General features: G+C 61.5%; 53 protein-coding genes (1 of these 53 only partly in view). 20 read left to right on the forward strand and 33 right to left on the reverse strand.

The features are described 5' to 3' along the window. Window positions 1-118 precede the first annotated feature (118 nt). The gene (locus M1E05_RS10520; protein ID WP_461162880.1) at window positions 119-277 is read right to left on the reverse strand and encodes a hypothetical protein; all 159 of its coding nucleotides are present in this window, start codon (window positions 275-277) and stop codon (window positions 119-121) included. Between M1E05_RS10520 and M1E05_RS10525 the strand changes: the two genes are divergently transcribed. Then, window positions 276-986, forward strand: coding sequence for a response regulator transcription factor (locus M1E05_RS10525; RefSeq protein ID WP_461162881.1), 711 nt, complete (start codon window positions 276-278; stop codon window positions 984-986). The genes M1E05_RS10520 and M1E05_RS10525 overlap by 2 nt on opposite strands. Here M1E05_RS10525 and M1E05_RS10530 read toward each other — a convergent pair. Then, window positions 934-2,412 carry a sensor histidine kinase gene (locus tag M1E05_RS10530; RefSeq protein ID WP_461162882.1) on the reverse strand — a complete coding sequence of 493 codons (1,479 nt, stop codon included), beginning with the start codon at window positions 2,410-2,412 and terminating at the stop codon, window positions 934-936. The genes M1E05_RS10525 and M1E05_RS10530 overlap by 53 nt on opposite strands. 246 nt (window positions 2,413-2,658) lie before the next feature. On the opposite strand from M1E05_RS10530, the gene M1E05_RS10535 reads away from it, so the two are divergent. Next, a complete protein-coding gene (locus tag M1E05_RS10535) occupies window positions 2,659-3,021 on the forward strand; it encodes a PepSY domain-containing protein (RefSeq protein WP_458113929.1) in 363 nt (120 codons plus the stop codon). A 92-nt stretch (window positions 3,022-3,113) separates the two neighbouring features. Here M1E05_RS10535 and M1E05_RS10540 read toward each other — a convergent pair whose 3' ends face one another. From M1E05_RS10540 to M1E05_RS10575, 8 genes are read right to left on the reverse strand one after another with little or no spacing between them, the layout of a single operon-like run. Beyond that, window positions 3,114-4,073, reverse strand: a complete 960-nt coding sequence (locus M1E05_RS10540) for an SMP-30/gluconolactonase/LRE family protein (RefSeq protein WP_461162883.1) — start codon at window positions 4,071-4,073, stop codon at window positions 3,114-3,116. Window positions 4,074-4,086: 13 nt separating this feature from the next. Beyond that, window positions 4,087-5,031, reverse strand: coding sequence for a sugar kinase (locus M1E05_RS10545; RefSeq protein ID WP_461162884.1), 945 nt, complete (start codon window positions 5,029-5,031; stop codon window positions 4,087-4,089). Then, the gene (locus tag M1E05_RS10550) at window positions 5,019-5,702 is read right to left on the reverse strand and encodes a bifunctional 4-hydroxy-2-oxoglutarate aldolase/2-dehydro-3-deoxy-phosphogluconate aldolase (RefSeq protein WP_461162885.1); all 684 of its coding nucleotides are present in this window, start codon (window positions 5,700-5,702) and stop codon (window positions 5,019-5,021) included. Before M1E05_RS10550 ends, M1E05_RS10545 begins: the two co-directional genes overlap by 13 nt. Window positions 5,703-5,705: 3 nt before the next feature. Then, window positions 5,706-6,542, reverse strand: coding sequence for an NAD-dependent epimerase/dehydratase family protein (locus M1E05_RS10555; RefSeq protein WP_461162886.1), 837 nt, complete (start codon window positions 6,540-6,542; stop codon window positions 5,706-5,708). An 11-nt stretch (window positions 6,543-6,553) separates the two neighbouring features. Then, entirely contained in the window at window positions 6,554-7,684 is a 1,131-nt protein-coding gene (locus M1E05_RS10560; protein ID WP_461162887.1) for a mandelate racemase/muconate lactonizing enzyme family protein, read from the reverse strand. 31 nt (window positions 7,685-7,715) lie between these two features. Then, window positions 7,716-8,606, reverse strand: coding sequence for a carbohydrate ABC transporter permease (locus M1E05_RS10565; protein WP_458113935.1), 891 nt, complete (start codon window positions 8,604-8,606; stop codon window positions 7,716-7,718). Beyond that, complete coding sequence (locus M1E05_RS10570; protein ID WP_461162888.1) at window positions 8,603-9,574, reverse strand: carbohydrate ABC transporter permease; 972 nt, start codon at window positions 9,572-9,574, stop codon at window positions 8,603-8,605. The genes M1E05_RS10565 and M1E05_RS10570 overlap by 4 nt, the downstream gene beginning before the upstream one ends. A 5-nt stretch (window positions 9,575-9,579) precedes the next feature. Continuing rightward, window positions 9,580-10,941 carry an extracellular solute-binding protein gene (locus tag M1E05_RS10575; protein ID WP_461162889.1) on the reverse strand — a complete coding sequence of 454 codons (1,362 nt, stop codon included), beginning with the start codon at window positions 10,939-10,941 and terminating at the stop codon, window positions 9,580-9,582. Window positions 10,942-11,093: 152 nt separating this feature from the next. Here M1E05_RS10575 and M1E05_RS10580 point away from each other — a divergent pair, with 152 nt between their 5' ends. The 4 genes from M1E05_RS10580 to M1E05_RS10595 all read left to right on the forward strand — a co-directional run bounded on the left by M1E05_RS10580 (window position 11,094) and on the right by M1E05_RS10595 (window position 14,641). Beyond that, a complete protein-coding gene (locus M1E05_RS10580; RefSeq protein ID WP_461162890.1) occupies window positions 11,094-12,332 on the forward strand; it encodes an ROK family protein in 1,239 nt (412 codons plus the stop codon). A 104-nt stretch (window positions 12,333-12,436) separates the two neighbouring features. Beyond that, the gene (locus M1E05_RS10585) at window positions 12,437-12,859 is read left to right on the forward strand and encodes a hypothetical protein (protein WP_461162891.1); all 423 of its coding nucleotides are present in this window, start codon (window positions 12,437-12,439) and stop codon (window positions 12,857-12,859) included. 136 nt (window positions 12,860-12,995) lie between these two features. Beyond that, window positions 12,996-14,093 carry an AAA family ATPase gene (locus tag M1E05_RS10590; protein WP_461162892.1) on the forward strand — a complete coding sequence of 366 codons (1,098 nt, stop codon included), beginning with the start codon at window positions 12,996-12,998 and terminating at the stop codon, window positions 14,091-14,093. After that, entirely contained in the window at window positions 14,090-14,641 is a 552-nt protein-coding gene (locus tag M1E05_RS10595; RefSeq protein WP_461162893.1) for a hypothetical protein, read from the forward strand. The genes M1E05_RS10590 and M1E05_RS10595 overlap by 4 nt, the downstream gene beginning before the upstream one ends. 117 nt (window positions 14,642-14,758) lie before the next feature. Here M1E05_RS10595 and M1E05_RS10600 read toward each other — a convergent pair whose 3' ends face one another. After that, complete coding sequence (locus M1E05_RS10600; protein ID WP_458113943.1) at window positions 14,759-15,508, reverse strand: SDR family NAD(P)-dependent oxidoreductase; 750 nt, start codon at window positions 15,506-15,508, stop codon at window positions 14,759-14,761. 413 nt (window positions 15,509-15,921) lie between these two features. On the opposite strand from M1E05_RS10600, the gene M1E05_RS10605 reads away from it, so the two are divergent. The 6 genes from M1E05_RS10605 to M1E05_RS10630 all read left to right on the forward strand — a co-directional run bounded on the left by M1E05_RS10605 (window position 15,922) and on the right by M1E05_RS10630 (window position 26,069). Further along, a complete protein-coding gene (locus M1E05_RS10605; RefSeq protein WP_461162894.1) occupies window positions 15,922-16,197 on the forward strand; it encodes a YegP family protein in 276 nt (91 codons plus the stop codon). Between the two features lie 210 nt (window positions 16,198-16,407). Continuing rightward, window positions 16,408-17,388, forward strand: coding sequence for an ABC transporter substrate-binding protein (locus M1E05_RS10610; RefSeq protein WP_458112923.1), 981 nt, complete (start codon window positions 16,408-16,410; stop codon window positions 17,386-17,388). A gap of 205 nt (window positions 17,389-17,593) precedes the next feature. Next, window positions 17,594-22,882 carry a family 43 glycosylhydrolase gene (locus tag M1E05_RS10615; RefSeq protein WP_461162895.1) on the forward strand — a complete coding sequence of 1,763 codons (5,289 nt, stop codon included), beginning with the start codon at window positions 17,594-17,596 and terminating at the stop codon, window positions 22,880-22,882. 101 nt (window positions 22,883-22,983) lie between these two features. Beyond that, window positions 22,984-24,219, forward strand: a complete 1,236-nt coding sequence (locus tag M1E05_RS10620; protein WP_461162896.1) for a type III polyketide synthase — start codon at window positions 22,984-22,986, stop codon at window positions 24,217-24,219. Window positions 24,220-24,226: 7 nt separating this feature from the next. Continuing rightward, entirely contained in the window at window positions 24,227-24,943 is a 717-nt protein-coding gene (locus M1E05_RS10625; protein ID WP_461162897.1) for a class I SAM-dependent methyltransferase, read from the forward strand. Continuing rightward, entirely contained in the window at window positions 24,936-26,069 is a 1,134-nt protein-coding gene (locus M1E05_RS10630) for an FAD-dependent oxidoreductase (protein ID WP_458113948.1), read from the forward strand. Before M1E05_RS10625 ends, M1E05_RS10630 begins: the two co-directional genes overlap by 8 nt. A gap of 22 nt (window positions 26,070-26,091) precedes the next feature. Here M1E05_RS10630 and M1E05_RS10635 read toward each other — a convergent pair whose 3' ends face one another. Then, window positions 26,092-26,511, reverse strand: a complete 420-nt coding sequence (locus M1E05_RS10635) for a nuclear transport factor 2 family protein (protein WP_458113949.1) — start codon at window positions 26,509-26,511, stop codon at window positions 26,092-26,094. Between the two features lie 110 nt (window positions 26,512-26,621). Between M1E05_RS10635 and M1E05_RS10640 the strand changes: the two genes are divergently transcribed. Together M1E05_RS10640 and M1E05_RS10645 are read left to right on the forward strand one after the other, a co-directional pair. After that, on the forward strand, window positions 26,622-27,641 hold the full coding sequence (locus tag M1E05_RS10640; protein WP_458113950.1) for a hypothetical protein: 1,020 nt from the start codon (window positions 26,622-26,624) through the stop codon (window positions 27,639-27,641). Between the two features lie 19 nt (window positions 27,642-27,660). Beyond that, window positions 27,661-28,320 carry a peptide deformylase gene (locus M1E05_RS10645; RefSeq protein WP_458113951.1) on the forward strand — a complete coding sequence of 220 codons (660 nt, stop codon included), beginning with the start codon at window positions 27,661-27,663 and terminating at the stop codon, window positions 28,318-28,320. Here the strand turns inward: M1E05_RS10645 and M1E05_RS10650 are convergent, their stop codons facing one another. Beyond that, a complete protein-coding gene (locus tag M1E05_RS10650) occupies window positions 28,321-30,378 on the reverse strand; it encodes a S9 family peptidase (protein WP_458113952.1) in 2,058 nt (685 codons plus the stop codon). It lies immediately after the preceding gene. 73 nt (window positions 30,379-30,451) lie between these two features. On the opposite strand from M1E05_RS10650, the gene M1E05_RS10655 reads away from it, so the two are divergent. The 4 genes from M1E05_RS10655 (at window position 30,452) to M1E05_RS10670 (ending at window position 33,588) form a co-directional block, all read left to right on the forward strand. Then, complete coding sequence (locus tag M1E05_RS10655) at window positions 30,452-31,300, forward strand: methyltransferase domain-containing protein (protein ID WP_458113953.1); 849 nt, start codon at window positions 30,452-30,454, stop codon at window positions 31,298-31,300. A gap of 159 nt (window positions 31,301-31,459) precedes the next feature. After that, the gene (locus M1E05_RS10660; protein ID WP_458113954.1) at window positions 31,460-31,918 is read left to right on the forward strand and encodes an NfeD family protein; all 459 of its coding nucleotides are present in this window, start codon (window positions 31,460-31,462) and stop codon (window positions 31,916-31,918) included. Between the two features lie 114 nt (window positions 31,919-32,032). Next, window positions 32,033-32,983, forward strand: coding sequence for an SPFH domain-containing protein (locus M1E05_RS10665; protein ID WP_458113955.1), 951 nt, complete (start codon window positions 32,033-32,035; stop codon window positions 32,981-32,983). Between the two features lie 257 nt (window positions 32,984-33,240). Beyond that, on the forward strand, window positions 33,241-33,588 hold the full coding sequence (locus M1E05_RS10670; RefSeq protein WP_011692034.1) for an RNA polymerase-binding protein RbpA: 348 nt from the start codon (window positions 33,241-33,243) through the stop codon (window positions 33,586-33,588). 131 nt (window positions 33,589-33,719) lie between these two features. Here the strand turns inward: M1E05_RS10670 and M1E05_RS10675 are convergent, their stop codons facing one another. From M1E05_RS10675 to M1E05_RS10760, 18 genes are all read right to left on the reverse strand, one after another. Continuing rightward, on the reverse strand, window positions 33,720-34,460 hold the full coding sequence (locus M1E05_RS10675) for a polyprenol monophosphomannose synthase (RefSeq protein WP_461162898.1): 741 nt from the start codon (window positions 34,458-34,460) through the stop codon (window positions 33,720-33,722). 122 nt (window positions 34,461-34,582) lie between these two features. Then, window positions 34,583-36,265, reverse strand: coding sequence for an amidohydrolase (locus M1E05_RS10680; protein ID WP_461162899.1), 1,683 nt, complete (start codon window positions 36,263-36,265; stop codon window positions 34,583-34,585). A gap of 93 nt (window positions 36,266-36,358) precedes the next feature. Continuing rightward, window positions 36,359-39,253 carry a DEAD/DEAH box helicase gene (locus tag M1E05_RS10685; protein WP_461162900.1) on the reverse strand — a complete coding sequence of 965 codons (2,895 nt, stop codon included), beginning with the start codon at window positions 39,251-39,253 and terminating at the stop codon, window positions 36,359-36,361. 24 nt (window positions 39,254-39,277) lie between these two features. Then, window positions 39,278-40,114, reverse strand: a complete 837-nt coding sequence (gene tatC / locus M1E05_RS10690; RefSeq protein WP_458113959.1) for a twin-arginine translocase subunit TatC — start codon at window positions 40,112-40,114, stop codon at window positions 39,278-39,280. Between the two features lie 6 nt (window positions 40,115-40,120). After that, window positions 40,121-40,390 carry a Sec-independent protein translocase subunit TatA gene (gene tatA / locus M1E05_RS10695; RefSeq protein WP_309108305.1) on the reverse strand — a complete coding sequence of 90 codons (270 nt, stop codon included), beginning with the start codon at window positions 40,388-40,390 and terminating at the stop codon, window positions 40,121-40,123. 35 nt (window positions 40,391-40,425) lie between these two features. Further along, entirely contained in the window at window positions 40,426-40,818 is a 393-nt protein-coding gene (locus M1E05_RS10700) for a hypothetical protein (RefSeq protein WP_461162901.1), read from the reverse strand. Between the two features lie 10 nt (window positions 40,819-40,828). Beyond that, a complete protein-coding gene (locus M1E05_RS10705; RefSeq protein ID WP_461162902.1) occupies window positions 40,829-42,877 on the reverse strand; it encodes a helix-turn-helix transcriptional regulator in 2,049 nt (682 codons plus the stop codon). A gap of 125 nt (window positions 42,878-43,002) precedes the next feature. Further along, window positions 43,003-43,398 carry an FKBP-type peptidyl-prolyl cis-trans isomerase gene (locus M1E05_RS10710; RefSeq protein ID WP_458113962.1) on the reverse strand — a complete coding sequence of 132 codons (396 nt, stop codon included), beginning with the start codon at window positions 43,396-43,398 and terminating at the stop codon, window positions 43,003-43,005. A gap of 39 nt (window positions 43,399-43,437) precedes the next feature. Next, complete coding sequence (locus M1E05_RS10715; RefSeq protein ID WP_461162903.1) at window positions 43,438-44,367, reverse strand: FKBP-type peptidyl-prolyl cis-trans isomerase; 930 nt, start codon at window positions 44,365-44,367, stop codon at window positions 43,438-43,440. Between the two features lie 109 nt (window positions 44,368-44,476). Next, window positions 44,477-45,841: a Pup--protein ligase gene (pafA, locus tag M1E05_RS10720; protein WP_458113964.1), complete on the reverse strand. Its 1,365-nt coding sequence runs from the start codon at window positions 45,839-45,841 to the stop codon at window positions 44,477-44,479. 1 nt (window position 45,842) lies between these two features. Then, the gene (gene prcA, locus M1E05_RS10725) at window positions 45,843-46,550 is read right to left on the reverse strand and encodes a proteasome subunit alpha (protein ID WP_458113965.1); all 708 of its coding nucleotides are present in this window, start codon (window positions 46,548-46,550) and stop codon (window positions 45,843-45,845) included. 1 nt (window position 46,551) lies between these two features. Next, entirely contained in the window at window positions 46,552-47,376 is an 825-nt protein-coding gene (gene prcB, locus M1E05_RS10730) for a proteasome subunit beta (protein WP_461162904.1), read from the reverse strand. Window positions 47,377-47,442: 66 nt separating this feature from the next. Further along, window positions 47,443-47,646, reverse strand: a complete 204-nt coding sequence (locus M1E05_RS10735) for a ubiquitin-like protein Pup (RefSeq protein WP_458113967.1) — start codon at window positions 47,644-47,646, stop codon at window positions 47,443-47,445. Between the two features lie 84 nt (window positions 47,647-47,730). Further along, window positions 47,731-49,404 (reverse strand): depupylase/deamidase Dop, encoded by a 1,674-nt coding sequence (gene dop / locus M1E05_RS10740; RefSeq protein ID WP_461162905.1) that lies wholly within the window; start codon window positions 49,402-49,404, stop codon window positions 47,731-47,733. Further along, a complete protein-coding gene (arc, locus tag M1E05_RS10745) occupies window positions 49,401-51,185 on the reverse strand; it encodes a proteasome ATPase (RefSeq protein WP_458114469.1) in 1,785 nt (594 codons plus the stop codon). The genes dop and arc overlap by 4 nt, the downstream gene beginning before the upstream one ends. An 81-nt stretch (window positions 51,186-51,266) precedes the next feature. After that, complete coding sequence (locus M1E05_RS10750) at window positions 51,267-52,331, reverse strand: tRNA (adenine-N1)-methyltransferase (RefSeq protein ID WP_461162906.1); 1,065 nt, start codon at window positions 52,329-52,331, stop codon at window positions 51,267-51,269. 129 nt (window positions 52,332-52,460) lie between these two features. After that, a complete protein-coding gene (locus M1E05_RS10755; protein ID WP_461162907.1) occupies window positions 52,461-53,633 on the reverse strand; it encodes a site-2 protease family protein in 1,173 nt (390 codons plus the stop codon). Next, window positions 53,626-54,375, reverse strand: a complete 750-nt coding sequence (locus M1E05_RS10760; RefSeq protein ID WP_461162908.1) for an HAD family hydrolase — start codon at window positions 54,373-54,375, stop codon at window positions 53,626-53,628. Before M1E05_RS10760 ends, M1E05_RS10755 begins: the two co-directional genes overlap by 8 nt. 152 nt (window positions 54,376-54,527) lie before the next feature. On the opposite strand from M1E05_RS10760, the gene M1E05_RS10765 reads away from it, so the two are divergent. Continuing rightward, window positions 54,528-55,433: a PAC2 family protein gene (locus tag M1E05_RS10765; RefSeq protein ID WP_309106778.1), complete on the forward strand. Its 906-nt coding sequence runs from the start codon at window positions 54,528-54,530 to the stop codon at window positions 55,431-55,433. 4 nt (window positions 55,434-55,437) lie between these two features. On the opposite strand, the gene mshC is transcribed toward M1E05_RS10765, so the two are convergent. Continuing rightward, the gene (gene mshC / locus M1E05_RS10770; protein ID WP_461162909.1) at window positions 55,438-56,748 is read right to left on the reverse strand and encodes a cysteine--1-D-myo-inosityl 2-amino-2-deoxy-alpha-D-glucopyranoside ligase; all 1,311 of its coding nucleotides are present in this window, start codon (window positions 56,746-56,748) and stop codon (window positions 55,438-55,440) included. A 15-nt stretch (window positions 56,749-56,763) separates the two neighbouring features. Next, window positions 56,764-57,597 carry an undecaprenyl-diphosphate phosphatase gene (locus M1E05_RS10775; RefSeq protein WP_458113973.1) on the reverse strand — a complete coding sequence of 278 codons (834 nt, stop codon included), beginning with the start codon at window positions 57,595-57,597 and terminating at the stop codon, window positions 56,764-56,766. 52 nt (window positions 57,598-57,649) lie between these two features. Here M1E05_RS10775 and M1E05_RS10780 point away from each other — a divergent pair, with 52 nt between their 5' ends. Further along, a protein-coding gene (locus M1E05_RS10780; protein ID WP_458113974.1) for an aldo/keto reductase crosses the window boundary here: on the forward strand, window positions 57,650-57,671 show its 5' portion. It continues 914 nt past the right edge of the window; 22 of the gene's 936 nt are visible here — the first part of the coding sequence; it begins with the start codon at window positions 57,650-57,652; the stop codon falls past the right edge of the window.

Genomic DNA, 57,671 nt, shown 5'->3' on the forward strand with positions numbered 1-57,671 from the left:
CAATGAGATTGACGACCACCACCAACGTCTCCGTGGATGGTGTGTGATGCAGGGGCTCGGTGGACCTGACGAGGATCGCAGCGGCGGGTTCGAGCGTGGCGGATGGGCCTTACCGCTTCTAGATGCTGAAGCCGGGAACTATCTCAATCAGATCTACGGCGGCGCGGACGCGTTCCTCTTTGGCCGCCGAACCTACGAAATCTTTGCCGGATACTGGGGAGTATTGGCGGACCCGAGCACGAACCGAATCGCAGGTATCGATGGGAGGAACAGCCATGAGGATCTTGATTGTTGAAGACGAAAAGAGACTGGCCGAAACGGTTCGCCGCGGGCTGTCCAATGAGGGATTCGCGGTGGATGTGGCACACGATGGGGTCAGCGGCATGCGAGCGGCCTTGGACAATCCGTACGATGTGATCCTGCTGGATCTGATGCTGCCGCTGAAGAACGGCTACGACGTGCTGAAGGAAATCCGGCAACACAAGATCTGGACTCCCGTCTTGATGCTGACGGCAAAGGACGGTGAGTACGACCAGACGGACGCATTCGATCTCGGGGCTGACGACTACCTGACCAAGCCCTTTAGTTTCCGTGTGTTGGTAGCTCGGATAAGGGCATTGATGCGTCGCGGGGCGCCTGTGCGGCCGGCCGTCCTTTCGGTTGGAAGCTTAAGCCTGGATCCAGCCGGCCGCGGTGTTCGCCGCGGCGAGACTCCCCTCGTCCTTACGGCTAAGGAATACGGGCTGCTGCATTACCTGATGCGCAGGCATGGACAAGTGATTTCAAAGTCGGAGATTCTCGAGAATGTCTGGAATTCTGCCTTTGAGGGCGGGGAAAACATCGTAGAGGTGTATGTGGGATATCTGCGGCGGAAGATCGATACACCGTTCGGCCTGCAAACCCTCACGACTGTCCGGGGAATGGGGTACATGCTCAGCGCCGACCTACCTGCCGCAGAGGGTCCCCTTGGTCCTGTGGCACAGTGAGCTGCTGATGCCGGTTTTGCCCAGGCGGCTCTTCCTGCCGGGGGAGATCCAGTTCGAACCGGCAAATGTGGCCGGGAGCTTCCGTTGAGAGAATCTGGCCCCCGTGGGCGCTGAGGATGGCGGCCGCGATGGCCAGACCCAAACCGCTGCCACCGCTTTCGCGGGATCGGCTCTCGTCAAGCCGGACAAACCGCTCGAAGATCCGCTCCCGATCGGAAACAGGTACGGGCGGACCATCATTGTCGATCGTGAGAAGGACACGATCGCCCGAGTTGCGCAGTTCGATGCGGATCCGCGACAGCGCGTGCCGCTCCGCATTGTCCAGGACGTTCCGGACGACCTGGCCGAGGCGCCGCACATCGCCGGTAACACGGGCCGGTTCAAGACGGGCTTCGATTTTGTGCTTGCTGGTGGAGCGCAGTCGCCGGACCTCTTCATCAAGAACGTCATCCAGATCAACGTCTGCCCGCTCCAGCCGCAGACCGCCATCGTTGGTCTTTGCTAGGGTCAGCAGGTCCTCGACCAAGTAGCGCATCCGCGCCGTTTCCCCTGCCAGGACCTCTTTCATCTCGTTCCATGTGGCCCCGGACGAATCAGCAGCAGCGATTTCCACCGCGGCACTGAGAGTTGCCAAGGGACTGCGAAGTTCATGCCCTGCATCAGAGATGAATCGTCGCTGTTCCCGGTCTGAAGCCTGGAGCCTGTCCAGCATCATGTTCATTGTCAGCGCCAAGGCCTGGATCTCATCGGAAGTTGGAGGCACCTCAACACGCTCGCCGAGCCTTAGGGAGTCAATTCCTGCGACTTGGCCACGGATCCGCTCCACTTGGCGCAGCGACCTCCCCACGAGTACCCAGACCCCGACGCCGACCCCTGCAACCAACAGCGGTGCTGCTCCTAGAATGAACCAAGCCACGGTGGCAAGTGTCTCGGACTGGACCTGCACCGATGCGGCAACAGCAACCGTGAAGACCTTGTCGTCCTCCTCAACGCCCGTAACAACAACGAAGAGTTCATCGTCCAACAGGCTATCCACTCCGGAAACACGCTCAAAAAGCGTTTGCTTGGCTTCCGGACGGAGCGTGGTCAATGGCGTCGCTGCAGTGGCGCTTGCGGACGAGGCAAGAACTGATCCATCGGGATTCAGGATCTGTATGTAGTAGCCCGGCCGGCCCGCGGACCTAACGTACGCGACAGCCTCATTGAGGTCCTGTTCAACGATATGGGCAATCACGTCCTCGGCCTGCAGCTGCGTCAGGGTCTCCGTTGACGAAATCAAAGATTTCTGGAGAAGCAGCAGCAGGATCAGTCCGCCCAGCAGCAGCGCCCCGGCCACAACGGCAACTGCTGTGGCCGTGGCCCGCTTGCGCACACCCCACCGCGTGCGCACCTTGCCCATGTGCTCGGTCACGTTACCGGCGTCCATGCTCCAAGAATGCGTCCTGAGCACGTCAGAAACAAACCCCCCGCCATATTGCTCAGGTCAGTCACATGAACGTGGCGGACCATCCCACGGCGCGAGGAACCAAAAAGAACCCCGCTATGCGCTGGTTGCGGCATGCTGTGATCTGGCTGAGATTTGCGCCAGGCATTGTTGTCGATGGGGTAGCCGTGGGATGAAACTGGGGGTATAAGTTTGAACGGAATGGGGGAGACAGAAGAGGAGATTGTGATGGGCAAAAAAACTCTTTGGGTCATCGGCATTGCTGCTGCGGCAGCTGCTATCGGCGGGGCGTCTGCGGCGGCTGCTATCGGCGGAGCGTCCGCCGCAGCAGCTGCTATCGGCGGAGCGTCTGCAGCGGTGGCTGCAAGCACCGTCGGCGAAGATCAGCCTTTGACCGGAACCACCTTGCAGCAGGCCAGTGATGCCGCCATCGCCCACACCGGGCCTGGAACCGTGACAAGTGCTGAAACGGACGATGATGCTTCCTATGAGGTGAACGTCCAGTTGGAAAACGGCAGCCGGGTCGAAGTGGAACTGAACAGCTCGTTCCAGGTGGTCAGTACGGAGAGCGGGGATCAGGACAACGACTAGTGGCACCGGGCCGCCGTTGAGCGACGCCGATCGGGACAACTGTTCCAAAACCTTCAAAATCGCGGCGGAGAGTGCTGCACTATCCGGGCGGACTACGATGCTCCTTCAGCCGCCGTAATCCTCGCGGAAGGTGTTGGACGGCCGCTGATGCCGACGTCGGCCGACAGTATCAGCCCGTCGAAGGTTCCCGGAGAGTCCAGGTCGATGGCTGCGGTTGTAACCACCAGCGTGGTCATGGCTTCGCCGGCAAAGCAGATGCTGGTCGGTTGTTGCGCCGGCACGTGGAGGATACGCTCAATGCTGCCGTCCGGGCGGTAACGGTGGATCCGGCCCACGCCCCAGATTGCAACCCACAGGTGGTCTTCAGTGTCTGTGATCATGCCGTCCGGGCTCCCGCCGGAGACGGTGGCGAAAACCTGCCCGTCCCCGAGCGAACCCGTTTCGGTGTCCACCTGGTAAGCCGTAATGGTGCCTGCCGCGCTGTCGGCCAGATACATGAGGGACCCGTCGGCTGTGAACGCGGGGCCGTTGGGAATCGTCAGGCCTGTGAGGACGGTCCTGATGCTTCCGTCGGAGTCGACCCTGTGCAGGGAGCCCGCCCCCGGGGCGGCATCCAAGGCCATGGTTCCGGTCCAGAATCGGCCCGCGGGGTCGCAGACAGCATCGTTCATCCGTACGGCAGGCGCAGCTGTGAACGGGTCCGCTGCAGAGAACGCGCTGTTACGCTGCGGTCCGGCCAGCCAGGTGACCAGTCCGCCGTCGAGCACTGCGATACCGTCACCGGCAGCCGCCAGCAGGGCTGTCTCCGATCCGGAAATCGGTGCGATAGCGCCGAGCGGAACAGAAAGTTCCTGCAGAAGTACGGTCTGGTCCGGGGACTCCAGATCCACCTGCCAGAGCTGCCCGCGAAGGATGTCGACTGCAAGGACGCGGCCGTCAGGCAGCAGCCGGGGTCCTTCGCCGAGTTCCAGCGGCGTTTCGTTGCAGACCTTCCAGTCAGGATGGTAATTCGCAGGTTCGTGAGTTGAAGCTTGAGTTTTTGCCGGAGTCATAGGTTTCTGCTTTTCATCGGATTGCTGTGCCGTTTCCGGCATCCAGCAGGGGTAGTTCTGACAATGTGGGCAGGCCTTCCCAATCGCCCTTGCTGGCGACGGCGAACGCGCCGAGGGTGTTTGCCAGGAACAGCCGCTCCTCCGCCGGGCGCGAGGTCAGCAAACCGGAGATGTAGCCGGCGGTGAAGGCATCACCGGCTCCGATGCTGTCGACGGCGGTGACCTCGCGGGCAGGGGAGTGCACGGTGCCATTCTCGTCGTACAGCCGGGCACCGTCCGCGCCCAGTTTCACCACGAGTTCACGCACTCCGCCGGTGATGAGCGCCTTGGCTGTATCTGAGGAATCATCGCCAGCGTCATCCGAAAGCAGCGTCAGCTCGTCAGGGGAGCCAATAACAATGTCAACGAACGGGAGAAGCCTGCGCAATGTGTCGCCCGCAAGCTTCCTGTTCCAGAGCTTGCCGCGATAGTTCACGTCGAAAACTACCGTTGCCCCTGCTGCATGGGCGGCGGATGCCGCCTGAAGGACTGTCTCCGCCGCACTCAGACTCAAGGCGGACGTGATTCCTGTCAGGTGAAGGATGCGCGGGCCCTTGGACAGCGCGGGAGAAAGGTCATCGATGCCAATCATTGAAGCGGCCGAGTTTTGACGGAAGTAGCCCACCCTGGTGAGATCCGGCAGCCGCTGCTCAAAGATCAGAATTCCGGTTTGGCGCTGGGGGTCCGTGGTGACGTGGTCCTGTCCCACTGACTCTGCCCGCAGGGTCCGGCGGATCAGCTCCCCGCCAGCATCTTCCCCGATCCGCCCCGCCCACTGGACGTTGTGCCCCAGGCGGGCCAAAGCAATGGCCACGTTGGATTCCGCACCGGCTATCGTGGCGGTGATGTTCGGGCTCAGGGCCAGTGGGCGGTCTGCCCTGAGCGCGATCATGGTCTCGCCGAAAGTCAAGACGTCCATTGGCGTCTGCCTTCCGCGTGGCGGCTTTGGGCGGAGGCGGCCTGCGTGAGGGCGATGAATTTCCGGGCGCGGTTACCGAGTTCAGAAAGGCTCCCGCCTCGGGGTGCATCGTGTGTTAACGGGCTGCCTGCTCCGACGGCGAGGGCGCCAGCCTGAAGGTATTCAGTCACAGATTCGGCGTCAACGCCTCCAACCGGGATGAATTCGATGTCTGGGAAGGGGTCCCGCAGTGCTCTCAGATAGGAGGGGCCCCCAACACTTGCCGGGAACAGTTTCACTGCCGTTGCCCCTGCACGTGCTGCGGTGTAAACCTCGGCAGGTGAGAGCGCGCCAACGAGAATGGGAAGTCCAAGTTTGAATGCGGCGTCTGTGCTGGGCGCAAGGCAGGGGGTGACGATGAACTGCGCGCCCGCGTCCCGGGCTTCATGCACCTGCCCGGGTGTAAGGACTGTGCCGGCCCCCAAGAGGATCCGCCCGGCAGCGGTTTCATGGATCTGTCTGATGAGCTTGAGGGCATCCGTAGTGGTGAGGGATACCTCCAGGATTGTTATCCCCGCATCGATCAGCGTCATGGCAGTGTTGAAGCAGGCTTCCGCGTTGTTTCCGCGAATGATGGCGAGCAGTTTCTTATCCCGCAGGCTCGTTAGCAGTTTGGAGCTTGTGTCGTCCATGGGTTAGTCCTCTGCATGGTCAGGTGAAGGCGGGAGGGTTGGCGGGCGGAACATGAGGCAATGTTGATGACCCTGGTTCTCCCCGGTTTTTGAAGCTACGGGGGCGGGTGTGGGGTCACTGGGGCGGAATCCGAGGCCCCTGATTGTTTCGGTCAGGTCCCATTTCTGGGCGGCCGCGGCCGACACTCCCACGTACGTTCCGTACCTCATCGGAGCCGTCAACGAGGCGCGGAGCAGCTGAGCGTAGTCCCCAGGACCCAGCCATTGGGAGGCGTAGCCAGTAGTCTCCGGAGCGTAGCCGGTCAGGCCCAGCCGCAGGCTCACCACAGAGACGGGCGTCCGTTCGGTCAGGATTTCCAGCAGGTTCTCAGAGAACACTTTGGCGGCGCCGTATTCACAGCAGGGCCGGGGAGGCCAGTGTTGGCGGATGGGGTACTGCGCCTCACGGTGATACAGACCCATGGTGTGGATGGAACTGGCGAACACGATCCTCTTGACGCCGGAGCCCGCCGCCGCGGCTGCCAGCCCTGCCGTGAGCATGGCTCCGCCCTCGACGGCGGTCCGCGCCTCGATCTCCGGATAAGCATTTCCCGCCAGGTGGACCACGGCGTCGACGGACTCGATCGCCGCGTCCCAAGCGTCGCGTTCTGTTAGGTCCAAGGCCAACCGTTCGCTCCCGTCCTCAACGTCCTGCGAATCGCGTATGGGCCAGTCCCGATCAATGAGCCTGAGCCTGTAGCGTCCGGCGAGGGCCTGGGACGTCAGTTGCCCGACGTGCCCGGCCGCGCCCGTAACCACTACGAGAGGACGTCTTGTTCCTTCGTCTGCCCCTGAGACCATAAATTGCCCTTTCACCAGTTGGTGAATGATCCGTCGAGTCTACGCAGTTGCGGCATGGGAGGTGGCTGGATCTGATGGGCCCGCGCAGCATCAAGATCCACTTCCAATCCGAGGCCGGGTGCCTCGGGACGGCGCATCCATTCCCCGTCCATGGTTGCCTGAACCGGGAATACGTCGTTGGCCTCGGTGCCCGGAAGCTGGTATTGCTCCTGGATGCCGAAGGTGGGCAGGGTCATGTTCAGGTGCAATGATGCCGCCGTCGCGATTGGCCCCAACGGGTTGTGGGTGGCCGTACGGATGTGGTGGGACTCGCACCAGCCGGCGATCTTCTTCGCCTCGGTGAAACCTCCCACGATGCAAATGTCGAAACGGGCGTAGTCAATGAGGTCGTGCTCAATAAGCGGCCGGATTTCCCACTTGGACGCCGCCTGCTCGCCTGCGGCCAGCGGAACGGAGGTGCGTTGCCGCAAGGTCCGGTAGATGTCGGGATTCTCCCAGCGCAGCGGATCCTCGATGAAGTACATGTTGGCCCCCTCCAGTTCCCGGCACAGTGTCGTGGCTTCGGGGAGTTCCAAACGGGTGTGCACGTCCAGGATCAGCTCAAACTCGCTTCCGAGTTCGTCCCGTACAGCTGCCACTTCGGCAAGGGCATGGCGGGTAGCTGCGCGGGGTTCCAGTAAATCCCCTTCAGACGGTACCGAGAGCCGCCCGACCGTCCAGCCTTGCTCGAAGGCCTTCCGCGCATTGTCGATAAGTTCGGCATGGTCCGCCCCCCAGATGTGCCGGTAGCACTTCACCCGGTCCCGGACTGCTCCCCCCAATAACTCATAAACCGGAATCTCCAGTGCCTTGCCCTTCAGATCCCACAGGGCAATGTCCACAGCCGAGATGGCAGAGGCGAGAACGCGGTCCGCGGGGTAGAAGCCGGACCGCGACATGACCTGCCACAGGTGTTCTGTGCGGAAGGGGTCGTTGCCGATGAGAAGCGGCTTGAAGTGCTCCAGGGCTCCCCGAACGGCCAGCTGGCGTGAGCGAAGCCCGACTTCTCCGACGCCGAAGATTCCTTCGTCGGTGTGCACTACAACCATCATCAAGGCACCGCCGTCGTCGATGGTTAGGACTTCCAAGTCCGTTATTTTCACAGGGTCAGGCCTTTCATACAGGAGAAATCTTCTATTTCATGCCTGAAGTGGCGAACCCATTGACATAGGACCGCTGGACGAAAAAGAACATGATGAGAACGGGGAGGACGTAGAGCACGGCGCCGGCTGCCAGCAGGTTGTTGACCGGGAACCCTTGGGAGTTGACATAGCCGGTCGTGATGGCCACCGCCAGCGTGGTGTTGTCCTGGTTGAGCAGGAGCTGGGGGGCGATGAAGTCGCCCCATACGCCGTTGAAGGAAAGAACAAAAGCGGTGATGACGACGGGTTTGGAGAGCGGGAGGAAGATTTGCACAAAGATGCGCAGCCGTCCGCAGCCGTCGAGGATGGCGGCCTCCTCAAGTTCGCGGGGAAGCTGGGCGAAGAACTGGCGGTAGAGGAAGATGAGGTAAGGAGCGCCAGCCATACCCCACAAGACCCACGGCCAGTAGGTGCCGACCAGCCCGACCTTCGCAAACAGCAGGTAGGTGGGTATGAGGGTGATGATGGGGGGTGTCATCATCATGGCGATCAGGATCCCGAAGAGGACCTTCTTTCCCTTGCCGTTGAGGCGGGCGAACCCATAGCCGACAAGCGCGGAGCTGACGGTGGTCAGGACGCCGGTCACCGTGGACAGGAAGAGGGAATTGGCGGCATAGGCCCAGAACGGCAGGACTAATGTGGCATCGATAAAGTTCTGCACCTGCGGCGAAGTGGGAATCCAGGTGATGGGATCGGAGGCCAACTGCTGGGGCGTCTTCAAAGCCGTCAGGAAGAGCCAAAGGACCGGAAGGAAGAGCATGGCGCAAACCACAACCAGGATCACGAAGGCGACCCGGTTCTTGCGTTCCCGGCTTTGCCGGATAGGTGGTTCCGGCGGCGCGGTCTGGGACTCCGTTTGGGGGCGGTGACCGATGAGCGTCATCCCTCTTTCCCTTCTTTGGAGGGATCGACGGCGTAGAACACAGTGCGTCCGCCGATCTTGAACGTAATGATGGTGACCACCAGGATGACCAGGAAGAAGAGCCAAAGCATCGCGGACGCATACCCGTACTTGGAGTACGCGAAGTACTGGGCGTAGACGTCCACCATGAAGATCCGGTTCGCTTCAGGTACGGCTGTGATGGCCGCCGGCCCGTTGGCCGGCGACAACAGGAGCGCCGGGACGAATGTCTGCAGGACGCCGATGGTGGTAGTGATCACCTGGAAAAGAAGCACCGGCGAGATGCTCGGAAGCGTGACGTGCCAGAATGCCATAAAGGCGTTTGCCCCATCCAGCCGCGCGGCCTCATGAAGCTCTGCGGGAACATCCTGCAGGGCGGCGAGGTTGATCAGCACGCCGGCGCCAATGCCCCAAAGCATGACCACCAACAGGACCACGAACACCGTGTTTCCGCTCATCCAGCTCACCGCATCCGCACCGAAGATCGCAAGAACGCCGTTGATGGCGCCGCTGTCACGGTCGAACAGCAGCTTCCAGGTCAGCGTCGCCGCGACGGGGGGCACGATGGCTGGCAGATAGACGAGCATCCGCAGGCCTGATCGCCAGTGGACCTTTTCGTTCAGGAGCAGCGCCAGTCCCAGTCCTCCGCAGATGGTGATGGGCACAATGGCGAGAGCGAGCACGCCGGTACGCTGCAGGCTGGCCCACATGCGCGGATCACTCAACGCATCTGTGTAGTTCTTCAGCCCAATCCAGTTCTGATTCGGTGCTATTCCATCCCAGTTGGTGAAGCTGATCCACAGTGCATAGCCCAGCGGAAACAGCGTCAGGAGCACTGTTCCGATCAGCCAGGGGGAGATAAAGGCGTAGAACGTGCCCGAACCCCTGAAGCCGGCGTTTCCCCGCCGGCTCTTTCGGCGAACAGCTCTAGCCAGAGAGAGAGTACTCACCTGCGTCAGCCCTTCTTGCCGGCAAGTTCCATGCCCTGCTTGAGGAGATCGTTGACGGCAGTAGTCGCCTGGTCCGCGAACTGGCCAGCAGACAGCTCGCCTTTCACTGCGCGGGGGAAGAGTTCAGCGATGGCAGCGCTAACAGCTACCGCCTGGGCATAAGGGCTGAAGGGAAGAACCTCCAGGTACTGCTCTTCGTTGCGCTGCACTTTCAGTGCATCAGTCTGGTAAGGCTGGGACTGCGGCAGTTCGGAAGCCAAAGCCGTGACGGCCGGCAGCCCCACGCCAGTCTGGGCCCTCACCTTGGCGTTGGGCCCGGTGCAGCAATACCACTCAAGGAACGCGTAGGCCTCGTCCTTCATGGCAGTCTTGGAGGAGATCCAGTAGCCTGTGGCCGACGTGGTGGGGCTGACGCGCTTTGAGCCCATCATCGGGGCAGGCGCGAGACGGGCGAACTCGGCGGTTTTGGGATTCGTTGCCACCATGCCGCCAAACCAGTAGCCGGCCAACGCCATTGCAGTCCTCTTGGCATCAAACGGCGGCCAGTCCCAGCCGTCCGGATTCGGATCCAAGAGCGTGTAGCCCACCTGCTTTTTGGCCACATCGATGTGCCACTGCAGTGCCTGCATGGCCTCAGGGCTTGTGAAGTCCGCCTTGGTCAGATCGTCGTTGAATACACGCCCGTTGGTGGTTGCCACCATGGAAGAGATTGCCTCGATGGTTGGGGCCGTGGCGAACAGCCCATACTGTTCCACCTTGCCTCCGCCACGCTTTGTCATGGGCTCGGCGTATTCAAGCAGCTGGTCATACGTGAGCGGCTTGTCCATGGTGGGAAGCGGAATGCCGGCCGCGCCAAAGGCTTCGGTGTTGTACCAGAACATGGAATCCTGGGACCAGTCCTTGACGAAGCCGTAGCGCGGTCCGCTGCCCTGCTTGTTTCCGTCCCAGCGCCAGACGTCGTTGATCTTGGCCAGGTCGGATTCCTTAAGTGTGCTCGACTTTGCCAGATACGGGTCCAGGTCCAAGGCAAGGCCGCGGCTTGCAAGGTTGGCAGTGCTGATGGCCCCCAGACTCCTGGCCAGGTCCGGCGGGGTTCCCGCGGCCATCATGGCGTTTAGCCGGGTTGGGTCGTCCTTGATCAGGGTGATGGGTACATCGGGATGGTCCTTAACCCACGCATCGATGACCTCCTGGGTGATTTCACCGGGATTGCCCATAATCGTCAGGCCTCCGGGCTTTTTGGCGGCACCTCCGCCCGCCGCACTCGCCGAGCATCCGGTCAGCGCGCCCCCTGTGGCTGCAAAGCCGGCGAACAGAGCAGCGCCGCCCAATAGACTGCGGCGTGAAACATGCTTTTGTACATTCATTTGACGTACCTTCATCGCTACGGGCCTGAGAGGCCGAGGTGTGTAATGGAGTGGACCGATCCCCGACTCAGTGTGAGGGCCCTCACGTCGATGTGTCAAGAGTCTTTACACAAAGTCTTTCTTTCTTACGGAGGGTCGTACATAATGAGGGAGTGAATTCAGCCCGAAGCGGAGGCTCCCTCCGCAACCTCCGACTATCCAACTCCCTGCATGTCCTGGACCTGGTGGTCAGCCAAGGTCCCATGCACCGTGCCGAGATGGCAAGGCGTTTGGGTATTTCGCGCACCACCATCACCACTATTACGCGCGAGTTGATGGAGCGCGGCGTGCTTGTGGAGCTGTCGGAGCGGGTTGAGAGTGGGGACGAAGTGGACGGCAGGGCGGGTGACCAGCTCGCGTTCAGCCCGGATGCGGGTTGGATTGCAGGCATGAGCCAGGTGCTCGACAGAATCTGCGTCCGGATCACGGACTTGATGGGCAATGAAGTGGCATCGGCCGAGGTGGCCATCGGCGCTAAGGATGATTGGCAGCTCCGGGCTGAAGCAGCCGTCTACCTCCTGGACCGCGCGCTGAAGGAGGGCGGCGGAGACCGTGATGACCTTCTCGGCGTCGGGATCGGGCTGCCGGGGCAGATCAACCCGGTGGATGGCATCGTGCACGGGGCGCTGGCTGACCAGCCGTGGCACGGCATCAATGCGCGCCAGGAAATGAACCGCCGCCTCGGCGTTCCTGTCTTCATCGACAACAATGTCCGCCTTGAAGCGATAGCGGAAGCCAAGTGGGGAGCCGGGCAGGGGATTCGGGATCTTATGTACGTGAGCATGTCCAGCGGAATAGCAGCCGGCTTCCTCTTCGGCGGGGAACTTTACCGGGGATCCGGCGGAGGTGCCGGAGAGCTGGGCCATACCTCCATAGACATTAACGGGCCGGCTTGCAGGTGTGGAAATCACGGATGCCTCGTTCTCTTCGCAGGTACTCCTGCCATACTGAAGCGCCTGGCGGCTACTTTAGGTGCGGATGCGACGATGGATGATGTGCTTGCCGCGAACGCCGCGGGAGACAGGTCTGTCCAGAATGTTCTGTCCGAAGCAGGATCCGTGGTGGGGCGGCTGCTGGCCAGCATGTGCAACTTGCTCAACCCGCAGCGGATCGTGGTGGGCGGCCAAACGTCGCTGGCCGGAGCCGTTGTGCTGGACCCGCTGCGGGAGAGCATTGGTCGTTACGCTCTCACCCCATCGGCCGCCTTGGAAGTGGTCGTCTCGGACCTTGGTGGGGGTCCGGAAGCAGGTGCAGCAGGAGGCGCCGCTATGGCTCTGTCTATGCTGACCACTTCACATGAAATGTTCAGCCGGCTCGTTGACCGCCCGGCAGCCTCCTCCTTCCGTGCGTGATGTTTGCCTCGCTAGGATAACGATATCCTCGCCGTGGAGATTGACGAGGGCCAAGAGAAGAAGATAGAGGACCGCTACGAGGGCAGCTGTGCGTGCGGGGGTGGATGTTGAGTGAGATTCCAAAACCTTTGTTCCGTGACCCCATCCAGGATGGAGCCGCCGATCCCATGGTGATCTGGAACCGCGCGGCGGGGGAGTGGTGCACAAGGCCTGGAGACCGGCTGGGGCCGCAACACCTTTTCCCCGAGTTCCCAGACGATCCTCACACATGGGACGTCACGGATCAGTTCGTTCTCGGCGACGACCTCCTTGTGGCGCCTGTCGTGGAGTCCAAGGCCCGTTCACGCAGCGTCTACTTCCCTGTGGTGGCACGGTGGACGGACCTCGCCAGCGGAGACATATATGACGGGGGACAGGTGGTCCTCCTCCCGGCGCCCATCGGAACGATTCCCGTGTTCGCTCGCGATGGGGCTCTCCAGGAGCTGGTCGGCAGTACTGTGGTGGCTGACCGCGAGCAGCAGCTTTGACGCGGCGGAGTGGTGACATCAAAGCCTGGCCAAACGACCAGTGCACTGAATTTGTGGAGCTTTCGGTGTCCATACGGTACAACAGTCATCCCCTAGGCCATGCGCTTCCCCCGTTCGACTCGATACTGTTTATCGCATGATTCCCATCGTCTGGCTGGTCGGTACGTCTGGGGTCGGCAAGTCAACCGTAGGCTGGCAGCTTCAGCAAGCGCTTGAGCGTCGGAACGTGCCTGCCGCGTTCGTGGATGCCGATCAACTGAGGAACGCGGCAGGCGTCCAGGCGACTGAGGACGAATTCATCGCCGACGGACTCGCGGTGCTCGGACCGATCTTCCAACGTGCTGGAGCGACGATCCTCATCGTGGCGGGCATGGTGGACGATGCGGCTCACCTCGCTCGCTTGTTGCCTGTCGGCGGACGCCCGCCTGTTCTCGTCGTTCATCTGCACGCCTCCGACGAGACGGTGGTGGACCGGGTGGAGCAGCGTAGATGGAACGTGGAACTCGCCGCCGATTCGGTCAAATATGCCCACAGCTTCGACGCGACCTGGGTGGATGTGGCGGTCGATACGACCTGTCAGTCGCCGTCCCAGGTCGCCGGGACCTTGCTCGAGGGCTCCGAGCGTCTAGCCCGCTCGGAGCGCCTCGACACGCCGCTGGCCGTTCCACCAGTAATGGATACGGAGCCCACGGTGACTCTCATAACAGGCGCTGGCGGTGTCGGGCTGTCGACAACGGGGTTCCTGGCCTTCCTGCAGCGCATGTGGTCAGGCGAACGTACCGGGTACGTCGACAGCTACCAGGTCGGCATCCTGGGGGCGGACCCCCGCGCCCCGGAGGCCGCGTCACTGCGCGCGGCCAACTCGGCCGCCCTCGCGGCAGTGATGGCCCGTCGCGGGATTCGGCACGTGCTCATAACCGCGGATCCGCTGACGGCGCGCGCGCTCACCGCTATTGCAAAGCCTGCACACCTGTTCTGGCTCGATGCCTCCGATGACGTGATTGAATCACGTCATCGCGCCCGGGCTGCGGGTGGCGGGCCACCTCTTGCCGCCGATCACCGCCTGGGACTCGATGACCTGGGCATCCGCGCGGCGGTGGCCGCCTCGATCGCGGAGGCTCGAGCTGTAGGACTCCGGCCTAACGGTGCCACGATTATCAATACGGACGAGCTTTCGGCGGAAGACGTAGCAAGGCAGATCAATCAATGCGGCGGAGTCGGTGTAAATCTGTGATCGATACTTCGCGAGCATTGCTGCTCAACGGCTCGTCCGGGGTCGGAAAGTCAACTGCGCTTCAGGCACTTGGTGCCGTACTGGGGGAGCGAAGTGTCTCCCACGCTTTCGTCGATCTCGACGAGCTGGCGCTCTTCTGGCCGCGCCCGACTGACGATCCCTGGGGCGGCCGTACGGCTCGCGCGAACCTCGCCGCGGTGAGCAAAACATACTGGGCGGCCGGTGTTCAATGCATTGCCGTTGCGCACGTGTTCACCGATCGGGAGCATCTGGACGGATGTCGCGTCGCTCTCTCGCACGGTGTGCGTGTCATGGACGCTGAAAGGGCACCGCTTGTCCGCTTGCGTACGTCCCGGGCAGTGGTGGAGGAACGGCTGCGTCGACGGCACGCGGTCGACGCGCCATGGGAGCTTGAGGGCTTTCTTGCCGGCTACGAGAGTCTCACGCGTGCACTCGATGACGCGGCACTGGACGACGTCGTCATCGACGTCGACGACCTGACACCCCGGGGCGTCGCGGAACGCATCCTGGATGTCGCCGGTTGGTGACAGCGTGGCGCACAGTCGCATGCCATAACCAGGAAAACCCATTACTTTACATAATGTAGATTATCGGCGTTTAAGGGTCGAGAAGTAGAAGCAGCTGCGAGAACTCCTATTCCATGACTAATTCGCCAGGGAATCATTTTCCTTCTTCATGAAGTAGTCCACCTTTGAGTAGCCTCCGTCAACCACGACGGACGAGCCGGTGATAAAGGATGCCTCTGGACTTAGGAGAAAAGCGACAACACTGGCAACATCATCCGGGCTACCGTTGCGCCCAAGTGGGGTGAGGATTGCCGCCGCGTAAGACTCTGGAAGGATACCGGAGTCTACCCATCCAGGAGCTACTGCGTTGACACGTATGCCGCGGGGCCCAAGGACATTGGCAAGGCTTTGAGTGACAGAGAGAAGGGCTGCTTTGCTGGCTGAATAGGCGATACTGCGAAAGGATCCGATAAACGCGTCGATGCTGGCGATATTGACGATGCTCCCCCCGGCTGTCATATGGAGGCCTATTTCTCGGGCAAGGATGAGCGGAGCGGTGACGTTCACCTCAAAAGTTTCGTCCCATGCCTCGAAGTCAAGTTCCTCAATCGATTCCTTCACCAGGATGCCCGCGTTGTTGACCAGCGCATTAAAGGAAAATTCATCACGAATCCGCCGAGCGAACAGTAGGGACGCGGATCTGTCGGTCAGATCCACCTGACGCACTTCAACACCATGAGTGCGGCTGAGTTCCCTGGCCTCGTCAAGACCTGTGTAAAAAGTTGCCACAACGTTCCAGCCCGCTCCCGACAGATGTTCCGCAATGGATCTGCCGATCCCTCGCGCTCCACCTGTAACCAGCACACAACGGTCGCCGTTCACGCTCATTCCTCCCGCCTATCGATCTGGTTGAAAACCTCGTCCGTTCCTACTGTGAGGCCTGGTGTCATGGATCGCCAGAGTGCCATCAGCCCAGCTCGCCCCACCACAACGAGAACTAACCCTCTTCGTCAGCGCAACGGACAACTCCCGGCCCATGAATACCACGCATGCCAGTTTGGAAGGGGCTGATGATTGGGGCAAACATCCTTCAGTACACCCTGTTTTCACACAATCCGGGACTTTTGTCCCTTATGGACTCCACCCCGTTCTGGAAACATCGTTGCGGGGCTGCCTGCCGTTTCACTGGACACGGACCGACCGGTTGGTTCGACGAGATCAGTAATCATTTCTCGCCGAACGTTGGCCAGGCATGTGCCCACCAAGATTCAAAGGCAGAGTTGCCTGGAAGGAGCAAGTTCATGGCAGGATCATTCGAGGTATTCATGGATGCCGAATCGCAGGTGCGGTTCAGGCTGGTTGCCCCCAACGGAGTTGTGCTCGCCGTCTCCGAGAAGTTCGCTGACAAACGTCACGCTGCCGCGGCAATCAAAGATGTACGTGAATGCGCCGGAACCGGCCTGATCCAGGATCTCTGCCCAAAGCCCACCCCGGAACCATCTCAGAAACAGCGCCCCTCAGCGCGACGTCCGGTGGTTCGACGCTCCTACAGCTTCCGCTCGGCCCGCACAGTCTAAGCCCGTCTGACATCGGCCAAGGCGCAACTCCGCTCCCCATCCCACAGCACTCCCCCGACATTTCACGTCACCGAAATGTGATCTAACTTACTTGACGGACGGGTTTGTTAGCGTTCACACTTATCGCCAGAGCGAACCTGCTTCAGTTTGCAGCAACGGTGGTGTTGGGGTCTCCCGCCTGCATGTAACTAACGCTTCCGGGAGGATGTTGTGTTTAAGAAATCTCTAGTAGCCGTTTTGGCCGCGTCAGCTATTGCCCTTACTGCCTGCGGAGGTGGCGGCCAGGCCGCTTCGAGCACCGGAGGCGCTGAGAAGAAGATCGTGATGGGCTTCGCCCAGGTCGGCGCGGAAAGCGGCTGGCGCAGCGCCAACACCAAGTCCGTTCAGGAATCCGCCAAGGAAGCCGGCATCGACCTGAAGTTCTCCGACGCCCAGCAGAAGCAGGAAAACCAGATCAAGGCGATCCGCTCCTACATCCAGCAGAAGGTCGACGTTATCGCCTTCTCCCCCGTGGTTGAATCCGGCTGGGACACCGTCCTGAAGGAAGCCAAGGACGCGAAGATCCCCGTGATCCTCACGGACCGCGCCGTGGACTCGGCCGACAAGTCCCTGTACAAGACCTTCCTGGGCTCGGACTTCGTCCTCGAAGGCAAGAAGGCCGGCGAGTGGCTCGTTGCTGAGTCCAAGGCGGCCACAGACACCGTGAACATCGTCGAAATCCAGGGCACCACCGGTTCCGCGCCGGCAAACGACCGCAAGGAAGGCTTCGAAGAGGCCATCAAGGCGGACCCGAAGCTGAAGATCATCGCCTCCCAGAGCGGTGACTTCACCCGCAGCGGCGGCAAGCAGGTCATGGAGGCGTTCCTGAAGAACAACCCCGACATCGACGTCGTCTTCGCCCACAACGACGACGAAGGCCTCGGCGCCATCGAAGCCATCGAAGCCGCCGGCAAGGTCCCGGGCAAGGACATCAAGATCATCACCATCGACGCCGTCAAGGACGGCATGACCGCCCTGAGCCAGGGCAAGATCAACTACATCGTCGAGTGCAGCCCCCTGCTGGGCACCCAGCTCATGGACCTCGCCAAGAAGGTCCTCGCCGGCGAAACAGTCCCCGAGCGCGTCGTCACCGAAGAAACCACCTTCACCCAGGAACAGGCCATCAAGGCCCTGCCTACCCGTCAGTACTGAGCCCCCGCTCACCTGATCGTCCGTGCGGCGGCAGTACATGACACTGCCGCCGCGCCGATCAACAGCACGCATTCCACCGCACGGACTTCACCACACCCCTGGCAAGCCGGACAACAACAGGCCAATCACGGCTGCCGTCCCCCTGCAACGAAATTACCCACAAGAATGCCCCGTTCAATCAGGGGCACGGAAAGTAGGCGCAACGATGCGACCCTTACGTTTGCTCACCAGAACGGCAGCCGCGGGGGCCATAGCCTCGGCGCTTGTCCTGACCCCGCTGGTCCCGGCGCTGGCCGAGACCACTCCGGACCCCAGGCTCGTCCTGCAGTACAACCTGGATGAAAGCACCGGGAGCGTGGCTGTGGACAGCTCCGGAAAGGGGCGGAACGGCGCGGTCGTCAATGGCGGCACGTGGAAGGGAAGCGAAGGACTGAAGCTGGATGGCGTCAACGACTATGTCCGCCTTCCTGACAACATCATGCAGGGACTGTCCGCCATTACCGTCAGCACCGAGGTTCTGATGGCACCAACCCAAGCAACTCCGTACTTCATCTACGGCCTCGGCAATACGACGTCGAACGCCGGCAACGGCTACCTGTTCACCACTGGTGACAGCTACCGCACCTCTATCGCCTCGGGCAACTGGTCCACGGAGCAGACACTTTCCCAAAACCAGCCCTTGGCGCGCGGCGTCTGGAAGACAATCACCTACACGCTGGCCAATGGAACAGCCACACTGTTCCTCGACGGCGTACAGGTGGGACAGAAAACCGGCATCACCATCACGCCAGGCAGCATCGGCAACGGATTGACGACGGCGAACTACCTCGGCCGTTCGGTATACACAGCCGACAAATTCCTGTCCGGGTCAGTCCGGAATTTCCGGATCTATAATGCCGCTCTCACTCCAAGCGAGGTCGCAGCAGCGATCGCACCAAGCGACGCACTCCGGGTTGAACGGGATGTCACAGCCTTGACTCTCGGGGACCTCTCGGCCGTGACAGGCAACCTGTCCCTGCCGGCCAACGGCGTCAATGGTTCCACCCTGACGTGGTCATCAAGCGACCCTGCAATCATTTCCAACACGGGAGCGGTGACGCGGCCCAACGCGGCGCAGGGTCCGGCAACTGTGACCGTGACGGCAACGATCACCCGCGGCGACGCCTCCGGAACCAAGACATTCACAGCTACCGTGGTCCCCGCTGAGTCAGATGAAGAAAAGCTGGCAGCCGCCATCACTGCGTTGTCCCTTCCCGCCCTCGACGACGTCCGCGGCAATGTCACTCTCCCGGCAACCAGCGGACAGGCAACGGTAACGTGGCAGTCGGCAAGTTCGATCATTGACACCACAGGTATCGTTAACCGCCCGCTAGTGGATACCGACGTCGTCCTGACAGCCAACCTCAAGGTCGGAACAGCGACGGGGTCGAAAGAATTTACAGCGCATGTAAAGGCCAAGCCAACTGTCGCACCCTATGCCGGATACGCGTTTGCCTACTTCACGGGGAACAGCCTGGCTGGAGAGAACATTTTCATGGCCGCCAGCCGCGGCAACGACGCCCTCCACTGGGATGAGACCAATGGCGGCAAGCCGATCCTCACCTCCACCATGGGCACCAAAGGCCTTCGCGATCCCTTTGTGATCCGCTCCCCCGAAGGCGACAAGTTCTACATGATCGCCACAGACCTTTCCATTGGCAGCGGAACCTCCTGGGACTCCTCCCAGCGCCAAGGCAGCCGATACCTTGAGGTCTGGGAATCATACGACCTCAAAAACTGGTCCGAACAAAGGCATGTGAAGGTTTCCCCGGACACGGCCGGCAATACCTGGGCTCCGGAGGCCTACTACGACGCCGGTATCGGCGCCTACGTTGTGTTCTGGGCGTCGAAGATCTATGCAGAATCCGACCCGGGACATACCGCCGGGGTTGTCAACAAGATGATGTATTCGACAACCCGCGACTTCCGCACCTTCTCTGAAGCCAAGGTCTGGAACGACCCGGGCACCTCAGTGATTGATTCAACGGTCATCAGGGACAAGGACACGTTCTACCGCTTCACCAAGGATGAAGGGGGTGTTTCGGGCTGCGTCGACATCATGCAGGAAAAGTCCAACAACCTGCTCGCCGTCGACCTTCCTACCACCAGCCCCAGGAACTGGGCGCTGCAGAGCTCCTGCATCGGCAAGAACGCCGGAACGGCAGCGGTCGAAGGCCCCACCGTCTTCAAGTCCAACACAGAGGAGAAGTTCTACCTCTTCCTTGACGAGTTCGGAGGACGCGGCTACATCCCGCTCGAAAGCACCAGCCTGGAAACCCCCAGCTGGAAGCTGTCCACAAACTATGACCTGCCGGCCAGCCCCCGCCACGGAACCGTTCTGCCGGTAACCCAAACTGAGCTGGATGCCCTTCGCCAGACACCAAAACCTGTTCCCGCCAATGAAAAAGGAGAGATCCTCCGCTACTCCTTTGACCAGACGTCAGGAACGGACGTCACAGACTCCTCGGGCAATGGCCTCAACGGCAAGATCGTCGCCGGCGGCAGCTGGCAGCCCGACGGCACGCTCAAGCTCGACGGCGCCGGCGGTTACGTCGACGTCCCCGACAACATCCTCTCCGGTATCCAGGACGTGACGGTCGAAGCAGACGTCCTGGTGAACGCCTCCCAGAGCGGATCCTACTTCATCTACGGATTCGGCAACACCGACGCCGCCGGGGTGGGTAACGGGTATCTGTTCGCCACGGGCAATTCGGTGTACAAGACCGGTATCGCCTCCGGAAACTGGACTACGGAACAGCTTGCCAACAGCACAGCAGCCCTCCCCCGTGATTCATGGAAGCACCTGGTCTACACACTTAAGGGCACTGTCGCCACCGTGTACCTTGACGGTAAGAAGGTTGGCGAGAACCTGAACGCCACACTGAACCCCGCGGACATCGGACTGGGCAGCACCACGTCGAACTACCTCGGTAAGTCCGTCTACACAGCAGACAAAACCCTCAACGGCTCCCTCCGCGAATTCGCCATCTACAACCGGGCGCTGTCAGCGGAGGAAGTAATGAACATCTCGGGCGACAAGACCGGTCTGGGAGACGTTTCGCTTACTGACGCCGGCCTTCTGAAGGTGGCGCCCATCGTCGACAGCACAAACAGGAAGGTTACCTATCCCGTCAAACCGGGAACGGATCTGAGCAAGCTCTCGCCCACCTTCAGCCTCTTTCCCGGGGCTGTCTCAAGCCCGGCTTCCGGAGTGACTGCGGACCTCGGCAAGCCGGTCACCTACACGGTGACAGGGCCTGATGGTTCGACGGCGGACTGGACCTTCTCAGCGCTGGAAATGAAGAGCCCGGTCTTGCCCGGCTATACAGCTGATCCGAACATCGTGGTCTACGGAGATACGTACTACATTTACCCCACGACCGATGGAATTGCCTCCTGGGGCAGCACGAAGTTCTCCGTCTTCTCATCCAAGAACCTCGTGGACTGGACAGACGAAGGCGTGGTGCTGGATCTCGCCAACGTCAGCTGGACGCATGCAAATGCCTGGGCGCCGGCAGCTGCAACGAAGAACGGCAAGTACTACCTGTACTTCAGCGCCGGTCAGAACATCGGCGTCGCCGTCGCTGATTCTCCAACGGGCCCCTTTGTTGACTCCGGCGCGCCCCTGGTAAACAAGGCGGCCTTCGGCGGCGCCCAACAGATCGACCCTGCTGTATTCACCGATGACGACGGCGTGTCCTACCTGTTCTGGGGCAACGGTACTGCGCGTTATGTTCCGCTCAACCCGGACATGGTTTCCTATGACCCCGCGAACATCAAGACCATCGGCGGCCTGACCCAGTTCAGGGAAGGCGCCTTTGTGCACAAGCGCAACGGCACCTACTACCTGACCTATTCGATCGACGACACCCGGAGTGAGAACTACCGGGTCGGATACGCCACCGCCAGCAGCATCACCGGTCCCTGGACGTCCAAGGGCGTCATCCTCGAGAAGAAACCTGAACTCGGCATCCTTGGAACCGGCCACAACTCGGTCGTCCAGGTGCCGGGCACGGACGAGTGGTACATCGTGTATCACCGCTTCGCCATCCCAGGCGGCGACGGTATGCACCGGGAAACCACCATTGACCGGCTGACCTTCGCCGCCGACGGATCGATTAATCCGGTTGTTCCCACGCTCGAGAGTGTGGAGCCAAGATTCGCCGACACGTCTGCCCCGACCGTTACGGCCGCCACTGAGCCGGCAGCGCCGAACGGTGCTGACGGCTGGTACTTGGGTCCTGTCATGGTGAATGTCACCGCCAGTGATAACTCTGCAACGGCTCCCAGCGTTGAAGTATCGGTCGACGACGGTGCCTGGGTTCCGTACACCCACTCCTTTGAGGTGGCATCCGACGGCGCCCACACTGTCAAGGCAAGGGCGACAGATGCAGCCGGGAACGTGTCCGTGGAAGCATCCATCGCGCTGAAGATCGACAGGACAGCACCGCAAACGGCTGCCACCCTCGACGACGATCGGACGCTCACCCTCACCGCCGAAGATTCCTACTCGGGCGTTGCTGCCCTTGACTACCGTGTGGGCGCCGCCGAGTGGGTACCCTACTCCGGTCCCCTTCCCGCAGGACGGACAGCGGCAACTGTTGAGTTCAGGGCAATCGATAAAGCAGGCAACTCCACCCAGGGAATCGTGGACGTCCCGGCGCCGGCTTCGCAGTCGATCTCCTTTGGATCGATTGCAACCATGACGCTCGGGGACGCTGACTTCGCAGTCAGTGCAACGTCCACTTCCGGTCTCCCTGTGACGCTCTCTGCTGCAGGTTCCTGCACGTTGCAAAGCAACTCGGTTCACTTGACAGGAGCCGGAACCTGCACCATCACTGCCAAGCAGGAAGGGAACCAACGGTTCCTCGCGGCCCCCGAAGTCGTTCGTTCCTTTACGGTCAACGCCCCCGTGCTGGACACTTTTGACCGGGCAAATGGAGCTGTGGGCCGTTCCTGGAGCGGTGAGGACGGACGCCAGTCCTACGTCATCAAGGACAAAGCCCTCAGTCCGCTCCTTGGTGGCGCCCTGCTCTACGCCGACACGTTCGGTGCAGACCAGACGGCGTCCCTGACGCTGAAGTCGATCGCACCGAAGTCGGTTCAGGGTGTGCTGCTCAAGGCCCAGTCCGGGAAGCCGTTCCTCTCGGGCGCAGTCTCAGTGGTGTACGACGCACCCACAAAATCGGTGCGCGTGTCCACCCTGGGTGCAGAAAAGCCGTGGTACTCCTACGCCGGCGTTCTGGCCCCGTTCGCTGCAGGTGACGTCCTCACCGCCAGCTACGTGGACGGCACTGTCACCATCTACAAGAATGGAGATGTTGTTGCTGCTGTTCAGCTTCGGGCAGCCGACGTGCAGTTCTTTGCCGGTAAGGCGGGCAAGGCCGGCATCCTGACCTCGCAGGCGTCCGGCAGCATCCTGGACAATTTCCGGGCAGCGACCATCACGCACTAGAGATTAACACGCGCCAAGTGAGAGGCGGCCATTCATCTTTCCGGATGAATGGCCGCCTCCTCGCATTGTTTTATCCACCGTCTCTCACTAACAATGAACCCATGACGGTCTACCTGAGGTCCCTGGAAACTGCAGTCCCGCCGACCATCCTTATCCAGTCCGAAGCACGGGAGGTTTTTGCAGCCCAGCCGGGGCTCACCAGGCTCGGCTCGAGGCTGGTCAATACCTGTTTCGACTCGGCGGCCATAGACACCCGTTACACAGCCGTTGACGAACTGACGATGGAAATCCGCTCCGACAACCCCCAGTTCTTCGATCCACGCACCGGTCTCCTGCTCAGGCCCAGCACCAAGGTCCGGAATGACATCTTCGGGCGGGAAGCTACCAAATTGTTTATCGAGGCCGCAGATGCTGCCGTGGCTGCCTGTGCCGGGATCGGACCGGAGGACATCACCCACCTCGTGACGGTTTCCTGTACGGGATTCTTCAATCCTGGCCCGGACTATAAGATCGTCCGGGCCCTCGGCCTGAATCCCTCGGTCCAGCGGTACCACCTCGGTTTTATGGGATGCTATGCAGCATTTCCAGCACTCCGGGCAGCAAAGTCCTTCTGTGAAGCGGATCCGGAGGCCGTGGTACTGGTGGTCTGCGCCGAGCTGTGCTCGCTTCATGTCCGGACGTCCAATGACCCGGACACGATCATGGGGTCAGCGCTGTTCGCCGACGGCGCGGCGGGCGCGGTTGTCACGGCACGGGACATCCCAGACGCCGAACCGTTGCTCCAACTGGATCACTTTGAGACCGTTCTAACGCCCGTCGGCGAGGAATCCATGGCCTGGAACATCGGCGATGAGGGTTTCGAGATGGTCCTGGGAAACTACGTCCCCCACATCATCGACGATCACATTATCGGCGCCCTGGAGCCGCTGCTATCCCGGGAGAAATCCCTTCGCGACAAGCCCTACACGAACATCAGGCACTGGGGAATCCACCCTGGCGGACGCAGCATTCTGGACAAGGTGCAGAGCCGATTGCAGCTCAGCGATGAGCAACTGATTCCTGCCCGCGAGACGTTGCGAAACTACGGAAACATGAGCAGCGCCACCGTGTTGTTCGTCCTCAAGTACATTCTGGAGCTTCCGGCCGAACCGGGCGACGAAAGAATTTGCTCCATGGCATTCGGCCCCGGCCTAACGGTGGAGAGTGCTCTCTTCACCAAGATTTCGTCGCAATGCACTGATGCTCCAGCCGGGGTTGCTGCAGGAGCCGAAACGGCGTCGGCTGAAATGGCTATGGATACGCCGTTGGGTGCACTGGCCCAAACCTTTCCTGTCTGAGCCGGACATGGCCTTTCTGCGGGAGCGGGCGGCTGACGCCGTCGAGGAAATGGATGCAAGCGATTGCGATCCGGTCCGCCTGGAAAACACCTACGCACAATTCGCCCTGGTTAACAGACTGGTTTCGGGCTGGCGCAGGATTTACCGGACAGAGGTGCTGCCCCGGTTATCGGCAACGGCCCCCACCACCCTTCTTGACATTGGGTGTGGAGGGGGCGATATCCCGGTGTTGCTCGCGGAGTGGGCTGCTCGGGACGGCAAACAGTTGCTGGTTACGGGGATCGATCCCGATGAGCGCGCCTACCGGTTCGCTGCCGAACGGCCCGCAACAGCTGGCGTTACCTTCCGGCAGGCGTTGTCCTCCGAGCTTGTGTCCGAAGGGCTTACGTTCGACATCGTGATTTCCAACCACGTCCTTCATCATGTGCCCTCGGCCGAACTCCAACAGTTCCTGGCGGAGTCAGCGTCGTTGTCCGGCGGAACTGTCATCCACAACGACCTTCGCCGGAGTGTGGCGGCGCATGCCATCTTCTCCGTGGCGGCATTGCCTTTGAGGCATTCGTTCATCCGGCAGGATGGGCTCACGTCCATCCGGCGCAGCTACACACCCCACGAGCTCAACGCCCTCACTCCCCCGGATTGGATGGCCGAACGGCGTTTTCCCTTTAGAGCGGTCCTGCATTACAGGAAGCCTGAATTACCCGAGGCACTGAACGTTGATTGACGTTTTGATCGTCGGCGGTGGCCCTGTGGGCCTGTATCTTGCATCCCTGTTGGTAAGTCACGGTTTGGCGGTGCGGGTGCTGGAGCAACGATTGTCCAGATCGCCATTTTCGCGTGCCATCGGGATCCACCCGCCCGCTCTGGAAGCCCTCGACAGGATCGGCGTCGCGTCCAGACTGGTGGCCACGGGAGTCCAAATCCATCACGGCGTCGCGATCGGAAACGCCAGGCCGGTGGCCGGGATGTCCTTTGACGGGCTCTCGGGCCGCTTCCCGTTTGTCCTTTCCCTGCCCCAGGAACAGACGGAAGCGATACTGGAGGACCGTCTCCGGGAACTGGATCCGGCAGCGCTGCAGCGCGGCTGCACTGTCACGGGAATGCACGACGACGGACGGACCGTCACGCTGAACGTTGCCTCCGCTTCCGACTCATCCAGGCACACCTCGCTGCTGGCCATCGCTGCCGACGGCGTCCGGTCCAGTATGCGGGAATTCCTGGGCATTCCAACCCGGCTGAAGATCTATCCGGACGCCTACTTGATGGGGGACTTCCTGGACTCCACTGACTTCGGATCAGATGCCGTGCTGTTCCTTGCAGCGAAGGGGATCGTCGAATCGTTCCCGCTGCCCGGCTCCCTCCGCCGTTGGGTAGTCAGGATGCCTGGCCTGCCGCCACAAGCAGAGCCTGCAATGTTAGCTGATCTGGTGTACGAAAGAACGGGAATACCCATAGATCCCGAAACCAACAGCATGCTCAGCCCATTCGGCGTTCGGTCACGACGAGCCGTGCGGCTGATCCATGGCAGAACAGCCTTGATCGGAGATGCCGCCCATGAGGTCAGTCCCATCGGGGGTCAGGGCATGAACCTGGGATGGCTTGATGCTGCAGCGCTCGCGCCCATCATTGTGGCGGCAATAAAAGGGCAACCCGTGGCAGGTGAGCTGCGTGCTTACGAAAGCTCACGCTTGCGCGCGTCGGCTAAGGCAATGCGTCAGGCCGAGATCAATATGGCTCTGGGCCGCCCGGTGTCCCCGCTCCTGCTGGCCGTGCGCAACCGGGTGCTGGGCGATGTCGCAGGAATTCCAGCAGTCAACGCTTGGGTGGCGCGGCGCTTTACCATGCACTGAATAGCGGGCCTGCGCATGGGGTTCAGCTGCCGGTGAAGTAGCAGTCGTAGCTGTCCTGACTGAGGATCCGGCCGCCACTTACCTCGAAAACCGAGGTGGTCCTCGCCCTGATGATTTCGCCGGAGTCCCAGTACGGAAGGTCCATTCGGAGGGTCGCTGACCAGTCCGCTTCGATGACCACGCGGCCGCCTTCGCAGGTAGTTCGGTTCACCTCGAAGCGCTGGCCCGTTACCACTTCCCCGCTGTTCTCTGCTCCTGACAGGACGTCCTCCAGGGTCTTGGTCGAACCCTTTGGCGCCAGCACGTGCGGCGCTTCGACGAGGACAAACCCGTCAGCAAGGAAAGGCCTGATGTCGTCTGCGCCGCCTCCTCCTTCAAGCGTCCGGATAAAGCCGAGCACGCACGTCAAGGGGTCTAAAACCAAGGGGTCCTTATCTGTCATGAAACGACCCTAGCGGAATCGCGCATCACCCAGCCATCTTCCCTATCCGGCTGAACCGGCAGCACTGCAGGCCAGTGACGGGGCGTCGTCCAACGGCCTAGACTTCAGGGATGAGTGGCGCACCGCTGACCTCACGACGGCGGTTCAAGTCCGCCCCTGCTTCAACCGTCGCCTTGACGATGCTCGTGACCCTGGCGTCCTGCAGCCCTGGTCCCGGGCCTGAAGGCGGTCCAAATTCCGTCTCTGAGTCTTCCTCCGGATCTGCATCGTCCGCTGCAATCAGCGGGCTGCCGGCCATAAGCGCACAAATCAACCAGTTCAGGGACAACTACTCCAAGCAAATCATCGAAATACAGCTCACCAACAACACCCCTGAACCCGTGACTGTACTGGACGCCTCCCTTCACAGTGGTCTTTTCAGCGCTGCCATCACCTGGAATCCCGACGCCGGCGGCATCGAACTTCCGCCACGGCAGACCAAAAGCCTTCCCGCGCAGCTTCCTGAGGCGACCTGCACACGCGGCGGTGAACTGACGGGAGACCCGACAAACGTTCCAAGTGACAAACCAACGCTTCGGATCACCACGCGGCCGGCGGTGCCCGGGCAAGCGACACTTGAACCTGTGGATCCCCATGGAGTCCTGACCCGGAACAATATGGAAAAATGCGTCAGCAAGGCGGCGGAGGCCATTGCAGAGTTCCGGCCTGTACCGGAACTGGACGCTGCTGACAAAGGCGGCACCGCCGTCGTCCGTATCCGCATACTCCCCAAGCCCTCGCCCCAAGCCGACAGCGGGAGCACACAGCGCGCTGGTGAGCCGCCCAGCCATCAGAGGATCCTGACCATCGAGAAGATCGACGGGACACCGCTCATCGCCGAAGAACCTTCCCAGCCCTGGCCGCGAGATGTGGAGGTGCGGGAGGGGGGACCGTCCTCCGAGCTCCGGCTGGTTATCCGTCCAGCCCGGTGCGATCCGCATGCGGTGGCAGAAGACAAAGTGGGCACGTTGTTCCCGCTGCGGATCACAGTGGCTGGGCAGCAGGGAGTCTTTAAAGTTGACGCTGGTGCCGAGCTTCGGGGACGCATTCACGATTTCGTCACCTCTACCTGCGGACCGCAGCAGGGCTAAGCCGCATTAGGCTCTTGGTATGGCCCAGGTTTCAGTTCCCACACCGTCCAGTCCCGCCGAGATACGGGAGACCGTTCAAACCATCCTGGCATCAGAGGGACTTCCGCCGATCGTCCAAGTGGGGCATCCTGCACTGCGCCAGTCCGCCGCCCGCTACGACGGACAGCTCACAGATGAGGAACTGGCCGCCCTGATAGACCTCATGCGCCGGGTCATGCATAACGCTCCCGGAGTCGGTCTGGCTGCCCCGCAGCTCGGGATCCCGCTTCAGATTGCCGTGGCGGAAGACTCGTTCGACGTCGAGCCTGAGATTGCCGGCCTTCGCGGGAGAGTACCCCTGGACTTTCTTGTACTGCTCAATCCCTCATACATAGCCATAGGCGCAGGACGGGCAGCCTTTTACGAAGGTTGCCTTTCCCTCAACGGCCTGCAGGCGGTGGTGTCCCGGCCGGACCGCGTTCAGCTGACGTACACCACGCCGCAGGGCGCTGCAATGCAAGCAGAGTACGCCGGGTGGCAGGCCCGGATCGTTCAGCACGAAACCGACCATCTGCATGGCACCTTGTATGTAGACAAGGCCGAACTCCGCTCCCTCACCACAAACGAGGAATACGGGCTTCGCTGGATGGCGCCTGACATCAGCCGGGCCCGGCAGGAACTCGGGTTCCTGCCCGACTGATCAAGCCTTCACGGGGAGGTATTTCGCCCACCAGCGGAGGATGTGTTCGAAGCGCTGCTTGCGGTGGTGGGGCGTTCCGGACCGCGAAAGTTCATGGTTCTCCCCCGGGAAGACCAGGAACGCTGCCTCCACTCCCTGCTGCTTGAGTGCCGTGAAGTACCGCTGCCCCTGTTCCACCGGACACCGCAGGTCCTCCTCGCTGTGGATCACGAGCGTGGGGGTACGCACCGCAGAAATGGTGGCCATGGGGCTCTGGGCGGCTATTTCCTCCGGCGTTGGTCCCGTGTACTCGCCACCAAAGAACCACCCAATGTCAGAAGAGCCCACGAAACTGACCGGATCAAGGAAGCCCCGTTCCACAATGGCCGCTTTGAAACGGTGATCCTGGCTGATGGTCCATGCGGTCAGGTAGCCGCCGTAGGAGCCGCCCATGATGCCCAGCGCGGAGGAATCCAGTTCCTGGAACTTCTCTAATGCGCCGTCGAGGAACGCCAGAACGTCCTGCATATCCACGGTACCCATTTTTCCCTTAATGGAACGACCGTGGGCCTGGCCATAGCCCGCCGAGCCTCTCGGATTGCACATCAGGACGGCGTATCCTGCATCGGCATACACCTGGGCCTCGTCGAAAATTCCAACCGTGTACTGGGCGAACGGCCCGCCGTGGATGTTGAGCAGCACCGGGTGGGGCCCCTTGCCCGGAGGCATAACAAGCCAGCCGTGTACCGGATGACCGTCCGGGGAAGTGAAGGTGAGTTCCCGGGGTTCGATAATGCCGGCTTCGGTCCGCAGCCGCGCTGAGAAATCGGTGAGCAACCGCAGTTGGCCAGCCTCAAGGATGGCCACGTCGCCGGCAGTGGCTGAATCCGCAAAGGTGACGAAGATCGAGCCTCCTCCCGACCCCGCGCCCACAACCACCCGGTCCCCGTGGACCACGAGCGCGTGGTTGCCGGTGGCACCGAATTCCAGCAGTTCCACAGTGCCCTGGGCATTGTTCAGGACGAGCACCGAATCGTCCCCCTGGGGTTCGAGCAGCCCGGCGCCTGTATCCAGATCCATGTTCTCGACGTCGCTCATGCATGTAGGGTCACCACCGCCCGAAGGAATAACGTACATGGCGGTATTCCGGGCCACGAAGTCCAGGCCGGATGTGCCCAGATCCTGGGCCAGGTAGAAGAGCCACTTGCCGTCCCGGCTCTGCCTGACGCTGTGGATTGCCTGCCGCGGGCCGTCAAGCGGTAGCGCAGGAACGGGTTCCTGCCCACCCGCCACGGGCAAGGAATAGATACCGGTGGCCAGATCGCCGTCGCTTCCCTCGTGGAGTGCCGCCACAAAGTAGATGGTGCTTCCGTCGCTGCTGAACGTCGGGCTTTCGTGGTCAACAGGCGCCGAAGTCAGCTGCCGGGCGGGAGGCACTGCCTCGTCCTTCGGCAGGTCTGGTTGATCCTTCGAAGCATGCTGATCCGCCGGATCCGCGGCCACTTTCCTCTGTTGGGCGGCACGGCCGGCGCGCACCACTTTGGGTTCGTCGTCAAGATCCGGGACGTGAACCAGGAACAACTGAAGCGGCTTATCGGCGGTGTAGCCCACGCCGTTCATCCGGTACTTGTAATCTGTGATGAGGCGGGCGTCCTCTGCGGCAGGTGAGACGCCGTCGACTGTTCCGTAGCGGCCTTCCTCCGGGGTCCTGGCACCGAATACTATCCGGTGCGAGTCCGGCGCCCACGCAAAGCAGGAGACGCCAAGCTTCGCGTTGGTGATCACCTGCGGCTCTCCTCCGGCCGCATCCACCACATGCAGTTGGGGCTTCCCCTCAGGTGACGTACGGAGAAACGCCAGCACCCGCCCGTCCGGAGAATACGCCGGGGCCGTGTCGCGGAACCCGCGTGTGAGTCTCCGGGGCAGTCTCTCGGGATTCCGGGAGATGCTCCAAAGCTGGCCCACGTAGGTGTCAGCGTCGAGGTCCGGACGGACAACGGAGACGACGGCCCTCGTGCCGTCGGGATGGACGGTGGGGGCAGATACGGAATTCAGCAGCGGCAGGTGTTCTGGTTTCACTCTTGCGAGCCTAGTAGTTCGGTCGAAGGGTGGGAAACACCTTAGTGATGAACGGGCCACTTAAGATGGGGCTATGCCTTCTGACGCCGTCCACTCGCTGCTGTGCCCCGTCTGCAGGCAGGCACTGGGTTACGGAACCGAAGAACGGTCAACGCTGAGGTGCCCCGCCGGTCACAGTTTTGATGCCGCCCGGCAGGGATACTTCAACTTCCTGGTGGGCAAGGGAACTGCCTTCGAGGCGGACTCCGCCGATATGGTGGCCGCTCGCAGCGATTTCCTGTCTCACGGGCACTATGACAGGCTGGCGCTCGCTATCGCGGACACCGCCGCGCCGGCCCTCGCTGCGGCCAACCCTGCTGTACTCGACGCCGGCACCGGAACCGGACACTACCTGCGGGCGATTCTTGACAGGTTCCCCGCAAAAGCCATCGGCCTGGACATCTCCAAGTTCGCCTTGCGGCGCGCTGCCAGATTGAATCCGGGCGCCATCAACATTGTCTGCGATGTGTGGCAACCGCTTCCGCTGGCGGATCGGTCAGTCGATGTCGTCACGGTCGTCTTCGCTCCACGCAACCCCGCGGAGTTCGCCCGGGTCCTGCGCCCGGGCGGGAGACTCATAGTGGTAACGCCCAGACCGGGTCACCTGGCCGAAGTGGCGGGAACAACCGGAATGCTGGGACTCGAGCCCGCCAAGGAGGAACGGCTGGCAACCTCCCTGGACAGCGCGTTCAGCGAACTGTCCACGCGGGAGTTAGACCTCGACTTGAGCTTGCCAGCGGCGGACGTCGTAAATCTGGCGCTGATGGGGCCGGCCGGGCACCATCTGGACCGAGCGGCGCTTCCTGACCTGCTGGCCTCCCTGCCGCCCCAAACGAGCGTTTCTGCCCGTTTCCGGATCACCGCTTTTGAACCCCGGCCTTAACTCCTCAACTCCTGAATCCCGAGTGTCCAAGATAACGACTTGGCCACGTTCTATACCTGTTTCCCGGACTCTCCCCTCCCCCTCAGGCTTCCGACTACGATGGAATCACAGTTACTGAGGGTCTGCTCCCGCAGGTCCCGGCGACGAAGGGGGAGCTACATGTTTGATTGGCTTGGCGAGAACTGGTGGGCTTTGTGGCTGACCGTTTTCCTGGCGTTTGCCGTGGTGGAAATGCTCACCTTGGACCTTTTCTTCATTATGCTCGGCGGTGGCGCCCTTGCTGCCCTGGTGGCAGATTTTGCCGGCGCCGACCTCTGGCTGCAGATCATCGTATTCTGCGTCGTGTCACTCCTCATGGTTGGCCTCGTCCGGCCGGTGGCGCTCAAACACCTCCATAAGGGTCCAGCCGAACAGCGGACAAACGTGGACCGCCTTATCGGGGAATCAGCGCTGGTCATGGAATCGGTTAGTTCCGACGGCGGTCTGGTCAAGATCGGGGGCGACGTGTGGAGTGCCCGCTCCAAAGACGGAGTTCTTGAGGCGGGCCAGCGCGTGGTGGTGTCCGCCATCGAAGGAGCCACTGCCGTCGTCGTTCCTCAGCCGGAACCCGTACAGTAATCGCCACCGGCATCGCTGCCGGAGCAAAACAGTGTGAACGGCCCCTGCATCCGCCGGGAGACCGCGCTTGCGTATTCAGCTTTGAATACAACAATTGGGGAATGAAGGAGATGTATGGATATCGCAGTCACGATCGTGCTGCTGGTTCTGATCGTTTTCGTAATTATCGTGCTTGTACGTTCGGTGCGGATTGTGCCGCAGGCGCGGGCAGGAGTGGTGGAACGACTCGGAAAGTACCAGCGCACCCTTAACCCCGGACTTACTATCCTGATCCCCTTCGTCGACAGGCTGCTCCCGCTGCTGGACCTCCGGGAACAAGTGGTTTCCTTCCCCCCGCAGCCGGTGATTACCGAAGACAACCTGGTGGTCTCGATCGACACGGTCGTGTATTTCCAGGTGACCGACCCACGGGCTGCAACCTATGAGATCGCCAACTACATCCAGGCAGTCGAACAGCTGACCACCACCACGCTGCGTAACGTCGTCGGTGGCCTGAACCTCGAAGAGGCCCTGACCTCCCGCGACCAGATCAATGGTCAGTTGCGGGGCGTGCTGGACGAGGCCACCGGCCGCTGGGGCATCCGCGTTTCACGCGTGGAACTGAAGGCTATTGATCCGCCCCACTCCATCCAGGATTCGATGGAAAAGCAGATGCGTGCCGAACGGGACCGGCGTGCGGCCATCCTCACCGCCGAGGGCACCAAGCAGTCGGCCATTCTCACCGCCGAGGGCCAGCGGCAGGCAGCCATCCTCAAGGCCGAGGGCGACGCAAAGGCCGCCATCCTGCGCGCCGACGGTGAAGCCCAGGCGATCCAGAAGGTGTTCGACGCAATCCATAAGGGCAACCCTGATCAGAAGCTGCTGGCCTACCAGTACCTGCAGACGCTGCCCAAGTTGGCGGAAGGATCCTCGAACAAACTGTGGATCATTCCCAGCGAAGTGGGCGAGGCACTCAAGGGCATCGGCAACGCCCTGGGTGGGACAAACATGGACTCCGAAGGCCTCTTCGGCGCCGGCGCCCCTGCAAGACCGGCCACAGAAAAACAGGCGGTGGAGCGTCCTTAGGGGCTTTAAGAAGAGGAGTTGCCCGGAAGCGGGCAACTCCTCCTTTGCTTAATTCCTGCTTCGCTCTTTTTGCTTGGCTGTAGAAGAAACCGTATAATAGGATATTTGTCCGACCGGTTCAATAAGGCTGGAACAAGAATGCTGCGGAAAGCGTTGGAGTTAACGATGCAACGTAGTGCAAACCGTAGTCCGGGGGCTGTCACTTACCTCCGGCTAGCGCAGAGCCAGGCTCTGCGAACCGACCAAAGGGAGAAATCATGAGCGATCGCAGCCTGCGGGGCATGCGCCTCGGCGCACAAAGCATGGAGACGGAATCCGGTGTCGAACCGGCTCCCCGCCAGCGGGTTGAGTACCGTTGCGAGGACGGCGAGCAGGTCTTCGTCACGTTCTCCTCGGAAGCTGAAATCCCTCCGGTATGGGTGTCGAAAACGGGCAAGGAAGCTCTCCTGGTGGATGGCGAACGCCCCATTAACAGCAATGAAAAAGCTGTCCGGACCCACTGGGACATGCTTTTGGAGCGCCGGTCCCTTCCCGAGCTGGAACAGATCCTCGAGGACCGACTCACGATTCTGCGCGAACGCCGTGGAGAACGGCGCTCGGCCTAAGGGCTGAACCGAACAGGGCACAAAGAACCGAGAACAAAAGAGAGCCGGGCTGCCTCATCGTTAGTCGACGAGGGAGTCCGGCTCTCTTTTGTCGTGAGTCTGCCCAGGTTTACTTAGGCGGCCGAGCGTAGTTAGGAGGCGGAGCTTTTCCCTGAGGTGAGTTTCTGCCAACGGGCGGCGAGACCCCAACGCGTGACGTTGATCATCGCTTCAACCACAATGTTCCCGCTCATCTTCGAGTCCCCGAGTTCGCGCTCCACGAAGGTGATGGGTCGCTCAACAATTGTGAGTCCCAGCTTCGCAACGCGCCAGGCAAGGTCCACCTGGAAGCCGTAGCCAACCGAGGCCACTTCATCGAGGTTAAGCTTTTCAAGGGTGGTGCGGCGGAAGGCGCGGTAGCCGCCGGTGACGTCCTTGATCTTCAGGCCCAGCATAAGCCGCGCATAGGTGCTCCCGACGCGCGAAATGGCCTGCCGGTACAGCGGCCAGTTGACGACGCTGCCGCCAGGAACCCACCGGGATCCCATGGCCAAATCGGCACCCTGCTCCAACGCTTCCAGCAATTGCGGAAGCTGTTCCGGCTGGTGGGAGCCGTCGGCGTCCATTTCTACGAGGACGTCATAACCGGCGTCAAGTCCCCATTTGAAGCCGGCGATGTACGCCGCTCCGAGTCCTGCCTTGCCCTCGCGATGGAGGACGTGGATCTGGGAATCCTCTGCGGCCAGGCCATCCGCCAGCTGCCCGGTGCCGTCCGGGCTGTTGTCGTCAACAACCAGTACATCCGAGGCCGGGACTGCAGCCCTGAGGCGGCTGATTGTCTTTGGCAGGGATTCCAGCTCATTGTAGGTCGGGATGATCGTGAGGACACGCACAGCGAGGCCTTTCCTTGATGGGAGCGGTCAGAGCGCGCAAAGATCAGGCGAAAAGCCGAGCTGCAGGCGCAACTTTCTATTATAGGGCGTCCAGCGTAAGGGTACGTCCGGGCAACACAGGCCTAACCGCGGAGGCTGTCATGGGAATAGAGTTCATGGCCGGCGCGGACCGTCTGGAGACACACGGGACTGGCCCCGGTGTCCAGGGCAGGCAGGAGCGGTGTCCTGGCCCGGGGATCGGTGCTCCAGGACTGTACACGGCCGTCTGCTACCTGGACCATCAATTCCTCGACCTCCCATACTGCAAAGCTCGCGGGTGCCCCAGGAACCAGCTGGCCAGCCATCGGGTTGGAGTACTTCGCGGCCCGCCAGCCTGCCCGGGTGTGCCCCAGGAATGCTGCCCGTGCAGAGATTCGCTGTTCGGGGTTGCTGTGCTCGAGGCAGGCCCGCACGCTGTCCCAGGGGCGAAGCGGAGTGACCGGACTGTCACTTCCGAAGCAGACAGGCACTCCCGCCGCATACAGCGAAGCGAAAGGATTCATGGTCAGGCGGCGTGAACCGAGCCGCTCCTGGTACAGGCGCCCTTCGGCGCCCCAGGCTGCATCGAAAGCCGGCTGGGCGCTGACTGTGATGGAGTGACGGGCAAGTCTCTCGATAGCCGACGGGTCAGCCATTTCCACATGTTCAAGCCGGTGTCCTGCCGCCCGGATGCGCTGATCGCCAACCTCCGCGGCAGCCTGGTCAAAGGCTTCCAGCACGGCGTCCAGCCCTGCGTCTCCGATTACGTGGAAGCCAGCCTGAATGCCCACCATTGAACAGGCTGCAATGTGCGCGGCCGCCTGCTCCACGGAGAGGTACCTGGTGCCCCGCTCCCCCGGTGCATCGCTGTAGTCGGCGCGAAGAGCAGCCGTCCTGGACCCGATGGACCCGTCGATGTTCAGATCCCCGGCGAGTCCCCGGACGGTAACGCCAAGTCCATCAAGAATGGCCTTAACGTCTCTTTCGGATTCGGCGAGCTGGCCGCGGTAGGCGAGAATCTCGGGGAAGGCCTGTCCCGTTGCCTCGTTCCAGCCCACTGCGAGCTGCAGGTCCTTTACGGCGCCGATGTGCGGGGCGGACATTTCAGCGAGGGCCACATAGCCATTAGCTGCGGCCTCGGCAAGGGCCCTGCGCTGGAAATCCCGGATCTGTTCCTCCGGGAATTCGCGGGCTGCCAAACGGGCGGCCGTATGCTCCTCCCGTTTCACCTGGCTGTTGGCCCCTGCTTCCGGAGAGTGCGGGGATGACAAATTGGCCACAGCGGCCAGGGATGAGGAGACCAGCGCAGAATGGACGTCCACCCGCGCAAGATAAACCGGTCTGCCCCCTGAGGCCCGCTCGAGCTCTTCCCTGCTGGGGAGGGTTCCGTCAGGCCAGGCGCTCTCATCCCAACCGTGCCCCATGACGGTCCCAGTGCCGCGCCAAGCCGCGACGGCGTCGAGCAGTTCTCCGGCCGAGCGGACCCCATCCAGCTGAAGAGAGTCCAGGGCGATTCCAGTCTCGGTCAGGTGGACATGTGAATCTACAAAGCCTGGTGCGACCAGCGCGCCCTTGAGATCGATGATTTCCATGGAATCGTCAGCTATGGAGGATGCTGCCTGTTCCGAGCCCACCCAGGCCACGGTTCCTTCGTCCACGAGCATTGCAGTCGCAAATGGATCGGCAGCGGTGTAGACAGAGCCGTTGCGGTACATCGTCACCCTCCGCTGGGCCTGCTTGCTTTTTGCCGGCTCCTGGGACGAGGAGCCGGGCGATGAGTCAGACATGGATGAACTACTCCTGAATCTGGTAGTGAAAACTGACGGCTAACGACCGGCAGAAACCGCGGACGAAGGAACGCTAACTGTAGGCAAGGCGGATCAGGCGACAGTGGAATACGCGACGACGCCGCGGCGCACCAAAGTGATTGATTCGCTGCAGAGCCTGGCAATCCGGGGATCAAGGCCCGGGATCTTGGCCAGCTGGTCAAGGAGGTCAATGACCTGCTTGACCCAGCGCACGAAGTCACCGGCGGCCAGATCGGTTCCGCTGAGGACTTCCTGGAGATGGCGGCCTTTCGCCCATTTGAAGATAGGCCACATAAGCCCCAGCTCGGGTTCTCCTGTCAGCGGAAGCTTGTTTGCTTCCTCTGTGTCCTCCAGTGCGGACCATTCCTGAACCACAATATCCACTGAAGTTTCCAATGAAACGCTTGGCATTCTGGGCCTGAGCCCACGGTCTTCGCGCTTTGCCTGGAACACGAGGATGCTGGCCAAAGCAGCGATCTCTGCTGCATCGAGGTCGTCGAATGCCCCCTGCCTAAGGGCTTGGGAGATCAGCAGATCCTTTTCCCCGTAGATACGGCGCAACCGTTGGCCGTCGGGGCCGATCACTACTTTGCCGGATTCAGCCGTTTCAAGGTATCCGTAGCTGAACAGCACGTCGCACACCCGGTCAAAGGTCTTCGCAATGGTGTTGGTCCTGCCTTGGATCTGGCGTATCAGGCCGTCTGTCTCCTGGCGCAGCTTCCACCAGCGCTCAGACCAACGCGCATGGTCTTCCCGCTCGCTGCAGCCATGGCAGGGATGGGACCGCAAGGCACGACGCAGCTCGGCGATCTTCCGTTCCTGGTCCGGAAGCGCCGCGGCCCGCCCGAAGTCGTGGTGCCTGCTGCTATCAGGAGCAGGCGGACGATTTTCGCGGATCGCATTGCGGACGGAGGAAGCTAGCTCGCGGCGGGATTTGGGCACTTTGGCGTTGAAGGACTTGGGGATCCGGATGCGCGTGACGGGCGAAACCGGCCCCTCGAGGTCGTGAATTCCGATCCGCCGCAGCTGGTGGTCCATGGTCAGGACCGCCGGCCTCGGTTCCCGGGAGGTGTGGTCAGAGCTCAGCACGACGGCGAATCCCGGAGCCCTTCCTGTGGGTACGTCAATGACATCGCCGGGAAGAAGGCGGCTCAGCGAGTCTTCGGTGAGGGATTTGCGGGCTCGGGACTGGCCGCGGGCCGCCACGTTCTCGGCGTCGGACAATTCACGGCGCAAGCGGGCGTACTCGGTGAAATCTCCGAGGTGGCATGTCATGGATTTGCGGAATCCGGCCAGCGATTCCTCCCGGCTGCGCACCTGCTTGGCCAGTCCGACGACGGAACGGTCGGCTTGGAATTGGGCGAAGGAAGATTCGAGGATCTCACGCGCCCGGGGCCTGCCGAACTGCGCCAGAAGATTGATGCTCATGTTGTACGTGGGACGGAAGCTGGAGTTCAGCGGGTAGGTGCGCCGGGATGCGAGGCCCGCTACCGCCGCCGGGTCGGTCCCTGGTTGCCACAGCACTACGGCATGACCCTCGACGTCGATGCCGCGCCGCCCGGCACGACCCGTCAGCTGGGTGTATTCACCGGCGGTGATACCCACATGGGCTTCACCATTGAATTTCTCCAGCTTTTCCAGCACCACTGAACGTGCAGGCATGTTCACACCCAGGGCAAGGGTTTCCGTTGCGAAGACGGCTTTCACCAGGCCCTCTGCAAACAGTTTCTCCACCACTTCCTTGAAAGTCGGCAGCAGCCCGGCATGATGGGCGGCCAGTCCCCGGAGGAGGCCGTCACGCCAGCTCCAGAATCCCAGCACGTCCAGGTCCTCCGAAGGAATGTCCTGGCCCGCTTCGTCGACGCGCATGGCGATGATCCGCTGTTCCTTCTCAGTGGTCAGCCAGAGTCCGGCGGATACACACTGTGCGACGGCGGCGTCGCAGCCTGCCCTCGAGAAGATGAAAGTGATTGCGGGCAGCAAATCCTGCCGGTCCAGGCTGGCGATGACCTGGGGACGGCTGGCCTTGCGCACGGGGCTTCGCTGCTCGCCGGGGGCACTGGCGTTCTCCCGTCCTTGCTGCCCGTGCTGGCGACGCTGGCTGCGGCCGCCGTGACCAAACCGGCCGCGGAAGTTCATCTGGCTCTCGGCCTTCGCCATGGACAGCAACTCAGGGTTCACTTCAAAGCCGCGTTGGCTTGCCGCTTCTGCAGAAAGCACCGGCTCCGCGGCGTCGGCATCCGAGGGCGCTATTTCGTCGAAGGGCGTTTCACCTGCGAAGAGGTCCACGATGTTCCGGCCAACCATAACGTGCTGCCACAGGGGAACGGGACGGTGCTCTGAAACGATGATGTCGGTTTGGCCCCGGACAGTGTCGAGCCACGCTCCGAACTCCTCAGCGTTGGAGACGGTGGCGCTGAGCGAGGCCACCTGGACCTCGCTGGGAAGGTGGATGATCACCTCTTCCCAGACGGCCCCACGGAAACGGTCAGCGAGATAATGGACCTCGTCCATCACCACGTAGCCAAGATCGTCAAGGGAATCGGAATCGGCGTAAAGCATGTTCCGCAACACCTCGGTGGTCATCACCACAACCGGCGCGTCACCGTTGATGCTCGTGTCCCCGGTCAGCAGGCCGACATTGTGAAGCCCGTACTTGTCGGAGAGCTCGAAGTACTTCTGGTTGCTCAGTGCCTTGATCGGTGTGGTGTAGAACGCCTTCAGGCCGCGCTGCAGCGCGAGGTAGATGGCGAACTCCCCCACGATGGTTTTCCCGGCGCCTGTGGGTGCCGCAACAAGCACACCCCGGCCGGCCTGCAATGACTTGCAGGCAACACGTTGAAAGTCATCCAGCTCAAACTCCAGGGAACGGACAAAGCCGCCCAGGTAAGTATTGGCTTCGGCGGTCCGTTCAACGCTGGCCCGGTAGAGCTCGGATGGCGACTGGGGCCCGGATATGGAGGACATGCATCAAGCCTAGTGGGCGGAGAGCTAGAGATTGCCCAGTTCAGTCCGCGGGGTTGCTATGTTGGCGGAGGCTTCGGTCTCGGCAGCGCGTTTTGCCGCCTTCTTGTCCCGACGGCGGTCGTTGAGGAGGCATAGACCGATGGCGGCGAAAAACAGCGCAAGCATAGGTCCGGCGAGGTAGAACATGCTCATGGCGTCAGCGCCAGGGGCTGCCATAGCCGCGAACAGGCACACCAAAAACACGGTGATCCGCCAGCTTTTGACGAGCTGCTGCCCCTTGATGATTCCCGCGAGGTTCAGTCCAAAAAGAACGACGGGCAGGAGGAAGGCAATGCCGAACGCCAGCAGGAGCCGCAGGACGAACGCCAGATAAACCTGCGCACTGATGAAGTTGGAGCCCCCGCTGGGCGTGAAGTCCGTGAGTACACGGACAGCGTTGGGAAGCACCAGCCAGGCCAGCACTACCCCTCCTACGAAGAGCGGAACTGCCGCTGCCACAAAGGACAGCGCCAGGCGCCGCTCTTTCTTATGCAGGCCAGGAACGATAAAAGCCCACAACTGATAAAGCCACACAGGGCTGGCAACTATCAGGCCCAGGAAGACCGACACCTGGATCATCAGATCAAAGGAACTGGCCACGCCGTCAAAGTTGAGCGAGGCCTGGCGCCCCTCTTTTTCGTTGAGGTCAACGATGGGTTTGATCAGTGCGGCGAGCATCGGCTGATAAGCCAGAAAACCGATGATGGTTCCGAGGATGACGCCGATTGCGGACTTGAACAGCCTGTTCCGCAGTTCCTTGAGATGATCAAGCAGCGCCATCCTCCCCTCAGGGTTGGATCGGCGGCCCATGGTTACTGCCATCTGGACTTAGGCGCGGTTCGACGGCGGAACGTCGGTACCGTCCGCGGGGCGGTTGTCTGTGGGGTTGGTGCGGGGGTGGTTCACCACTTTGCCTTCGACGGGCTCAGAGCCGTCTTTCGCTTCCGGGGTTCCGTCCTTCTTCATTTCCCGGACTTCGGACTTGAAAATCCGCATCGACTGCCCAAGGCTTCTGGCCATGCCGGGCAGGCGTGGTGCAGCAAAAAGCACCAAAGCCAAAACAATAATGATGATGAGATGCCAGCCTTCAAGCCTCATGTTGGGAGGTCCTTTCGTTTAGATACATCCTACGTCTAACTGAATTCGATGTCGCGCAGCCGTTGCGGCTGCCCGCGGTCCGCCTTGCGCTGAACACGCCTGGCACGGCGCCTTTCCTGGCGGGCGGCTTTCCCCGCGTGATACTCGAGCCGCACCTGCTCCGGGGAAGCGAAGACAGCAAGTCCCGGTGGCAGGGACTGCGTCAGCCTTCCGGAATCCTGCCCGTCGTCGCTAGTGCTATCAGGATCCACGTCAGTGAATGAACTGCCGGACCGGTTGCCGGATTCGCCTAGGCGGCTTCCGGCCTCCCCAAGTTCCTTCAATGTGGCCATGATCTGGCGGAAGATCCGGAAGCCCAGAAAGGCATAGAAGAGGAGGGACAGCGCAACAAGCGCTATCCAAAGAAGTATCCAGGACCACCAAGGCATGCTGAGTAGTCTAACCGTCGTAGTTGGCCAAGGCCGCTTCGATCCATTGCCGTGCCGTCGCACCTGCTTCGTCAGGCTTCAGGATCCGTACACCCCCGCCATGCTGAGCGACGAACGCCGGCAGCCACTCTGTGCTGCCAAACCGGATTTCGGCCAGAAGTCCGGCCTCTTTTCCCCCTTCAGTAAGAGGCGCTGTCCGTTCCGCGTAGTAGTCCTCTGCAAGGCCCGCAGCTTGTCTGGTGAGCTGCACCGTGACCAGCGTATCGTCGTCGTTCGGGGTGAAAAGCTTGACGGGGAACCCTTCTGAAGCCTCGCCGTGGTCAGCTGCAGCCCGTCCGTTTGGACTGAGTTTCTCGATGCGGTCCAGGCGGAAGTTGCGGAGCCCCTCGACCGAGTGGCAGTAGGCCTCGAGATACCACGTGTTGTCGAGGGAATAGAGCCGCAGAGGATCAATATCGCGTTCCGAGAAGGAGTCGCGTTGCGGTGACAGGTAGACCAGATTCAGCTGTCTGCGGGATTCAATCGCGTCCCTGGCGGTCTGGAGATGTGCGGAGTTACCCGGGCTGACTTCAGGCCCTGCCAGTGAGGCAGCCCTGAGGCCTTCCTCCCCCGCAGCTGCCATCAGCTTCAGCGTTACTGACTCCAAGGCGCTTCCTTCGGCAAGTTCCGGCAATCCGTTGAGCGCTTCGAGGCCGGTAAGGAGGGCACACGCTTCATCAATCGTGAAGCGGACAGGACGGTTCAGGTCCAGGTCCTGGGTGATGTAGACATGGTCGTCCTCCCACTGGATATCGAGCAGGTCGTCCGGATACCCTTCCGGCAAACCTGAACAGATGAGAATCCGAAGGTCGTCCTCCAGTTCCTTCCTGGTCACTCCAAAGCGGTCGGCAACCTCGCGGATATGCAGGCCCTGGTTATGGACCAGGAAAGGCACCAGCTGTAGCATCCTTTGCAACTGGTCCTCCGAGGTGCGCTTACGTGTCCGCTTGGCAGCGTTGTCATCCGGGAACTCGATCGGTGGCACAGGTGCGGCCGCGAAGGCCACGGCTGCTGTGAGCCGCCTGCGGACTGACTCCCTCAATTCCTCCGGCAATACGACCAGGACGTTGGGGCCATAGGATGCGAGTTCTTCGCCAAGTACCTCCGAGTCCCGGTAAGGAATCCGGAGACGGTCCCAGCCGTCGTCGGGGGTTCCTGCCTGGGCTGCCGTGTCCTGGTCCGGCTCCTGTCCCCCGAGATCTGCCCTGTCAGCGTCAAACACCTGTGCTGCCTTCTTCCGCAAGCCGAGCACGCGCCCTTGACGCACATCCACGACAGCTGTCCTGAGCGGCAGTTCGGGGAGTTTGTCGAGCTCAGCACGGGCGCTAAAGCGAGCAGGTGGCGTGTAGGAGTCCTTTTCAAGCACCGTGACGGCCGATGTGAAACGCGAGAGCCGGAAGTACCGTTGGGCCCTACGGGAGCGGTCGAAGGCCACGAGGTACCATTGGCCAAAGCGGCTGCCGAGCCCCCAGGGCTCCACGAGGCGTTCTTCTTCTTTTCCCGTTGTTCCAGCCAGGTAGCGGAAGCTCACCGGATGCTGGGAGTGCATCGCCGCGACCAGGTCCTCGAAGGCTTGGCCTGGAGGTTTGATGCGTGGCTGTACGCCAGAGGGAAGTTCGGCCGCGGAAGACAATTCACCCGTCGCCTGCAGCTTGCGCATGGCACTGAGCGCGGCCGAACCAAGCGCAGCCTGCTCCCATAGCTGGGAGGCAAGGATAAGAACGGTGCACTCTTCCGACGTAAGGCTGACATCCGGCAGGCGGTTTGATTCCTTGCCAATCCGGTAGCGTGTGGTGGCCGGGTCATCGGATCCCCAACCCTTGTCGGTCACCGTTTCCACATCGAATCCGAACTGCCGGAGATCATTCTTGTCGCGCTCAAACATCCGCCCGAAAGAGACATCGCTGCTGCTCGAGTCGTGATAGATCTTCTCGCGGAGCTCACTGCGACGCAGCCCATACCGGGTGTTGAGGAGGGCGATGAGCAGGTTCAGGAGGCGTTCAGTACGTGAGGCGGACACCCCATCAACGTTACTAAAAACCGTTTGCTGAAACGCAGGAAGCGCGGCCGCAATCGGAAATACCGCTCCGATTGTTACCGCGCTTCCAGGCTCCGTGGGCTGATGGCCCACCCGTTTACCGCTGCTTAGCGCACGCCTACCAGGTCAACGACGAAGATGAGCGCCTCGTTGGGGGCGATAGCACTTCCGGCGCCACGGGAACCGTAGGCAAGCTCTGAGGGGATTTCCAGCCGGCGGCGGCCGCCGACCTTCATGCCCAGAAGGCCCTGGTCCCAGCCCTGGATGACCTGGCCGACGCCCACCTTGAAGTCCAGCGGAGCTCCACGGCCCCAGGACGCATCGAATTCTTCACCGGTGGACCAGGCAACACCAACGTAGTGCGTTGATACGGTGTCTCCCGGCTTGGCTTCGGCGCCGTCGCCCTCGATGAGGTCGGTAATCACCAGTTCAGTAGGGACATCGCCCTCAGGGAAGTCAATTTCCGGCTTCTGGCGGTCGAAATCACGCTGACCAAATGACATGGTTGCTCCTTTTGTTCGGGGTGGGACTTTGAGGATTGTTTACTTGACGCCGAGGATATCGACGACGAACACGAGGTCGCCCTTGGCTTCGCCCTGCGGCTTGTCGCCGTACGCCAAATCCTTGGGAATGACCAACAGCACGCGGGATCCGACCGTCTTCCCGGTCAGTCCCTGTGTCCAGCCCTTGATAACGCCGTTGAGGGGGAAGCTGGCTTTCTCGCCACGATCGAAGCTGGAGTCGAACTTTGTGCCGCCTACCAGGGTCACTCCCACGTAGTTAACGGTGAGGGTGTCGGTGGCCTTGACTTCCTGGCCCTTGCCCTTGATGAGGTCCTGGGAGATGAGCTCCTTGGGGGCCGCAACGCCGTCGACGTTAATCTCGGGGATACCCTTGTCGTTTTCCTTCACAGTGGGAAGGCCTGCCGGAGGCGTGACGGTGTCACCTTCTGGCTTGTCCAAAACCGGCGGGGCGTCCTTGGAGGACAGCATCTTCACAACCAGGAGTTGGGTTGGCTGTGCCTCTCCGCCCTGGGCTGCAGCCTGTCCCGGGATGCCGATTGCCAGATAGGAGCCGATCTTCGCGCCCACGAAAGCGTTGTAAATGGCGGGGTTGCTTGTTTTGAACTCTTCATTCAGTTCGATGGGCAGCGGCTCCCCCTCGAAGGTGTCATCCAGCTTGGAACCGTCCTTGCCGCTGAGGGCGAGGATGGACACTTCGGCTATCTGACTGGCTTTGACTGATTCGCCATCGCCTTCCTTGACCACCTTTACAGTGGGTTCTGTGACATCCAGCGGCTTGGTGAATTCAACACCCGGCGCTTTCTTGTCTCCATTTTCAGTGAGCTTCAGGGTGTCGAGCTTTGCTGTTTCACCCGCGGATTGACTTGTTGGCTCGGGTGCGGCAGTTGATCCGCCGCACGCGGTCAGCAGCAGCAGCCCGGGAATGAGAATTGCTAGTATTCGGCGCACGTAAGAACTTTCGTCGGGGCAAGATGGACGTCATGCCGGCATAACGCTTGCGGCAGAACAATGGTGGCCGTACAACGGCCCCATCCAGCTTAGCCCCTGAAGCTGGGTATCAGCCCATAGAGTCCAGAAGCGCATCCACCCGGTCGTCAATGCTCCGGAACGGATCCTTGCACAGAATGGTCTGATGCGCCCTGTCGTTCAGCTTCAGGTGAACCCAGTCAACGGTGTAGTCCCGGCCCAGCTCCTGGGCCCTTCGGACGAAGTCTCCACGTAGTTTGGCCCTGGTGGTCTGAGGCGGGGCGTCCACAGCGTCTTTGATATCGATGTCCCCTACCAGGCGCCGTGTGGCTCCCCTGGACTGGAGCAGATAAAAGAGCCCTCGTGACCGGGAAATATCATGGTAGGTAAGGTCCAGTTGGGCGATCCGGGGAGCGTCCAGTCCGAGGCCATGGCGCCCACAGTAAGTGTCCATCAGCTTTTTCTTGATGGCCCAGTCAATTTCGGTATCGATGGTCCGGGTGTCACCGCTCTCGATCGCATCGAGGGTCCGTCGCCACAGATCAAGGATCAGCGGCACGTGCGGATTATGGGCGCCATTCTCGGCGACGAAGGCGGTGACTTTGCTCAGGTACTCATGCTGGATCTCCAGGGCCGTGAGCTGCCTGCCGTTGGCGAGTCGGACCAGGGCCCTGCCAGTGAGGTCGTGGGAGATCTCCCGGATGCTTCGGATGGGGTTTTCCATTCGCATGTCTCGCATGATCACCCCGGCCTCGATCATCCGGAGAAGCAGGTCCACAGTACCTATTTTGAGCAGCGCAGTGGTTTCCGACATGTTGGAATCACCAACAATGACGTGGAGGCGCCGATAGAATTCGGCGTCCGCATGAGGCTCGTCCCGGGTGTTGATAATGGGCCGTGACCTGGTGGTGGCGGAGGAAACACCTTCCCAGATGTGGTCTGCCCGTTGCGAGAAAGCGAAGGTCGCCCCGTGCGGAGTCTTCAGGATTTTTCCGGCGCCGGCAATGAGTTGGCGGGTAACCAGAAAAGGGATGAGGATTTCCGCAAGCCTGGAGAACTCGCCACGGCGTGGAATCAGGTAGTTCTCATGGCTGCCGTATGAATTGCCGGCCGAGTCTGTGTTGTTCTTGAAGAGATAGACCGTGCCGTTGAATCCCTCGGCGGCCAAACGGGCCTGGGCTTCATCGACCAGGTCATCGAGGATCAGCTCGCCGGCGCGGTCGTGCGCTATCAACTGCGCCAGGTCATCGCATTCAGCCGTTGCGTACTCCGGGTGTGAGCCGACGTCCAGGTACAACCGGGAACCGTTGGTGAGGAACACATTAGAGGACCTGCCCCAACTCACCACTTTGCGGAAGAGGTAGCGTGCAACTTCCTCAGGAGCCAGGGGCCGTGAATCCGGGCTGGAGTATGAAATTCCAAACTCCGTTTCGATGCCAAAAATCCGCTTGTCCATGTCAGTTCCCCTCACCTAGGAGTTCCGCGATCTCGGCGTCTCCAAGGCGGCGGAACGCCCGGCGCGTGCCGAGTGCAGTCTCCGACTCCCGGTGCAGGACCGCTACTTCAACAGCCGAGGGAGGCAAGGCCGAGGCGTCCTTATCAGTGACAAGACCGCGCATGGCCAACCGGACTGCGCCGGCAAGGTCAAGTTCCCGCTGCCAGCCTGCTTCGACGGCTGCCGAGACCTGTTCGGCCTGACCACCCATCACGATAAAACCCTTTTCGTCCGCAATGGAACCGTCGAAGGTCAGCCTGTACAGATGGTCCTCATCCTGGCGGCTGGCCACCTCCACGACAGCGAGCTCCACCTCGAAGGGTTTTTGTTCAGCTGTGAAGACCGCCCCGAGGCTTTGGGCATAAACGCTGGCCAAGCCCCTTGCGGTAACGTCCTCACGATCGTAGGAATACCCCCGTACGTCCGCATACCTCACACCTGCCTGACGGAGGCTTTCGAACTCGTTGTACTTTCCGACGGCGGCAAAGGCGATCTTGTCGTAGATTTCGCCGATCTTGTGGAGGGAAGGCGAGGGGTTCTCGGCAACAAGAGCTATCCCGTCAGCGCCACTGATGACCACCACGGACCTGCCGCGTGCGATCCCTTTCCGTGCGAAATCCGCACGGTCCTTCATCAGCTGTTCGGGAGATACATAAAACTGCTGGGTCATCTCAGGACTCCCTGTGAGCCGAAGCCCGTGACTCTATGACCCGTTGGGCGGCTTCAGCCAGGACGGCCTCAGAGACCCGGCGGGCACCTGCACGGTTCACCGTGTACACCACCGGCCATAGCTGCCGGACAGGATCCGGACCCCCGGTGGCGGAATCGTCGTCGGCCGCGTCATACAAGGATTCGACAGCCACCCGGATCGCGTCATCCTCGGAAATGTTTGGACTCCACAGTTTCTTGAGCGCCCCGCGGGCAAACATGGAGCCGGATCCTACCGTGTGGTGTTCCTGTTCCTCGTAGCGCCCTCCGGTGACGTCGTAGGAAAACAACCGCCCCACTCCCGCCTGAGTGTCGAAGCCGGCAAACAGTGGAATCACGGCGAGCCCCTGCAAAGCCATGGGCAGGTTTCCCCTGATCATTGCGCCCAGCCTGTTGGCCTTGCCGTCCAGGCTGAGCAACGTGCCTTCGATTTTTTCGTAGTGCTCGAGTTCCACCTGAAACAACCTGGTGATATCGATGGCAATCCCCGCGGTACCGGCGATACCAAGGACCGAGTACTGGTCTGCGGGGAAAACTTTTTCGATGTGGCGGCTGGCAATGATGTTTCCCATGGTGGCCCGGCGGTCACCGGCCATGAGCACGCCGCTGGCGTACGTCAGGGCAACAATAGTGGTGGCGTGCGGAACCTGCAGCGGCTGGGCGGACCCGGCTTGCGCCGTTGGAAGAGGATTGTTGAAGGGCAGCAGTCCGGGCCTGTCGCGTTGCAGGTGTTCGGTGAACGATGACGTCGTATTGGCCGCTACCTGGTTGGCTGTAGTTTCCTGCACTGCTGCACTCCTTCAACGTGGTGAATCAACGTTTTCCTCGCCCTTTGGGCACTGGCGCGCGTCCGCTTACTGGCCACCCTTTTGGACGAAGGCCCGAACGAATTCCTCAGCATTGGATTCGAGGACTCCGTCGATTTCGTCCAGAAGGTCGTCAACGCCTTGTGTGGCGGCTGACGCTTGGGCCTCAGCAGGAGCGGGAGGGGTTGCGGGGATGTCCTCGTCAACTTCACTATCCCGTGACTGCGGTTGTTGCTGCTCCTGGCCTGCCATTGTTCCTCCTTCTGAGAGTCCCCAATTCCTCCAGGGACATCCTGTAAGCCAATAGTGCCACGCCGGAGGCCCCTGCGGGTGGCTTTATCCCGGTGGCGGAGTGGTGCCCAGTCCAAGGAGCTCCGCGAGGAAGGGAGCAGCCTCATGATGACGGGCAAACAGTCCGCCGGTGAGTGCTTCAGTGCCCCGGAGCGGTTCCCGCGTGGGTACGCGTTGGAGCCGTCCGTAACCCGGAACGTCGAAGATGACGGAGTCCCAGCTGGCCCCGACAACGTCTTTGCTGAAGCTGCTGACGCAGCGTCCCCGGAAGTACGCCCTTGTGTCCGACGGCGGCTCACCCACCGCACGGGCAATGGCCTGGTCATCGACGATGCGCTGCATACGGTCCCTGGACAGAAGCCGGTGGTACAAACCCTTTTCAGGGCGGATGTCCGCCCACTGCAGATCGATCAGTCCCAGGCGTGCGTTGTCCCAGTTGAGCCCGTCCCGTTGCCGGTAACCTTCCAGCAGTGAAAGTTTTGCGAGCCACTCCACGGAGGAAGCGGCGGCGTCGCGGTCGTTGTCCAGTTGGCTGAGTGTTGCCGCCCAGCGCTCAAGGACTGCGTGCGTGTGACCGTCGCCGTCCACCGCATCCGCCACTCCGGCATCCTGCGAGAGCTTCGCGGCCGCCTCGTGGTACATCCATTGAAGATCCAGGGCTGTCACCCGCCGGCCGTCCAGAAGCCGGATGGTGGCTGTTAGGGACGTGTCATGACTGACAGTCTGGAGGGCCGCTACTGGTTCGTGGACTTCCACTTTCGGGGCCAGGCCCGCCTCAATGAGGCTAAGCACCATCGCCGTAGTACCGAACTTCAGGTAGTTCGACGTCTGGCTGAGGTTGGCATCACCGATGATCACGTGCAGGCGCCGGTATTTGTCGGCTGTGGCGTGGGGCTCGTCGCGGGTGTTGATAATGGGGCGCCGGATCGTAGTTTCCAAACCCACTTCGGCTTCAAAGAAGTCGGCACGCTGGCTGATCTGGTAGCCAGGCCGGGAGCTGTCCTGCCCCAGGCCCACGCGTCCCGCTCCACAGATAATCTGCCGGGAAACAAAGAACGGCGTAAGTCCCCTGACAATGTCCCCGAATGGAACGGAGCGCGGCATGAGGTAGTTTTCGTGCGAGCCATAGGAGACTGACTTGTTGTCAGTGTTGTTCTTATACAGGTTGATCGGCGGCAGGGTGGGGTCAGCGGCCAGGCGCCGGACTGCCGCCAGAACCACAAGGTCACCGGCAGCATCCCAAGCCACCGCATCACGCGGGTTGGTCACTTCGGGGCTGGAGTATTCAGGGTGGGCATGATCCACATACAGCCTGGCCCCGTTCCCGAGAACCATGTTCATAAGCAGCGAGCCGGATTCGTCGTCGCCGTCGTGGTCCAGCTCGTCACGACCGTAGGCCATGGCGATGGCCTCCGCATCGAGGACCGGCGGCTGGTCCGTCAGCTGACTCGGATCGGCAGAGGTGCGTTCCACGGTCCAGCCTCTGGCATCGTGCAGGGGTTCCTCGTCCGTGTAATCCCAGCGCGTCTCCGCTCCCCCGGCCGCCCGCTGCCTGGTGACCTGGGCGTAGGCCTGGATCACGCGGGCGGACATCATGGTGGCATTGGCTCCAGGCGCAGAGGGAGCATGGATACCGTACTCTGTCTCCGAACCCATCACTCTCATGGCGCCGCCCGCCGGCAGGGCAGAACCTGGAGCGCGTTCGGCGCGGGCTGTCACAGGTACTGTCCAGTATTGGGCATCGTTTCGATGGACTTGCCCGGCTCCTGGCCTGCCTTGCCTTGGACAATGGTACGGATGTAGGTGATGCGCTCGCCCTTCTTGCCTGAAATCCTGGCCCAATCGTCCGGATTCGTGGTGTTCGGCATGTCCTCGTGTTCGCGGAACTCATCAACCACGGCTCGGAGCAGGTGATCTATGCGGATGCCCTTCTGGGCCGTGGTGAGCAGATCCTTGATGGCGTACTTCTTGGCCCGGTCCACAACGTTCTGGACTACCGCACCTGAGTTGAAGTCCTTGAAGTAGAGCATCTCGGTATCACCGTTGGCGTACGTCACTTCGAGGAACTCGTTGGACTTGTCCGTGGAGTACATCGCTTCGACTGTGCGCTGGATCATGGCATCAACCGTGGCCTGGACATCGCCATTGTGCTCCGCAAGGTCTGAGGCGTGGAAGGGCAGGTCCGTGGTGATGTATTTGTAGAAGATGTCCGCTGCCGCCTCGGCATCCGGCCGATGGATCTTCACCTTCACGTCAAGACGGCCCGGCCGCAGGATGGCTGGATCGATCATGTCCTCGCGGTTGGAAGCGCCGATGACAATCACATTGTCCAGCCGCTCCACGCCGTCGATCTCGCTCAGCAACTGGGGAACGATGGTGGTCTCGACATCCGAGGAGATTCCGGTTCCGCGGGTACGGAACAAGGAGTCCATCTCGTCGAAAAACACCACCACGGGGCTGCCGTCGGAGGCCTTTTCCCGTGCCCGGGAGAAAATGAGCCGGATGTGGCGCTCGGTCTCGCCGACGTACTTGTCCAGGAGTTCCGGACCCTTGATGTTCAGGAAGTAGCTCTTGAGATCCACATTCCCGGTGCGCTCGGCAGCCCTTGCGGCCAGGGAATTGGCCACAGCCTTGGCAATGAGGGTTTTGCCACAACCGGGAGGGCCATACAGGAGGATCCCCTTGGGGGCCTTAAGGCCGTGTTCACGGTACAGGTCCGGGTGCAGGAACGGGAGTTCGACGGCGTCGCGGATCTGCTCAATCTGTGGACCCAGCCCGCCGATATCGTGGTATGTGATGTCAGGGACTTCCTCCAGCACCAGGTTTTCAACCTCGGCACGTGGAACCTTTTCCAGTGCGTAACCGGTACGGGAATCTATGGACAGCGCGTCCCCGACCCTTAACTTTTGTGCCATCAGCGGACCGGAGAGGCGGATGACGCGTTCCTCATCGGCACGGCCAACCACCAGGGCGCGGTCATGGCCCAGCATTTCCTTGAGCGTTACGAGGTCGCCGGCACGCTCGAAGCCGAGCCCCGCCACCACCAGGAGTGCCTCGTTGAGCAGCACCTCCTGGCCGACGGCCAGTTGGTTGATGTTGACCAAGGGGCTGATCCCCACGCGCATTTTGCGGCCCGCGTTGAAGATGTCTACCGATTCCTCGGTGACGGCCTGCGTGGAACTGCCCGGCGCAGCCTGCCGCTTCGGATTGAGCTGGAGAATCGTCCCGAAGCTGTAAGGAGGCTGCCCCTCTTGATCCAGGGCGTTCTTCAGGCGCAGAATCTCGGCCTTCGCGGTTTCCAACATGCCCACGAGCTTCGTGTTGTTTTGCGTTGCTGCCGCGAGTTGGCGGTCGATGTGGCGGAGTTTGTCCCTCAGAATGTTGATTTGCCGGTCAGCGACCGAAAGTTCGCTGGCGCCGTAACGTGCACCGTCCTCGGCTCCTGGACCTGCCGTGTCCCCTGCGGGCGTCCGTCCTGATTCGTTGTTTGGCATCTCCATGATCATCAGCCCCTTCTTGCGCTCTTATTAAGACCATAGTCCCAACAACGCAAGGTCTGCTGAAGCTTTCCGAAATACGGACTAGTTCGTGATCTTTGGATCGTCCTTCACATTGGTTCCGGCAATGGCGTCACGCGCAGCCCGTCGCAGCTTCTTGTCAGACACCAGACGTTCTCCCACCGCGCCCGGAGTCCAGGCGTTGACGTCCTCGTCGTTGAACTCCGTCTTGGAGGGACGACGATTCACAGAGATGCCGGTGACGCCGTCGGCCAGCCTGCGCGTTACCAGCAGGAAGCCGGTATGCGCCACCATCCGGTGGTCCGGGCGTACGGCCAGGCCTTCCAGGTGCCATCCCCGCACCAACGATTCCCAGGCGTCGGGTTCTGTGAAGCGACCGTCTGCCCGGATGGCCTCAGCGGTACGGGACAGCTGGGTCACCGTAGCAACGTAGTTGATCCACACACCACCCGGGGCAAGAACCGTTGCCACAGCGTCCAGGCACTCCCAAGGTGCGAGCATGTCGAGGACCACACGGTCAACGGAGCCGGGGGCTTCACTGCGCACCACTTCTTCCTGGAAGTCGCCCAGGGAGATCTGCCATGCCGGATGCGGACCACCAAAAATTGTCTCCACGTTTCCACGCGCAATATCGGCAAATTCCTCACGTCGCTCAAAGGAATGCAGGTAGCCGTTGTCCCCTACTGCGCGCAGGAGCGAAATGGACAGGGCTCCGGAGCCCACGCCCGCCTCAACCACCCGGGCGCCGGGGAAGATGTCAGCCATGGTCACAATCTGCCCGGCGTCTTTGGGGTAAACCACCGCGGCTCCACGGGGCATGGACAGCACAAAGTCCGACAGCAACGGTCGAAGCGTCTGGTACTGCTGGCCAACGTTGTTGGTCACTACCGAGCCGTCAACCTTGCCGATGATCTCATCGTGGTTCAGGAATCCACGGTGGGTGTGGAATGCTCCCCCCACCTCCAGGGTGATGGTGTTCATCCGGCCACGTTCGTCAGTCAGCTGCACGCGCTCACCCTCGCGGAAGGGGCCCCGGCGCCTCGCGGCACCAACCGGCTCGGCACTTGCCGTACCCAAGCCCGGATTTTCGGCTGTGGTGGTACCGGTGGCGGCGTGATCGCTGCTCATGGACTGTTCCTCGCTCCTGTAATGCTGTCTGGCTGCTCATTGAGAGCGCCGGCACCAGGCAGCCGGGCCTGGTGGTGATTGTGCTCTTGCCCAATTTCATGGCCGGCAGGTAACTCTACCGGTTCCTGCCTATCTGCGCCCGTTGCGCTGGGCTTTCCTGCCTGTGATCGCGTCCAAAACGGCGTGCTTGTGCAACACGCCTGTCACTATGCCATGGTCATCGATCACGGCATACTCGCTGCCATTTAGCTTTGACAGGTATTGGAGCAGATCCTGGCCCTTGTCCGATTCCAGAACGTAGGCGCCGTCCTCGAGGTTGTAGGAGACCGCACTGGCAGGGGTACTTGCTTCTGCCCCGGTCGGGACCGCCGCTACAGATTTAGGATCCACCAACTGTTTGGGACGCCTGTCGCTCCCGCACAGGACCACCGCCGGGAAACCGGCCGGTGAAAGACGCAGGACGTCCGCCACCGTGGATGCTTCGGAGAGGCCGACGGCGGGTTCGGCCAATGCGGCTGCGGCCACCAGATGCAGGCGGCTCCGCAGCCTGCCCTGCTGAATGGCAGCAGAAGCACCAACCCATAGGAAACCGGCCACCAGAACTGTGACGATCATCAGGGTGATGTCAGGCCGCTCGCCGCGCAACATTGGTAGGCCGACGAACAAGGCGATGAGGGCGACTACGATCAACCTCCCCGACCAGCCCGCGGCGATGGTGCCCCTTGCCTGGTTTCCCGTTGCAACCCAGACAGCTGACTCAACCAGCCTGCCTCCGTCCAGCGGCAACCCTGGGAGGATGTTGAAGATCGCAATCACGAAGTTGGCCCATGTGAAGATGTTGATGAGAATATCGGCGACTCCCGTCAGTGATCCTGCGGAAATCACAGCCCAGCCACCGGCAGCCAGCACGAAGTTGGCCGCCGGGCCAGCCAGAGCAACTATCAGGGACCGGCCGGGCGTCGGCGTGAATTCTTCAAAACTCGTATGCCCGCCCCAGAGGTTCAGCACGATCTTGTCCGTGGACCATCCGTAGATCTTCGCGGTCAGCGCGTGGGCGAGCTCGTGGACCAGGACACTGAACAGCAAGAGCAAGGCGTAAGCCAACGCCACGAAGTACGCGGTCATTCCGAGCCTCGGGAAATCCTGCGCAAGGACGGGCCCGTAGACAAAAACTGTAAATGCGGCGATGACGAACCAGGAATAGGCCAGCACCACCCGGATTCCCGCGATTCGGCCCAGGGCTATACCCTCGCCGAACCCGTTGCGCCGGCCGTTACGGGAACCTGTTGTGGATTCAGTCAACGCTGTTACTCCCTGGTTCTGCGGATTCCACCGGAAATGGGGCCAACGGGAATTTCCGCCGACGGTCCACAAGTTGCTCGAGGTCCGCGACGCTGCGCCCTTCCAGTGTGTCCCACATGGCATGGCGGGGATCTTCCGCCAAGGCCATGATGTGTGGAATGGCCACAGTTACGGCTCCGGATGCTACGGCTGCGGCCACTCCCGGTTCGGAGTCTTCAAGCGCAACACAGTCATCTGCCGTCAGTTCGGGATCATTCTGTTGGAGGAGCTCAATGGCTTTCAGATAGGCCTCGGGATGGGGCTTCCCCCGGCTCACGGTGTCACCCGTGATGAGAAATTCGAAATAAGGCCTGGGCAGGCTTGCCACTATTTCCCGGGCCAGCGGTCCTTCAGACATGGTCACCAGTGCGCAGCGGACTTCCGCCGCGTGCATCTGCTCCAGCAGTTCTCGTGCCCCGGGACGCCAGGGGACGGTCTCCCGTACCCTGCTGATGACCTGCGCGGTCAGGGTGTCGATGATGTCCCTGCGGGACATTTCCACCCCGGCCTCCTGCAGTATGCCGGCCGAGAAAACCAGGGATTGCCCTACAAGCCGGAGCGCCTGTTCGTGCGACCACTCACCACCGTGGGCTGCCACCAGCGCATACTCGGCCTCGATCCAGTAGGGCTCAGTGTCCACGATGGTGCCATCCATGTCCCACAATGCTGCTTTCAGTACGGGCGGGGAGGCTGATGATCGCATGCCTTCAAGTCTACGGGGAGCGAATGGCCGGCTATCCGCGCTACGCCCTCGGCGAATTCCGGACTGAGGTTCCCGGTTCCCCTCTGGTTTCATCCTGATTCGCAGCGATTCATTCAATGCGTAGCGTCGGCTCTTGGACGTAGGGTGAAGGAATGAATAGCTTTGACGGAGACATCACGGCGCCGGAGGGTACGGTCGAACCGGACCGGTTGCTGCAGCCTGTGCCCGAAGGGCAGCGCATCACTGTGATGCTTGCCGCCTTCGAAGGTTGGAATGACGCCGGAGAAGCCGCCAGCGATGCGCTTCGCTACCTTAACAAGCTCTGGGACGGCAAGAAGGTTGCCGCCATTGATGCGGACGAGTACTACGATTTCCAGTTCACCCGTCCCACTATCCGGCGTACCCAATCCGGTGAGCGCAAGATCAAATGGCCATCAACGCGGATCTACAAGGCAAGTGCGCCCGACACCAACGTGGACATCATTTTCGTGCAGGGCACAGAGCCGTCATATAAATGGCGCGCCTACACGGCAGAGCTGCTGGTACACGCCGAAGCCCTCAACGTCGACTACGTGGTTCTTGTAGGAGCTTTGCTGGCCGATGTACCGCACAGCCGGCCGATCCCCGTCAGCGCTTCCACCGATGACAATGCGCTGCGGGAGCGGATGGACCTTGAGGCCTCCCAGTACGAAGGACCCGTGGGCATAGTGGGCGTACTTGCGGAAGTTGCCCTGCTGGCCGGCCTGCCTACAATTTCCCTCTGGGCGGCGGTGCCCCACTACGTTGCACAGGCTCCCTCCCCCAAGGCGCAGCTTGCCCTGCTGCACCGTATCGAGGAGCTCTTGCAGATTCCCCTGGATACCCACGAACTTTCCGAGGAGTCTGACGCGTGGGAGCGGGGTGTGGACGAGCTCGCGACCGAGGACCCGGAGATTGCCGCGTATGTCCGCCAGCTCGAGGAGGCGAAGGACACCGCCGATCTTCCTGAGGCCAGCGGGGAGTCCATAGCCCGTGAGTTCGAGCGTTATTTGAAGCGTCGCGGCAAGGACAAGCCCTAGAGGTTTAGAGCCGGACGCCGAGCAAGGCGTCGAGTGCGTCGCTTATCAGCGCCGCATCCAGCTCTGAGCCTTCGCCCTGGAGTTCCGCGTCATCACGCTGCTTCGATTCGTGTAGGTCCAGGGCGCTGGCTGCCCAGCGGTCAACAGCTGCCAGGGCACCGGGTGCGTTGAGATCCTGCGACATCTCACTCCGCACTGCGGCTACCAGGCCTGCTCCGGATCCTTCCGGTGCTACCGAAACAGCCAGCGTCCAGCGGGCAAGCCTGGCTTTCGCTTCCGCAAATTCCGCCTCCGTCCAAGACCAGTCAGTGCGATAGTGATGTGCCAGGATGGCGAGCCTTATGGCGGAAGGCTTCTCCCCCGCGGCCCTCAGCTTGGAAACCAGGACAAGATTGCCTTTGCTCTTGCTCATCTTTTCGCCGTCGAGGCCCACCATGCCGGCATGGGCGAAGTGCTGGGCAAGGGGCAGCCCGGACAGCGAGTAGGCATGCCCGGCGCCCATCTCATGGTGCGGGAAAATCAGGTCCGATCCGCCGCCCTGCACGGTAAAAGGAGCCGGCAGGTACTGCTGTGCGATGACGGTACATTCAATGTGCCAACCCGGCCTTCCCTGGCCGAGTTCCCCTCCGGCCCAGCTGGGCTCACCCTCCCTGGCCACGCGCCAGAGGAGCGGGTCCAATGCCTGCCGTTTTCCGGCGCGCCCCGGGTCGCCGCCCCGCTCAGAGAACAGCTCCAACATCTCGGCCTCGCCGAGGCCTGAAATGGAACCGAGGGTCCAGGCGTCCGCTCCTACCGAATGCTTACTGGCCGCCTCGACGTCGTAGTAGACGTCGCCGTCGGGCTCTCCGGCGGTTCCTGGAACGCGGTAGGCGAGTCCGAGCTCCAACAGCCGTTCGATGGCGGGGACGATCATGGGGATGGCTTCCACGGCGCCAACGTAATGATCCGGCGGCAGGACGTTGAGGGCCTCCATATCGGAGCGGAAGAGCTCGATCTGGCTGGCAGCCAGGTCTCTCCAGTCCATCCCTGTTGCGGTGGCGCGTTCCAGAAGAGGGTCGTCGATATCCGTCACGTTTTGGACGTAGGAGACCCGCTTGCCAGCGTCCCGCCACGCCCGGTTCAGGAGATCGAAAGCGACATAGCTGGCCGCATGCCCCATGTGGGTGGCGTCATATGGCGTGATGCCACAGACATACATCGACGGCTCCCCCGGCCCATCCAAGGCAACAACGGAGTCTTTAGCCGAGTCGAAAAGCTGAACGGTGGGCATACGCCCGGGCAGCTGTGGGACAGGACGGGATTTCCAGGATTTCACAGCCCAAGCCTAGTGCTAGGCGCTGATGACGTTGAAACCGAGCAGCAAGTACAGTGCCATTCCAAGGAAGATGCGGTACCAGACAAACAGCCGGTAGCTCCGGGTTGAGACGAACTTCAGGAACCAGCCGATGATGATGTAGCCCACGACGAACGCAATGACGGTGGCAAGGGCAGTTTCAGGCAATCCATAGGGACCGGACACACCGTCCTTGGAGACCACTTTGTAGAGCTGGTACAGGCCGCTTCCGAAAACAGCGGGGATGGCGAGCAGGAACGAGTACCTGGCGGCGGCTTCGCGGGTGTACCCCATCAGAAGTCCGGCGGTGATGGTCCCACCGGATCGGGAAACGCCTGGTATCAGGGCCATTGCTTGGGCGAAACCGTAGATAATGCCGTGCTTGTACGTCAGTCTGGTCAGGTCCGTCTGCTGGCGGCCGACGGCGTCAGCGACGGCAAGGATCATCCCGAAGACGATGAGGGTGGTTGCCACGATCCAGAGGCTTCTCAGGACCGACTCAATCTGGTCCTGGAACAGGAGGCCCAGGATGATGATCGGCAGGCTGCCGAGGATCACCAGCCAACCCATCCGGGCATCAGGGTCCTGCCGCGAGACTCTGCCCCGGAGGGATCCTGACCAGGCACCCATGATCCGCACGATGTCGCGCCAGAAATAGACGATCACTGCAGTCTCGGTACCGAGCTGCGTGATGGCGGTAAAGGCTGCACCGGGATCTGCGGCGTTAGGCAGGAAGGAACCGACAATCCGGAGGTGGGCACTTGAGGAGATCGGGAGGAATTCCGTCAGTCCCTGTACAAGGCCCAGCAGGGCCGCTTCAATCCAGTTCACGTTTATAGACCCTACGTCATTGCACCTGGGGAATCCCCGTAAGCTTGCTGCTATGCAGCAGCGTTATGTCGGCA

This window comes from Arthrobacter sp. R4-81 (assembly GCF_054792365.1).

What these genes read in the sequence shown, in the direction of transcription:
- M1E05_RS10525 (WP_461162881.1), top strand. Translation starts at nt 276, where the DNA reads ATGAGGATCTTGATTGTTGAAGACGAAAAGAGACTGGCCGAAACGGTT.
- M1E05_RS10520 (WP_461162880.1), bottom strand. Translation starts at nt 277, where the DNA reads ATGGCTGTTCCTCCCATCGATACCTGCGATTCGGTTCGTGCTCGGGTC.
- M1E05_RS10530 (WP_461162882.1), bottom strand. Translation starts at nt 2,412, where the DNA reads ATGGACGCCGGTAACGTGACCGAGCACATGGGCAAGGTGCGCACGCGG.
- M1E05_RS10535 (WP_458113929.1), top strand. Translation starts at nt 2,659, where the DNA reads ATGGGCAAAAAAACTCTTTGGGTCATCGGCATTGCTGCTGCGGCAGCT.
- M1E05_RS10540 (WP_461162883.1), bottom strand. Translation starts at nt 4,073, where the DNA reads ATGACTCCGGCAAAAACTCAAGCTTCAACTCACGAACCTGCGAATTAC.
- M1E05_RS10545 (WP_461162884.1), bottom strand. Translation starts at nt 5,031, where the DNA reads ATGGACGTCTTGACTTTCGGCGAGACCATGATCGCGCTCAGGGCAGAC.
- M1E05_RS10550 (WP_461162885.1), bottom strand. Translation starts at nt 5,702, where the DNA reads ATGGACGACACAAGCTCCAAACTGCTAACGAGCCTGCGGGATAAGAAA.
- M1E05_RS10555 (WP_461162886.1), bottom strand. Translation starts at nt 6,542, where the DNA reads ATGGTCTCAGGGGCAGACGAAGGAACAAGACGTCCTCTCGTAGTGGTT.
- M1E05_RS10565 (WP_458113935.1), bottom strand. Translation starts at nt 8,606, where the DNA reads ATGACGCTCATCGGTCACCGCCCCCAAACGGAGTCCCAGACCGCGCCG.
- M1E05_RS10575 (WP_461162889.1), bottom strand. Translation starts at nt 10,941, where the DNA reads ATGAATGTACAAAAGCATGTTTCACGCCGCAGTCTATTGGGCGGCGCT.
- M1E05_RS10585 (WP_461162891.1), top strand. Translation starts at nt 12,437, where the DNA reads ATGTTGAGTGAGATTCCAAAACCTTTGTTCCGTGACCCCATCCAGGAT.
- M1E05_RS10590 (WP_461162892.1), top strand. Translation starts at nt 12,996, where the DNA reads ATGATTCCCATCGTCTGGCTGGTCGGTACGTCTGGGGTCGGCAAGTCA.
- M1E05_RS10600 (WP_458113943.1), bottom strand. Translation starts at nt 15,508, where the DNA reads ATGAGCGTGAACGGCGACCGTTGTGTGCTGGTTACAGGTGGAGCGCGA.
- M1E05_RS10605 (WP_461162894.1), top strand. Translation starts at nt 15,922, where the DNA reads ATGGCAGGATCATTCGAGGTATTCATGGATGCCGAATCGCAGGTGCGG.
- M1E05_RS10615 (WP_461162895.1), top strand. Translation starts at nt 17,594, where the DNA reads ATGCGACCCTTACGTTTGCTCACCAGAACGGCAGCCGCGGGGGCCATA.
- M1E05_RS10620 (WP_461162896.1), top strand. Translation starts at nt 22,984, where the DNA reads ATGACGGTCTACCTGAGGTCCCTGGAAACTGCAGTCCCGCCGACCATC.
- M1E05_RS10625 (WP_461162897.1), top strand. Translation starts at nt 24,227, where the DNA reads ATGGCCTTTCTGCGGGAGCGGGCGGCTGACGCCGTCGAGGAAATGGAT.
- M1E05_RS10635 (WP_458113949.1), bottom strand. Translation starts at nt 26,511, where the DNA reads ATGACAGATAAGGACCCCTTGGTTTTAGACCCCTTGACGTGCGTGCTC.
- M1E05_RS10640 (WP_458113950.1), top strand. Translation starts at nt 26,622, where the DNA reads ATGAGTGGCGCACCGCTGACCTCACGACGGCGGTTCAAGTCCGCCCCT.
- M1E05_RS10645 (WP_458113951.1), top strand. Translation starts at nt 27,661, where the DNA reads ATGGCCCAGGTTTCAGTTCCCACACCGTCCAGTCCCGCCGAGATACGG.
- M1E05_RS10655 (WP_458113953.1), top strand. Translation starts at nt 30,452, where the DNA reads ATGCCTTCTGACGCCGTCCACTCGCTGCTGTGCCCCGTCTGCAGGCAG.
- M1E05_RS10660 (WP_458113954.1), top strand. Translation starts at nt 31,460, where the DNA reads ATGTTTGATTGGCTTGGCGAGAACTGGTGGGCTTTGTGGCTGACCGTT.
- M1E05_RS10665 (WP_458113955.1), top strand. Translation starts at nt 32,033, where the DNA reads ATGGATATCGCAGTCACGATCGTGCTGCTGGTTCTGATCGTTTTCGTA.
- M1E05_RS10670 (WP_011692034.1), top strand. Translation starts at nt 33,241, where the DNA reads ATGAGCGATCGCAGCCTGCGGGGCATGCGCCTCGGCGCACAAAGCATG.
- M1E05_RS10680 (WP_461162899.1), bottom strand. Translation starts at nt 36,265, where the DNA reads ATGTCTGACTCATCGCCCGGCTCCTCGTCCCAGGAGCCGGCAAAAAGC.
- M1E05_RS10685 (WP_461162900.1), bottom strand. Translation starts at nt 39,253, where the DNA reads ATGTCCTCCATATCCGGGCCCCAGTCGCCATCCGAGCTCTACCGGGCC.
- tatC (WP_458113959.1), bottom strand. Translation starts at nt 40,114, where the DNA reads ATGGCAGTAACCATGGGCCGCCGATCCAACCCTGAGGGGAGGATGGCG.
- tatA (WP_309108305.1), bottom strand. Translation starts at nt 40,390, where the DNA reads ATGAGGCTTGAAGGCTGGCATCTCATCATCATTATTGTTTTGGCTTTG.
- M1E05_RS10700 (WP_461162901.1), bottom strand. Translation starts at nt 40,818, where the DNA reads ATGCCTTGGTGGTCCTGGATACTTCTTTGGATAGCGCTTGTTGCGCTG.
- M1E05_RS10710 (WP_458113962.1), bottom strand. Translation starts at nt 43,398, where the DNA reads ATGTCATTTGGTCAGCGTGATTTCGACCGCCAGAAGCCGGAAATTGAC.
- pafA (WP_458113964.1), bottom strand. Translation starts at nt 45,841, where the DNA reads ATGGACAAGCGGATTTTTGGCATCGAAACGGAGTTTGGAATTTCATAC.
- prcA (WP_458113965.1), bottom strand. Translation starts at nt 46,550, where the DNA reads ATGACCCAGCAGTTTTATGTATCTCCCGAACAGCTGATGAAGGACCGT.
- M1E05_RS10735 (WP_458113967.1), bottom strand. Translation starts at nt 47,646, where the DNA reads ATGGCAGGCCAGGAGCAGCAACAACCGCAGTCACGGGATAGTGAAGTT.
- arc (WP_458114469.1), bottom strand. Translation starts at nt 51,185, where the DNA reads ATGGAGATGCCAAACAACGAATCAGGACGGACGCCCGCAGGGGACACG.
- M1E05_RS10750 (WP_461162906.1), bottom strand. Translation starts at nt 52,331, where the DNA reads ATGAGCAGCGATCACGCCGCCACCGGTACCACCACAGCCGAAAATCCG.
- M1E05_RS10760 (WP_461162908.1), bottom strand. Translation starts at nt 54,375, where the DNA reads ATGCGATCATCAGCCTCCCCGCCCGTACTGAAAGCAGCATTGTGGGAC.
- M1E05_RS10765 (WP_309106778.1), top strand. Translation starts at nt 54,528, where the DNA reads ATGAATAGCTTTGACGGAGACATCACGGCGCCGGAGGGTACGGTCGAA.